This is a genomic window from Xanthomonas sp. NCPPB 3218 (assembly GCF_056725185.1).
Genome location: NZ_CM161516.1, coordinates 1 through 57,671, shown reverse-complemented (window position 1 = coordinate 57,671; position 57,671 = coordinate 1). Strand labels below are relative to the sequence as shown.

Below are 57,671 nucleotides of genomic sequence, written 5' to 3'. Positions count from 1 at the left end.
CGGTGCCGCTGTGCTCGACGCGCCGGCAGCGGGCTTGGCCGTTGCGGCTGCTGATGCGGCGGCGGCAGCCGGCGCAGTGGGCATTGCCACCAGGCGCAGCGGCAGCACGCCGGTGATGGCCACCGCGCCCAGGATCAGGGCCGCGCCAAACCGCGGGAACGAGGTCGGGTTCTGCAACATGAGCAATCTCCGTTTTAGGCTGAGGAAGGACGGCGAGGCGCTGGCCACGCCGCCGTGCGGGCGCGGTGCCACGCCCAGTTGCAGCAACAGCCGGCCATAGTCGTGGCGGCAATGACGGTGGCCTGCGACCACCGCGGCATCGCAGGCGGCTTCGCGGGCGGTGGCGTATTCGCGCGCGGCCAGATGCACCAGCGGGTGGAAGAAGAACAGGTGCTGGGCCAGCGACGGCAGCAAGCCCCACCACAGATCGCGCCGGCGCAGATGGATCAGTTCATGGGTCAGCGCCATATCCAGATCGTCGTCGGCCATGTGTGGCAGGCGTGCGGCGGGCAGCAGCAACACCGGGCGCCAGGGCCCGATCAACTGCGGCGAGGCGATCTGCTGCGACAGCCGTATTTCCGGCGGCTGCGACAGGCCGTGCGCTTCTGCGGCCATGCGCAGTGCGGCGACCAGGGCGCGATCGGTGCACGGTGCGGCAGCGCGTACCAGGGCGCGGCTGCGTCGGTATGCGCGCACTGTGCCGAGCGCCATCACTGCAACGCCGGCAATCCATAACGCGGCCAGCCACAGCGCCCAGGACGGACCGCTTGCACCCTGCAGCACGTCTGCCGCGCCCGCACTGGCGACCGCGCTGGCGCCGGATGCACTGGCATTGGCCATCACCATCGGCGCCAGGCTATTGCCGGCAATCAAGGCAGGCGTGGGCGTGGCTGCGGGCAACACCGGCAACTGCAGCGGCGCGTTCCACAGCAGGCCGACCACGGCCTGCACTCCCACCAGCCACCATAGCCAGGTCTGCGTGGTGGCGGGCAGCCGCCGCACGCTGCGGCACAGCGCCCACACCGCCAACGCCAGCACGGCGGTCTGCACGCTGGTGGCGCCCAGTTTCCAGAGCAAGGCTTCGATCATCGGCGACATGCTCAATCCTCCTTGCGCTGCGACTGCAGCTTGGCGACCAGGGCTTCGAGCTCGGCCAGCTCGCTATCGCTGACCTCGGCGCGCTGCGACATCCACGCTACGAACGGCGACACTGAGCCCTGCAAGGTCTTTTCCACGAACTGCCCCACTGCCGAGCGCACCACCGCGTCCTGCCCGCTGGTGGCGCTGTAGCGGTACATACCGTCCATCTGCTCGCGGCGCAGGAAGCCCTTGGCGCGCAGGCGCTCCATCATGGTCAGCACGGTCGAGCGCGCCAGCCCACGCGGCTCACCGAACGCGGCCGCCACTTCGCCGACACTGGCCTGCCGTTGTTCCTCGATGTGTTGCAACAGGGCCAGCTCCTGGTCCCCGATGGTCTTGCCACGCATGCCGCTCTCCATGACTACAGTTGTCGCTACCGTAAGCGTGACGACAATTGTAGTCAATAGGTCGGATGGCAGGGGGACGGTACAGATGAAGAATCAGACGGAAAGCCGTGAAGAAGAGGTTCGCCAAGATTGGCGCCTCCGACAGACTGTTCCCCGCTGCAAGATTTACCAACCTGACGGAGCCAACCGGGGAATCGAGGCTGCGTCAGTTATCGCTCCTAAGCGAACAGCCGACTCGAACTTGCTGCCGCGCATGCATGCATCTCAAGGTTGGCGATGGAGTCAAAGGCTGCTACCGGCTTCAGACATCGTTTCCTGGACTTCGTCGCTCACCAGTGCGTTTCGTCAGATTGCGTGCCCTATCTTGAGCCTGCTCAGCTATGTTGCGCCGGGATCTGCAAGCACATTGCAGATGGGGCTCAGATCAATACCTACAAGGACGTGCGGACACATGAAACGCTGGCTATTTGTTGCTTTGCTCACCCTTTCATTCGGGGCGAACGGCGTTGTCATTCGTGCCGATGTTGACGACTCAAATTATCGAATCGATCAATCCGCGTTTTCGGCTCTGGCGGACATGCCGGGCGAAGGGCACGGCGTCCTTATCGCGCGGAAGTGGGTCCTCACCGCCGCACACGCGGCTCCCATGGACGGCATGGACGCGGAGGTGGTCATCAACGGGAATGCCTACAAAGTTGCTCGGGTCTTCGTCCATCCTGGCTACAAGCGCATGCCCGACGCATTGGGCCAAGAAGCGTTGAAGTCGGGCGATCCGTCCAGAATTCATGCCTTCCTGGCAGGTTCGGATGACATTGCTTTGATCGAATTGGATGCACCTGTTGAGCAGGTTGTACCGGTCGCTCTTTATCGAGGTGGCGATGAGGTCACGGACGTCGCCATGTTTGTAGGAAAGGGGGCAACCGGCAATGGCATTGAGGGGCAGATTCCCGGCTCTCCACATCGTGGCGCGCTGAGGCGGGCTTACAACGCCATTACTGGAGCGAACGACCGCTATCTCTGGTATCGATTCGATCCCCCTGCACAGGGGCTTCCCCTCGAAGGTGTATTGGGAAGCGGTGACAGCGGCGGCCCGCTCGTGGTGCAAGGTCAGGGCGCCTGGCAACTCATTGGACTGGGATCTTGGATCACGGCAGTTCCGGAACACGCGCTAGAGGCCGGTTTCTATGGGCAAATGGTCTATAACGTCCGCATCTCACGCTATGTCACCTGGATCGATGACGTGATGTGTGCGGCAGATGGAGCCTCCTGTGCGGAGAACTAGCCAGCGCCGCTGCCACTAGCGCGTGCCAGGGAGAAACCATCGCGATGAAGCGGGCTGCCTTCACGTGCGCCACCATGCCGGCGCGCATGATCACAACCTCTAGCGGCGCATATGCTGCACAGGTCATGTCTCGATGCCGCCACAGCGGAAGGCTTCTGCATTTTCTCTCTGGTGGCAGTCGGTTACCCAGCCAGCAGCAACCCTGCAGCATCCGTCGGTGCGCGATGCCGTGCCTGAAGGCGCGGCCTTGCTTGGCGACGAGCAGATGGAGGCGCTGGGGCACAGCCTGGCGCAGGCGCATGTGCTCTATACCGGGCCTACCCGCGAGCTGCTGCTGTCGCAACTCAAATTCAACGAGCGCTCGCTCGGCACGGCCGCAGCGCGATTGGCCGAAATGTCTGCCGATGGCTTGCGCCTGCATCCGGCCGGTGAGTGGTTATTGGACAACTATTATCTGGTGGAAGAGCAGATGCGCCTGGCGCGTCAGCATCTTCCGCCCGGGTATAGCCGGCAATTACCGCGTCTGCGCACGCCAACGTCGGTGGGCCTGCCGCGCGTCTACGAGCTGGGCTTGCAGGTGGTGGCGCATGGCGACGGGCGCGTGGATGTCATCACGCTGAGCCGTTTCATCGCCGCCTACCAACAGGTGGCGCCGCTCAAGCTCGGCGAGCTGTGGGCGATTCCGATCATGTTGCGGCTGGCGCTGATCGATAACCTGCGCCGCGTTGCCGACGACATCATGCACGATGGACGCGACAGTAGCCTGGCGGCGCAGTGGGCGGCATTGCTCAACGCCACTGCCGCCACCCAACCCAAGGATGTGGTGGTGGTGGTGGCCGACCTGGCGCGCTCGCAGCCGCCGGCGACCGGTGCATTCGTGGCCGAGCTGACGCGCGGCATCCAGGGCCGTGGGCCGGTGTTGTCGATGGCCAGCGCCTGGGTGGAGCAATGGCTGGCAAGCGAGGGCCACAGTGTGGAAGCGCTGGTGCACGCCGAAAGCCAGCGCCAGGCAGCCGAGCAGGTCTCGATCAGCAACAGCATCGGCAGCCTGCGGTTCCTGGATGACATGGATTGGCGCGATTTCGTCGAGGCCATGAGCGTGGTCGAGCAGACCTTGCGCAAGGATCCGGCCGACGTCTACGCACGCATGGATTTCCATACCCGCGATAGCTATCGGCATGTGGTGGAACAGCTGGCGCAACGCCTGGACCGCGACGAGCCGGACGTAGCCGAGGCCGTGCTGCAGCTGGCGGCGCACGCAGATGCCGCGATGCCGGTGGCCAACCACGTGGGCTATTACCTGGTGGATGCGGGATTGCCGCGGCTGCGTGCCGCGCTTCGCGACCCAGCTGCGCCAGATACGCCGCCCCCCCCTCGCCCGCGCGCGCATCGCGTTGCGCTGCCGCTCTACCTGTTGCCGATCGCAGCGATCGCGTTGCTGTGGACCGGCGTGCTGCTGCAGGGCGTGAGCGCACTGCCGCCGGCGCTGTGGTGGATCACCGCTGGCATCGCGCTGCTGGCCGCCAGCGAGCTGGGCATCGCCCTAGTCAACTGGGCGGCAACGCTGTGGGTGCGCCCACGTCCGTTGCCGCGCATGGACCTACGTGCCGGCATCACGCCCGATTGCCGCACGCTGGTGGTGATGCCGAGCATGCTGGCCAGTCACGAGGCCATCGACGAGCTGGTCGGCGCGCTGGAGGTGCATTATTTGGCCAACCGCGACGCACAGTTGTACTTCGCGCTGCTCACCGATTTTCTCGATGCCGCGCAAGCGCTGTTGCCTGGCGACATGGCATTGGTGGCACATGCGGCGCAGCATATCGACCGGCTCAACGCGGCCTATGCCGATGCGCACGGCGATCGCTTCTTCCTGCTGCATCGCGCACGCCAGTGGAACGCCGGCGAAGGCTGCTGGATGGGCGCAGAGCGCAAGCGCGGCAAGCTGGAAGCGCTCAACCGCCTGCTCTGCGCCGACGACGCGCGGCTGCAGGCGGCCAGCGAATTCCTTCAGGTGCAAGGCGATGTCGCCGCGCTGGTGCAGGTGCGCTATGTGATCACGCTCGACAGCGACACCCACCTGCCGCGCGATGCGGCACGTGCGCTGGTCGGGGCGATGTCGCATCCGTTGAATGTGCCCCGCATGGATGCGGCCGGGCAGATCGTCGAGTCCGGTTACGGCATTCTGCAGCCGGGCCTGGGCACCGGCATGAGCGAGGGCGGCGAGTCGCGGTTTGCGCGCATGTTCGGCATCGAGCCGGGCATCGACCCGTACACGCGTGTGGTCTCGGACGTGTATCAGGATCTGTTCGGCGAAGGCTCCTTCATCGGCAAGGGCATCTATGCGGTGGCCACCTTCGAGCAGGTGCTGGCCGGCCGCTTCCCCGATAATCGCGTGCTCAGCCATGACCTGCTGGAAGGCTGTTACGTGCGCGCCGGGCTGCTCAGCGACGTGCGTCTGTACGAGCGCCACCCGCAACGCTATGCCACCGATGCCAAGCGCCGTGCGCGCTGGGTGCGTGGCGACTGGCAATTGCTGCCGTGGTTGCTGCCGTGGGTGCCCGACCGGGGCGGCCGGCGCGCGCGCAATCCCTTGTCGTGGTTGTCGCGCGGCAAGCTGCTGGACAACCTGCGCCGCAGCCTGGTGGCCCCGGCCGCGCTGAGTCTGTTACTGATCGGCTGGTTGTGCTCACCCACGCCATTGCGCTGGACGCTGTGGCTGCTGGTGCTATGGCTGCTGCCGGGGCTGTGTTCGGCGCTGTATGCGCTGGCGCATCCGCCCGAGGGCCTGGGGCTGCGTCATCACGCGCGCCAGGTCGGTGTGGGGCTGCGTCAGCATCTGCTGCGCACCGGCGTGGTGCTGGCCTGCCTGCCGTTCGAAGCCGGGATGCAGCTGGCCGCCATCGCCCGCACGCTGGTGCGGATGTCGATCACCCGGCGCCATCTGCTGCAGTGGGCGCCATCCAGCGAAGTGGAGCGCAGCGCGCGCAGCGGCAATGCCGAGCAACAGCTGATGGCCGGCGCCGCGTGCAGCGCGGCATTGGCGATCGCCGCGGTGGCGTGGTGGGCGCCGTTGGCGTTGTGGGCGGCATTGCCGCTGGGGCTGGCATGGATGGCCGCGCCCTGGCTGATGGCCTGGCTGGGCGAACAACCCGCCGCACCGGTGGCGCAGTTGTCGCAGGAACAACGCGCTTTCCTCGGTGGATTGTCGCGGCGCACCTGGGCGTTCTTCGAAAGCCATTGCACCGCGCAGCACCACTGGCTGCCACCGGACAACGTGCAGGAATACCCGGTCACGGTGGTGGCCAACCGTACTTCGCCGACCAATATCGGGCTGGGCCTGCTGGCCAATCTGGCCGCCTACGATCTGGGCTACCTGACGGTGGCCGGCGTGATGACCCACGTGGCCGATACCTTGACCACGCTGGAAACGCTGCCGCGTTATCGCGGCCACTTCTACAACTGGTACGACACCGAAACGCTGGTGCCGTTGTTGCCGCGCTACGTCTCCACCGTGGACAGCGGCAACCTGGTCGGGCATCTGCTGACGCTGCGGCAAGGCCTGCTGGCACTGGTGGATGCGCCGGCGGTGTCGTTGGCGGTGTTCGATGGGCTGGCCGACACCCTGGGCGTGCTGGCATCGCGAGCGCAGACACGCAGCGACGGCGCCGCCAATGCGCTGGACGCAATGTCGCAGAGCTTGCAGAGCATCCGCAGCCAGCCCGCGCCGAGCCTGCACCAGGCCGACCAAGCGCTGCGCCTGCTGCTGGCGCAGAGCCACACGATCCTGGCGCTGATGCCGGACAGCGACGACGGCGAGCCGTGGCCGCAACGCTTGATCGACAGCTGCGAGGCGGCCCTGGCAGAAGTGGGCCATTGCGCAACCACGCTTGCCGGTACCGATGCGCACGCGACGCCGCCCCCTGGCGCCACGGTCGCCACGCTGCGGCAACTCGCCCTCAGCGACCACGCACCCGGCGTGCAGACCTGGGCCGCCAAACGCGTGCAGGAGCTGCAACGGCTGGCGCATATCGCCGGGCAGCTGGCGCAGCTGGACTACGAGTTCCTCTACAACCCCGCCCAGCAGTTGCTCTCGATCGGCTACAACGTCGACGACCATCGCCTGGATAGCGGCCATTACGATCTGCTCGCCTCCGAAGCGCGCCTGGGCATCTTCGCGGCGATCGCCCAGGGCAAGTTGCCGCAGGAGAGCTGGTTCGCACTCGGCCGCACGCTGACCGACACCGGCGCCGAGCCCACGCTGCTGTCGTGGAGCGGCTCGATGTTCGAGTACCTGATGCCCGATCTGGTCATGCCCAGCTACCCGCAGACCTTGCTGAGCCGTTCGATGCGCGGTGCGGTGCAGGCGCAGATCCGCTATGGCGCCGCACGCGATGTGCCGTGGGGCGTGTCCGAATCGGGCTACAACACCGTCGATACGCGGCGCAATTATCAATACCGCGCGTTCGGTGTGCCCGGCCTGGGGCTCAAGCGCGGCCTGGGCCAGGATCTGGTGATCGCCCCCTACGCCAGCGCGATGGCGCTGATGGTCGAGCCGGATGCGGCCTGCCGCAATCTGCAGCAACTGCAGGCGCTGGGATTTGGCGGGCGTTTCGGCTTGTACGAGGCGATCGACTACACCCCCTCGCGCGTGCCGCGTGGCGAACAGCATGCGCTGGTGCGCTCGTTCATGTCGCATCACCAGGGCATGGCGCTGCTGGCGCTGGACCACGTGTTGCGCGATGCGCCGATGCAGAAGCGCTTTGTCGCCGACCCGCAATTCCAGGCCACGCTGTTGCTGTTGCAGGAGCGTGCACCGCGCGCTGGCGTGTATGTCAAAGGCCTGGCCGACGCCGCCGAGCGCCCGGTGGCCACCGAAGCCGGCATGGCCTTGCGCATCCATCGCGACCCCAATCTGCCGCAGCCGGCGCTGCAATTGCTCTCCAACGGGCGTTACCACGGCATGCTGACCTCGGCCGGTGGCGGCTACAGCCGCGCGCGCGACATGGCGGTGACGCGTTGGCGCGAAGACGGCACCCGCGATCACTGGGGCACGTTCTGCTATCTGCGCGATGTGGACAGCGGTGCGGTGTGGTCGGCCGCGCATCAGCCCACCTGCGTACCGGTGGAGCGGTACGAGGCGATCTTTTCCGATGCCAAGGCCGAGTTCAAAGGCAGCCACCAGCGTTACGACAGCCATCTGGAAATCGCCATTTCCGCCGAAGACGATGTGGAGCTGCGCCGCTTGCGCATCCGCAACCGCTCGCGGCAGACGCGGGTGATCGAAATCACCACCTACGCCGAAGTGGTGCTGGCACCGGCGCAGGCCGACGAGGCGCATCCGGCCTTCAGCAACCTGTTCGTGCAAACCGAGATCCTGGCCGACAAACAGGCGTTGCTGTGCACGCGTCGCCCGCGCGGACACGACGAGGCGCAGCCATGGATGCTGCATCTGGTGGCAGTGCACGATGCCGACGTGGCGTCGATCTCCTACGAGACCGACCGCGCTGCATTTGTCGGGCGCGGGCGCAGCACCCGCAATCCGCTGGCCCTGCGCGATCAGGCCAGCCTGTCCGGCGCGGCCGGCTCGGTGCTGGATCCGATCGTGGCGATCCGCTGCCGTATTTCGCTGGCGCCGGATCAACAGGCGCAGGTGGACATGGTCTACGGCGTCGGCACCCAGCGCGCGGCCTGCACCGCGTTAATCGACAAGTACCGCGACCGCCGTCTGGCCGACCGCGTGTTCGACCTGGCGCTGACCCAGAGCCAGGTCATCCGCCGGCAGATCAACGCCTCGCTGGAAGACGCGATGCTCTACGAACGGCTGGCCGCACGCGTGCTGTTCGTCGACCCGCAATTGCGCGCCGACAGCGAGGTGCTGCTGCACAACCATCGCGGCCAGTCGGCGCTGTGGAGTCACGCCATCTCCGGCGATCTGCCGATCGTGCTGTTGCGCATCGCCGACCCGGACAATCTGGAGCTGGTGCGCCAGCTGGTGCAGGCACACGCGTACTGGCGCCTGAAAGGCTTGCGCGCGGATCTGGTGATCTGGAACGAAAGCCAGGCCGGCTATCGGCAATCGCTGCAGGACGCCATCCTGGGCCTGATCGCCGCAGACCCCGAGGCCAATGTGCTCGACCGCCCCGGCGGCATCTTCGTGCGCGCCATCGAACACATCTCGCAGGAAGACCGCGTGCTGCTGCAGACCGTGGCGCGCGCGATCCTCAGCGATGCCAACGGCAGCCTGGACGCGCAATTGCAGCGCCACCCCAGCGCGCGTGCGCATCCGCCGTTGCTGGAGCCCATCAAGCAACTGGACAGCGCCGATTACCTCAGCAGCACCCACGCCGCCTACCTGGACCGAACCCTGCAGGCCGCCGCCGAAGAACCGGTGTTGTTCGACAACGGCCTGGGCGCGTTCGCCGCCGACGGCCGCGAATACCGCATCACCCTGGACGAAGGCACCGCCACACCGGCGCCGTGGTGCAACGTGATGGCCAACGCGCAGTTCGGCAGCGTGGTCAGCGACAGCAGCCCCGGCTACAGCTGGGCCGAGAACGCGCACGAATTCCGCCTCACGCCGTGGCACAACGACCCGGTCGGCGATGCCTCCAGCGAAGCGTTCTACCTGCGTGACGAAGACACCGGCCAGGTGTGGTCGCCGATGGCGCTGCCATGCCGCGGCAGCGGTCGCTACACGGTGCGCCACGGCTTCGGTTACAGCGTCTACAGCCATATCGAACACGGCATCGGCAGCGAGCTGTGGGTGTTCGTGGATGTGGAGCGCCCGATCAAGTTCAGCCATCTGCGGTTGAAGAATCTTTCCGGCCGCCCACGCCGGCTCAGCGTCACCGGGTACGTGGAATGGGTGCTGGGCGATATCCGCGCCCGCTCGCAGTTGCACGTGGTCAGCGAGGTGGACCTGGGCAGCAGCGTGCTGACCGCGCGCAACCCGTACAACACCGAGTTCGACGGGCGCGTGGCGTTCTTCGATGCCGATGCACCCAGCCGCAGCATCACTGCCGACCGCAGCGAATTCATCGGGCGCAATGGCAGCCTGGCCGCACCGGCCGCGCTCACGCGGCAGCGTCTGTCCGGGCGCGTGGGTGCCGGCCTGGACCCGTGCGCGGCGATCCAGATCCTGGTCACGCTGGCGGCCGAACAGAGCTTCGAAACGGTATTCCGCCTGGGCGCGGCGGTGGATCGCGACACCGCACTGACACTGGCCCGCCAGAGCCGTGGCGTGGCTGCCGCGCAGGCCGCCTTGCTGGCGGTGCGCGCGCATTGGCAGCAGGTGCTGGGCAGCGTGCAGGTGACCACGCCCGATCCAGCGGTGGATCTGCTGGCCAACGGCTGGCTGCTCTACCAGACCATCGCCTGCCGGTTCCTGGCACGCAGCGGCTACTACCAGTCCGGTGGCGCGTACGGCTTCCGGGACCAGTTGCAGGACAGCATGGCGATGGTGCACGCGCAGCCAGCGCTGGCACGCGCGCATCTGCTGCGCTGCGCCGCGCATCAGTTCGTGCAGGGCGATGTGCAGCATTGGTGGCACCCGCCACAGGACCGCGGCGTGCGCACGCAGTGCTCGGACGATTTTCTGTGGTTGCCGCAGGCCCTATGCCGCTATCTGGATGTCACCAACGACGCCAGTGTGCTGGACGAGCGGGTGAGCTTTATCGACGGGCGCGCCCTCAAGCCCGACGAGGAATCGTATTACGACCTGCCACAGATCGCCGCCAACATGCAGTCGCTGTACGCGCACGGCGTGCTCGCCCTGCAACGCGGCATGGCACGGCTGGGCGAACGCGGCCTGCCGCTGATCGGCAGCGGCGACTGGAACGACGGCATGAACCGGGTCGGCAAGGACGGCAAGGGCGAGAGCGTGTGGCTGGGGTTCTTCCTCTACGACACGCTGCTAAGGTTCGCAGAGGTGGCCTTGCAGCGCGACGATGCGACATTCGCGGCGACCTGCCGCACGCATGCGCAGGCCTTGCGCACCGCGCTGGAGCAGCATGCCTGGGATGGGCGGTGGTACCGGCGGGCCTGGTTCGACGACGGCACGCCGCTGGGTTCGAGCGATTCGGACGAATGCCGCATCGATTCGCTGTCGCAGAGTTGGGCGGTGCTGTCCGGTGCGATGGACCCGGCGCGCGGTGCACAGGCGATGGACGCGATGCACCAGCAGCTGGTGGATCCCGACGCCGGCATCGTCAAGCTGCTGGTGCCGCCGTTCGACCGTACCGAACACGACCCCGGCTATATCCGCGGTTACCTCCCCGGCGTGCGCGAAAACGGCGGCCAATACACGCATGCGGCGGTGTGGGCGACGATGGCCTTCGCGCATCTGGGCGACAGCGCGCGGGCCTGGCAACTGGCCGGCCTGATCAACCCGATCCACCACGCCCGCGACGCGGCGGGCGTGCAGCGCTACAAGGCCGAACCCTATGTGCTGGCGGCCGATGTCTACGCGGTGGCGCCGCACGCCGGCCGCGGCGGCTGGAGCTGGTACACCGGCGCAGCCGGCTGGATGTACCGCTTGCTGACCGAATCGCTGCTCGGCCTGCAACGCCATGGCGAGCGCCTGCACCTCGTGCCGTGCATCCCGGCCAGCTGGCCCCAGTACCAGCTGCGCTATCGCTTCGGCACCAGCACCTACGTCATTGACGTCACCCAGCGCCCCGGTGTCGAGCCACGGCTGGAAATCGACGGCATACAGCAAGCCGAGCTTGCTTTCACTCTGGTCGACGACGGTACGGTCCACGCTGTCGCCCTGGACTGGCCGGGAGACGCGACATGAGCACACGCATACGCACCCACACCAATCACCAGCTTTCCGATCTGGGCAAGATGTTGTCGGTCTGGCCGCAGCGGGTGCGCGACCCCAGTCAGTTCTGGCCGCAATTCGATGCCTTGGCCAAAGGCATTCTGGATGAGGCGGCTGCAGCCGATCTGCAGCGGGTGCAATGTCGCCTGCGGCAGCTGCTGCGCCGTCACGGACTGACGCGGACGCAGTAAGCACGCAGGCAGTCTCCGCACGCGCCAAGGCCGCTGGTGGTCGATCTCGGTGACATTGCGCTGTATGTGCAGATGGTACGCAGCGCCGGTTTTGCCGGGGCCGCGCGCCGACTGGGACGCCACGCCCGACAGCGTCAGCCGGCGTGTGCACGGGCTGCGGGCAGTCTTCATGCCACGCCAACAACGCTTTCTTCACGCTTGCGCCATTCTTCCGCTGGAGATCTCCGATGATCCGCACCCTTGCTCCGCTCGCTGCCGTGTTGTTGCTCTCGGCCTGTGCCTCCAACCAGGTCGTGCAGGTGCAGCCCATCGACGGGGCCATTTCCGGGCAGTGCCATATCGACAAGGTGCGCGGCGCCGTCGGCCTGGCCGCGGCGGCACAGACCATCGAACGCGCGCGCGTGGACAGCGACAGCCTGCAGGTCAGCGTGCGCCGCGGCGAGCGCGCCACCGGTGGCACCACTGCCAGCGGCCTGGCCGACCCGGCCCAGGGCGCCAGCGAAAGCGGCGGCGATCACCTCACCGTCGAGACCGGCCCGAACAACAACATCACCGCGATCTACTGCGGCTGAGTCGTTTGGGATTCGGGATTGGAGATTCGGGATTCGGTAAGGCACTGTTGCTATCCGGCTCCCGGTCCTCCACTTGGAGTGGCTGACAAAATCTAGCGCGTCGGCTTCACGTAAGCGTGGACGGCGAGCAGCAACCGCACTGTCCTTGTGGCACCTGCCGCGCCCGCCTGCGGGTCAGCGCAGTCGTTTTTGTCGCCGTTTTCAAGCGGACTTCCGCTTTGATGCAGGCCTTGCCCGTGCCTTGGGCTTGTTACGCGAAGCGCTCAAGAACTTCAGCGTGGCCGCCTCCCATTGGCGCTCGCCGCGCACGCCGGTGGCCATGGCCTGCAAGTGACCGGCGCGCCAGCCTTCGAACACGCACGGGTCGATATACGCCTTGCGACACACCGAGGGTGTATTGCCCAGCGCATCGGCCACTTCGCGGATGACATCGTTCTGCACCTGGGTCAGCGCGCGCTCGCTCATGCGCTCGGGCAGCGGCAACCGTGCCAGACGTTGCAATGCCGCCAGCGTGCCGCCCCAGGTACGGAAATCCTTGGCGGTGAAATCCTCGCCCATCGCCTCGCGCAGGTAGTCGTTGACCTCGCCCGAGTCCACCGGCTGCAGCTGGCCGTCGTCATCGCGGTACTGGAACAGCGATTGCCCCGGCAATTGCTGGCACTCGCGGATCAGTTTGACCAGTTGCTTGTCGTCCACCTCGATATCGTGATCCTGGCCGCTCTTGCCGCGGAACTTCAGCCGCGCACGTCCCCCGCGCAGGAATTCCATGTGCCGGTTGCGCAACGTGGTCAGCCCGTAGGACCGGTTGCTGCGCGCATATTCGGCGTTGCCCACGCGCACCAGCGTGTCGGCCAGCAACGCCACCACGATCGCCAGCACCTTCTCACGCGGAAATCCCGGCAGGACCAGATCGCGGCGCAGCCGGCGGCGCAACTTGGGCAGCGCTTGGCCGAAGGCGATCACCCGCTCGAACTTGCCTTCGCCGCGCACCTGCGCCCAATCGGCGTGGTAGCGGTATTGCTTGCGCCTGCGCGCATCGCGGCCGGTGGCCTGCAGATGGCCGTTGGGCTTGGCGCAGATCCACACCTCGGTATACGCCGGCGGAATCGCCAGCGCGCGGATGCGCTGCAACGTGTCGGCATCGGCCACGCGTTGTCCGTCCGCGCTGCGGTAACTGAAGCTCTTGCCGGCCTTGCGGCGGCTGATGCCGGGCTGCTGATCGTTGACGTAGGTGAGCCCGGCCGCGCGCGCGGTGGCCTTGGCCTGTGCAACCGCGGCCACGCTCGCCACCGCGGCGGTGGCGGCCACCGCGCCGGCGGTAACGGTGGCCAGCTTGCCGGCCGCGCTGGCGGTGGCGGCGGCATTGCGAAGAACACGTTTGGCTTTCATTGCGCACGGATCGAAGGACAGGCGCCGATTGTTGAGCCGGTCAGGACTAGGCCGCGTCAACGCTGCGACAACGCCATGTGGGCAAGCGATGCCCGCGAGCGGGTTTTCTGCTTATGCTTGGGCCTCCCCTACTGTGCTGGAGTCATCGATGCGCGCTGTCCTGCCTACCGCCCGTCTGGCCTGTACCCTGGTCGTGCTGGCGGCATTGACTGCCTGCGGTTCGCCGCAACCGGACGAGCAGGAAGCCGTCTCCGCCAAGGCGCAGCAAGCCGCCGAACAGGCCGCCGCACCGGCACCGGCGGCCGCGCCCGAAGCGCCGCCGATCGGCAGCTGCGATGCCACCCAGGTGCAATCGCTGGTGGGCCAGGCGCTGACCGATGCGGTGAGCGACCAGGCCCGCACCGACGCCGGCGCCAAGTCGGTGCGCGTGCTCAAGCCCGGCCAGATGACCACGATGGAGTTCAACGGCGAACGGCTCAATCTGGAAGTGGATGCCAAGAACGTGATCGCTTCGGTGCGTTGCGGCTAAGTACCGGTTGGCGCCTGTTGGCGAACAGGCGCCAAGCCAGCTGGCACAAGGCCTTGCGGCCGCCCTCGTTGCAGCTGTAACGGTGTATTGCGGCACCGCATCAACTGTGGTCTAGTCGATCATCCGGTGACCTCTTCGAAACGCTCCACGGATCGAGCGCTGCAACGTCGTCGCCGCTCTCCCAGATCGCAAAGAGGCAGACATGGCCCCCCGCACTCGCCAAGGGCTCAACGACCACGGTCTCTACAACAGCGCGCGCGATGAGCGCGACGCCTGTGGTTTTGGCATGGTCGCCCAGTTGGACGACCAACCTTCCCGCTCGCTGGTGGACACCGCAATTGCGGCGCTCTCGCGCATGACCCACCGCGGCGGCGTGGCGGCCGACGGCCTCACCGGCGATGGCTGCGGCCTGCTGATCCGCAAGCCCGATGCGTTCCTGCGCGGGCTGGCGCGCGATGCCGGCATCGCCCTGGGCACGCGTTACGCGGCCGGTGTGGTGTTCCTGCCGCTGGACGAAGCCGATGCCGCATGCTGTCGCACCGAACTGGAAACCCAGTTGCACAGCGCCGGCGTGCAGTTCCGCGGCTGGCGCGTGGTGCCCACCGACGACAGCGTCTGCGGCCAGCTGGCACGCGACACCTTGCCGCGCATCGAACAGGTATTCGTCGATGCCGGCGCCGAGCAGAGCGAAGACGGCTTCACCCTGGCGCTGTTCCTGGCGCGCCGCCGCGCCGAGCAGGCGCTGCGCGAGGTGGAAAACTTCTACGTCACCACGCTCTCGCCTAACGGCATCAGCTACAAGGGCATGGTGCTGCCGGACAAGCTGAGCACGTTCTACCCGGACCTGCAGCGCAGCGACCTGTCCTCCAGCGCGATCGTCTTCCACCAGCGCTTTTCCACCAACACGCTGCCGCGCTGGCCGCTGGCGCATCCGTTCCGCCTGCTCGCCCACAACGGCGAGATCAACACCATCGAAGGCAACCGCCGCTGGGCGCAGGCGCGCAGCAAGGTGTGGCAGACCCCGCGTTTCGACATCGCCGAGTTCGACCCGGTGATCTCCATGCACGGCTCGGACTCGCAGAGCCTGGACAACATGCTCGAGCTGCTGATCGCCGGTGGCATGGACCTGCTGCAGGCGCTGCGCATCCTGGTGCCGCCGGCGACCCAGTCGCTGGAGTTCAAGGACGCCGACCTGGCCGCGTTCTACGAGTTCTACGGCCTCAACACCGAGCCGTGGGATGGCCCGGCCGGCATCGTCGCCTGCGACGGCCGCTATGCCGCCTGCATGCTCGACCGCAACGGCCTGCGCCCGGCGCGCTGGATGCTGACCTCCGACCGCCATTTCCTGGTCGCCTCCGAGGCCGGCGTGTGGGAGCTGCCGGCCGAGCGCATCACCCGCAAGGGCAAGCTGGGCCCGGGCGAGATGATGGCGATCGACCTCAAGCGCGGCGACCTGCTGGACTCGGACGCCATCGACCGCATCAACCGCGCGCGCGCGCCGTACAAGCAATGGCTGCAGCAGGGCGTGACCTATCTGCAGACCGAACTGATCGACCCTTCGCTGGTGGAAGAACCCTTCAGCGAGCAGACCCTGCGCAGCTACCACAAGCTGTTCCAGCTCAGCACCGAGGAAGTGGAGCAGATCCTGCGCCCGCTGGCCGAGACCGAGCAGGAAGCCACCGGCTCGATGGGCGACGACACCCCGATGGCGGTGCTCAGCCGCCAGACCCGGCCGCTGTACGACTACTTCCGCCAAGCCTTCGCGCAGGTCACCAACCCGCCGATCGACCCGCTGCGCGAAGGCATCGCGATGTCGCTCACCACCCAGCTCGGCAAGGAGACCAACATCTTCCACGCCGGCGCGGAGACGGTGAACCACGTCATCCTCAACTCGCCGGTGCTCAGCCAGCGCAAGCTGCGCCAGCTGCTGAAGATGGAGCAGTACGTCGAGCGCAACCGCCTGATCGACCTGTCCTACAGCGTGGAGGAAGGCCTCAAGGCCGGCCTGGAACGCATCTGCCAGGAAGTGGAAGCGGCCGCACGCGCCGGCGCCGTCATGCTGTTGCTGTCCGACCGCTACCCGGTCCCGGACCGGCCGATGGCGCATGCGCTGCTGGCCACCGGCGCGGTGCACCACCACCTGTGCAAGGTGGGCCTGCGCTGCGACGTCAACCTGATCATCGAAACCGGCACCGCGCGCGATGCGCACCACATGGCCTGCCTGCTCGGCTTCGGCGCCACCGCGGTATATCCGTACCTGGCCTACCAGACGCTGTTCGACCTGGGCCGGCGCGGCATCCTGCAGCTGAGCAAGGGCGGCGAGCAGTCGCAGATCGGCCGCCGCTACCGCAAGGGCATCTACAAGGGCCTGTCCAAGATCATCTCCAAGATGGGCATCTGCACCATCGCCAGCTACCGCGGCGCGCAGTTGTTCGAGATCGTCGGGCTGGACCCGGACGTGGTGGAGCTGTGCTTTGCCGAGACGCCCGCACGCATCGGCGGCGTGGGCCTGTCACGGCTGGATACCGAGGCGCGCGAGCTCACCGCACGCGCCTGGAACGACCAGCTCAAGCCGGAAGTGGGCGGCCTGCTCAAGTACGTGCACGGCGGCGAGTACCACATGTACAACCCCGACGTGGTCATGACGCTGCAGCGCGCCACCCGCACCGGCGATGCCGGCGACTGGCAGAAATACGTCGACGCGGTGCATTCGCGCCCGGCCTCCACGCTGCGTGATCTGGTCCAGCTCAAGCGCGCCGACACCCCGACCCCGCTGGACGAGGTGGCCCCGGCCGAAGATGTGTTGCGTCGCTTCGACACCGCCGCGATCAGCCTGGGCGCGTTGTCGCCCGAAGCGCATGAGGCGCTGGCCATCGCGATGAACCGCCTGGGCGGGCGCAGCAATTCGGGCGAAGGCGGCGAAGACCCGGCCCGCTACGGCACCGAGAAGCGCTCCAAGATCAAGCAGGTGGCCTCCGGCCGCTTCGGCGTGACTCCGGAATACCTGGTCAACGCCGAAGTGCTGCAGATCAAGGTCGCCCAGGGCGCCAAGCCCGGCGAAGGCGGCCAGCTACCCGGCCACAAGGTCAACGAGCTGATCGCGCGGCTGCGCTACGCCAAGCCCGGCATCGGCCTGATCAGCCCGCCGCCGCACCACGACATCTATTCGATCGAAGACCTGGCCCAGCTGATCTATGACCTCAAGCAGGTCAATCCGACCGCGCTGGTGTCGGTGAAGCTGGTGGCCCATGCCGGCGTCGGCACCATTGCCGCCGGCGTGGTCAAGGCCGGCGCCGACCTGATCACCGTGTCCGGCCATGACGGCGGCACCGGCGCCAGCCCGGTCAGCTCGATCCGCTATGCCGGCGTGCCGTGGGAACTGGGCGTAGCCGAGTCGCACCAGGCGCTGGTGGCCAACGACCTGCGCGAGCGCACCATCCTGCAGACCGACGGCGGCCTGAAGACCGGCCTGGACGTGGTCAAGGCCGCGTTGCTGGGCGCCGACAGCTTCGGCTTCGGCACCGCGCCGATGATCGTGCTGGGCTGCAAGTACCTGCGCATCTGCCACCTCAACAACTGCGCCACCGGCGTGGCCACCCAGGACGAACGCCTGCGCGCGAACTACTTCACCGGCCTGCCGGAGCGCGTGGAGCATTTCTTCCGCCTGCTGGCCGAGGAAGTGCGTCAGTGGCTGTCCTACCTGGGCGTGCGTTCGCTGGACGACATCGTCGGCCGCACCGACCTGCTCGAACAGCTGGAGGTCTCCCCGCGTGCCGGGGTCAGGGTCGACCTGTCGCGCCTGCTGACGCATGCCCGCTACGACGGCAGCCACTGCGCCGCCCAGCGCCTGTACGAATCGCCCGACAGCCTGGCCACGCAGATGGACGGCCTGCTCGCCGATGCGATCGCCAACAAGCGTGGCGGCGACCACCGTTTCCTGATCCACAACACCGACCGCTCGATCGGCGCGCGCCTGTCCGGCGCCATCGCGCGCGTGCACGGCAACCACGGCATGAGCGATGCGCCGTTGAATCTGCGCTTCCGCGGCACCGCCGGGCAGAGCTTCGGCGCGTTCAACGCCGGTGGCCTGCAGCTGGAGCTGGAAGGCGAAGCCAACGACTACGTCGGCAAGGGCATGGCCGGCGGCCGGCTGGTAGTGCGCCCGCCGCGCGGGGCGCGCTTCGAGGCGCGCAGCACGCCGATCGTGGGCAACACCTGCCTGTACGGCGCCACCGGCGGCGAGCTGTTCGCAGCCGGCCGCGCGGGCGAGCGCTTTGCGGTGCGCAACTCCGGCGCGCTGGCGGTGGTGGAAGGCGCCGGCGACCACTGCTGCGAGTACATGACCGATGGCGTGGTACTGGTGCTGGGCAAGGTGGGCCTGAACTTCGGCGCCGGCTTCACCGGCGGGCTGGCCTACGTGCTGGATATCGAACGCGACTTCGTGGACCGCTACAACCACGAACTGATCGACATCCACCGCGTCTCCGCCGAGGGCTTTGAGAACCATCGCCAGCACCTGCACACCCTGATCAGCCGCCACCGCGAGCTGACCGGCAGCATCTGGGCGCAGCAGATCCTGGACGAGTTCCGCGACTACATCGGCAAGTTCTGGCTGGTCAAACCCAAGGCCGCCAGCATCGAGTCGCTGACAGAGTCACTCAGGCGTGCCGCCTGAGTGACGGGATTGGGGAGTCGGGATTGGGGATTCGCTCAAGCTATGCGAATCCCGATTCCCGAATCTCCACTCCCGGCCTTCCAGCGTCGTGATTGTTTGTTCGAGATTCGCACCGCGTCCGCCCCCCGTCGCCCGCTGTTGCGAATCCCCAATCCCAACTCCCGAATCCCAGCCCTATGAGCCGCAAGCAAGCCTTCCAATTCCTCGACCTGCCCCGGACCATGCCCACGCGCATTCCGGTGGAGCTGCGTACGTCCGGTGACTGGGGCGAGCTGTACGGCAAGTTCGACAAGGCCGACGCGCAGTACCAGTCCGGCCGTTGCCTGGACTGCGGCAATCCGTACTGCAGCTGGAAATGCCCGGTGCACAACGCGATCCCGCAGTGGCTGCAGCTGGTGCAGGAAAACCGCATCGAAGAAGCCGCCGCGCTGTGCCACTCCACCAATCCGCTGCCGGAAGTGTGCGGGCGGGTGTGTCCGCAGGATCGCCTGTGCGAAGGCAGCTGCACGCTGGAGGAATTCGGCGCGGTCACCATCGGCGCGGTGGAAAAATACATCGTCGATACCGCCTTCAAGATGGGCTGGCGCCCGGACCTGGGCAACGTGCAGCCGAGCGGCTGGCGGGTGGCGGTGATCGGCGCCGGCCCGGCCGGCCTGTCCTGCGCGGACCGTCTGGTGCGTGCCGGCATCGAGGCGGTGGTCTACGACCGCTACGAGCAGATCGGCGGCCTGCTGCAGTTCGGCATTCCCAGCTTCAAGCTGGACAAGTCGGTGATCGGCAAGCGCCGCGAGATCCTCGAAGGCATGGGCGTGCAGTTCCGCCTGGGCGTGGAAGTGGGCCGCGACGTCAGCATCGAGCAGTTGCTGGGCGAGTTCGATGCGGTGTTCCTGGGTACCGGTGCCTACCGCTACACCGATGGTGGGCTGCCCGGGCAGGACCTGAAGAACGTGCTGCCGGCATTGCCGTTCCTGGTGCAGAACAGCCGCATCGTCAGCGGCAACGACCCGCACGGCCGGCCGATCGCCGGCTGGGAAGACCAGATGGCGCTACCCGATCTCAACGGCAAGCGCGTGGTGGTGCTGGGCGGCGGCGACACCGGCATGGACTGCGTGCGCAGCGCCATCCGCCTGGGTGCGGCCAAGGTCACCTGCGCCTACCGCCGCGACGAGGCCAGCATGCCGGGCTCGGCACGCGAGGTCGCCAACGCGCGCGAGGAAGGCGTGCGCTTTTTGTTCAACCGTCAGCCGCTGTCGATCGAATCCGGCGCCGACGACGAAGCGATCGGCGTGACCGTGGTGGAAACCCGCCTCGGCGAGCCCGATGCCAGCGGGCGGCGCAACGCGGTACCGGTGGAAGGCAGCGAATCGCTGCTGGAAGCGGACGTGGTGATCATCGCGTTCGGCTTCTCGCCGACCCTGCCCGACTGGCTGGCAGCGCAGGGCGTGGAAGCCGGCAGCAACGGCCGCATCGTCGCACCGGCCGACGACAACGGCCGCCTGCCCTACCAGACCAGCAACCCGCGCCTGTTCGCCGGTGGCGACTGCGTGCGCGGCGCCGACCTGGTGGTCACCGCGGTGGCCGAAGGCCGCGATGCGGCCGGCAGCATCGTGCAGCTGCTGGGCGTCAAGGCGCAGGTCAAGGAACCGGCCGCGGCCTGAGTGCCGACCAGCGCGTGGGCTCAGCGCCCACCGCTGGTTACCGGCTCGCGTGCGGGCAACCCGCACGCTACGTTGGCGGCCAGGCCGCATGACGCTGCTCGATGCAGCGCATCCACCGCGACCCACCGTGCGGAAGACGCTCCTGTAGGCGACCAGACTCTCGCCTGACTCATGCCCCAGGGCTCCACCTGCCTGCCACGCAGGCCACACGCCTCGTGGCGCAACGCCGATATCGCATCCGCAAGGTCGTGGCTTGTCCGACCCGCAGCGCGCGAGGCCACACGCACGCCTCTTCCGCGATCGGCATCTCGCTGGACACACCGGGAGTGCCAGTAAACGCAAGCGCCCAGCCGCCATGCAGCCTTTCGCACACACGCTTGAGCCTGCCATCGGCATGCACCCGGGCCCGCATCGATCTGCAGCCTCGACGATTGCACCCACTATAGAAGTGTGATTTAAGTCACATATCTGCTGTCGCCGTCCAACGCGATGCTGCCGACTCACCAGCGACGCGCAGCACGCCCTGCGTTGAGCCGGATGTCCTCGGCGATGACGGCAGTCGGTCCCATCCCGGTGCGCGATACCGCCGCCGCGGACTCCAGACCTCATTCATCTGTCGCCGCGCCCCGCGGCGGCGAAGCCGTGGGCCCCACCAAGGAAGCAACCTCATGACACAGCAACTCACTACCGGCCAACACGGACGCGACGACTGGGTGGACTGGCTCCGCGGTGCCAGCGTGTTGATGGTGATCGTGCTGCACGCCTACGGCTTTGCCTTCGATGCCTACCCGGAACTGCGCGGCGGCGCTGCTGAAGAAAGCAGCGCACTGATGCTGTCGATCGAGCGCCTCAACCGCTCGCTGGCGCCGCTGCGTATGCAGCTGATGTTCCTGCTCTCGGGCCTGTTCGTGGCGCGTGGGCTGGACAAGGGCATCGCGCCCTACCTCGGCGGCAAGCTGCGGCACGTGCTGTATCCCTACCTGCTCTGGTCGGTGCTGATCTTCGCCCTGCGCGAGGCCGGCTCGGTGCTGGCCAAGGCCGAACCCATCGCCTGGGTGGACCTGGGCAAGATCGCGGTCGGCAATGTGGCACTGACCTGGTTCCTGTTCTACCTGTTCGTGTTTCTGGTGCTGATGCCCTTGCTGCGCCGGCTGCCGGCGCCGTTGGTCCTGGCCGCGACCGTGCTGGGCTCGGTCTGCCTGGGTCCGCTGCTGCGTCAGGGTGCCGATCCGTTCTATTACTTTGCGTTCTTCTACATCGGCACGCTGCTGGCCGGCCGGGTGCCGGCACTGCTGCGGCAGGCACCGCGCTGGATCTGGCCGCTGTCGTGCCTGAGCCTGTGCGCCATCGTGCTGATCGCCAATCTCACCGCGCTGCACAGCATCTGGATCGGCTACCTGCCGCTGGTGCTGGTCGCGCTGCCGCTGCTGATCACCGCGGCGATGTGGGCGAACCGGCAACCGGCCGCGCAGGCAATCCGTTATGTGGGCCGCAACTCGGTGGTGTTCTACCTGAGCCACTTTCCGCCGTTCATCGTGCTGGCCTACCTGCTGCCGCGCTGGATCGACGAGGGGACGGTGCTGTTTTTCGCCTTGTTGAGTGTCGGCGTGCTGGGGCCGGCGGTACTGTGCCTGCTGCGCGCACCGGGCCGCCTGCCCGCGCTGAACCTGCTGTTCTCCGCGCCGCTGCCGGTGCGTCGCCCACGCAGCTTGCCTGTCGCCGGCAAGCTGCACGCCTCGCCGGTGTCCGCATAGCCGCAGTCCTTGCCGGCAGTGCCGCCCAGCGGCGCTGCCGATCCGGCTGATACGGCTGATGTCGTGCGGTCATACGACCACACACCGCCGTCCTAACCCGGGTGATGCATTCCATGCCGCATCACCTGGGCCGACTGTAGCGACGGCAACCGACCTGCAGCCCTGTGGCAGGGCTGCAGGCCAGGCGATCAGGCCGCCTTGTCCAGCGTGGCCATGTCGATCACGAAGCGGTACTTCACGTCGCTCTTGAGCATGCGCTCGTAGGCCTCGTTGATCTGGTCGGCGCGAATGGTTTCGATGTCCGAGACGATGTTGTGCTTGGCGCAGAAATCCAGCATTTCCTGAGTCTGGCGGATGCCGCCGATCAACGAACCGGCCAGGGTGCGGCGCTTCATCACCAGATTGAACACGCTCGGCGAAGGATGCGATTCCTCGGGCACGCCCACCAGCACCATCGCGCCGTCGCGCTTGAGCGCATTGAGGAACGGGTCCAGGTTATGCGGCGCGGCCACGGTGTTGAGGATGAAGTCCAGCGTGTTGGCCTGCGCGGCCATCTGCACCTCGTCCTTGGACACCACAACTTCGCTGGCGCCCAGGCGCAGCGCATCGGCGCGCTTGCTCTCGGAGGTGGTGAACAGCACCACGGTGGCGCCCATCGCCTTGGCGATCTTTACCGCCATGTGGCCCAGGCCGCCCAGACCGACCACGCCCACCTTCTGACCGGGACCGACCTTCCAGTGCGCCAGCGGCGAATACGTGGTGATGCCGGCGCACAGCAATGGCGCCACTGCGGCCAGGTTGTCGCTGTGCGAGATGCGCAGCACGTATTTCTGGTCGACCACGATGTGGTCCGAGTAACCACCGTAGGTGTTCTCGCCGCCACCAAACATCGGGCCGTTATAGGTGCCGGTGAAGCCCTGCTCGCAATACTGTTCTTCGCCTTCCTGACAGGACGCGCAGCTGCGGCAGCTGTCGACCATGCAGCCGACGCCGGCCAGATCGCCAACCTTGAAGCCGGTGACCGCATCGCCGACCGCAGTGACGCGTCCGACAATCTCGTGGCCGGGCACCGACGGGTAGCGCGTGTTGTGCCATTCGTTACGTGCGGTGTGCAGGTCCGAGTGGCACACGCCGCAGTAGGCGATATCGATCTGCACATCGTTGGGGCCTGGCGCACGCCGTTCGAACACGAACGGTGCAAGCGGCTGATCGGCAGTTTGGGCGGCGTACGCGTGGGCTTGGCTCATGGGGGAGACTCCAGATGTGACGTCCCCCGCGACAGTGCGGGAGACTAGAAAAGGGTGGCGCTAGCTTAAGACAGGCGCCTGTCGCACTCCTGCGACAGTGCGTCTTGCCTGGCGGGTTGCGGACGCGACCGCAGCGGCATGGTGCGCCCTGCAGGTGTTTGCGCGCGATCAAATCGGCGTTCGCCGGCGTGAATGGCGCGCTAACGCCGGAGCTTCTACGCTGACCAACCACCATCCTGCGCTGCACCATCCCTGCTGGCCGTGCCCTCCCCCTGCGGCCGCCTACGTCGATGCCGAAGGAGGCTTCCATGTTCCGCTCTCCCCCCAACCTCCCATCCTTGCGCAGTGCCGCACTCGCACTGACCTTGTTGGCCGCACTGCCGCTGGCGCACGCCAAGGAGCCTGCGCGCCCCGGAAAGGAATCCAGCGGCCTGAAGTATGTCGGCGTCAATCTGTCCGGCGCCGAGTTCAACTCACGCAAGAAGCCCGGCACGCTGTTCAAGGACTACACCTACCCGGCCGCGTCGGACTTCAGTTATTTCGCCGGCAAGGGCATGAATACGATTCGCCTGCCGTTCCTGTGGGAACGCCTGCAACCACAGCTCAACGGCGATCTGGATCCGGCGCAACTGGCGCTGTTGAAGAAATCGGTGGATGCGGCCAAGGCCAACAAGCAGTACCTGATCCTGGATGTGCACAACTACGCCAAGTACAACGGCAAGCGCATCGGCAGCAGCGAGGTGCCCACCGCCGCGGTGGCGGATCTGTGGCGCCGGCTGGCGCTCGAATTCAAGGACGACAAGTCGGTGATCTTCGGGCTGATGAATGAGCCCAACGGCATTTCCGCCACCGATTGGGCGAGTGCTGCGCAAGGTGCGATCAACGCGATCCGCAAGACCGGCGCCAGGAACCTGATCCTGGTGCCGGGCACCGCCTACAGCGGCGCGCACAGCTGGCGCAGCTCCAACTATGGCGTCTCCAATGCCAAGGCGCTGGAAATCCTCAAAGACCCGGGCAATAACCTGGCCTTCGAAGCGCACCAATATCTGGACAACGACTACAGCGGCACCAAGCCGGTGTGCACCAGCGCCACGGTCGGCGAGGAAAAGCTGCGCGGCTTCACCGCTTGGCTGCGCGAGAACAAGCAGAAGGGCTTTCTGGGCGAGTTCGGCACCGCCAACAATCCGGTCTGCGACCAGGCGCTGGAAGGCATGCTGACCTACATGGAAAAGAACAGCGACGTGTGGCTGGGCTGGACCTGGTGGGCCGCTGGTGCATGGTGGAAGCCGGAATATTTCTTCACCGTGCAGCCGGGCAAGGACGGCAGCGACAAGCCGCAGATGTCGATTCTGAGCAAGTACGCCCGCCGCGCGACCAAGTAAGCCGCGCGGTCCGCTCGATCACGGTGGTCGCAGCGGTTGCTGCGGCCACCGTTTTTTTTGCGCGCCATGCGCCCTGTTTTGCCACGCGTCACCGATGACATCCACCAGCGATTGCAGACCGCGCGCCGCATCCATCTCAGCCGCAATCCGATCTTCTTATTGCACCAGGTGCACTGGCTGCCCGCTGCCGAAAGCATGACGCCGCCCACACCTAGTGCGCGGTGCACATGGCAAGTGCCGAGGTTGCGCGACCGCACCAGGTGACTTTTGCATGTGCGTGCGCGTTGATCGCGCAGCAGCGCGGTGGCGATTGCAGGTGCTGCGCCGCGCGTTGCGCGTTGCGTTCTGATAATTCCCCGCGCAATGCGGCGTACGTCGCAATTGCGATGCGCACCACTGCCAGGCGCACGGCGCCATCGACCTGCAGCGTTGCGATCGCACCATGGCGGTCCAGCGATGCGGGAAGCGGCGTATTTCCGCAGCCATTCGGCGCAGATTGCAATCGGCATGCAATGCGTGGGACCGCCCGGTGTCGCCTTACCACAACAAAGCGTGCGCATGTTTGGCAATAAACGCGAAGTCGCTCACAGCTCCAATTAAGTGATAGCTCGCATTCGTAGTTTGAATGTCTCGATGCGCTTAGGGTGAAACGCGATGCAGTGTCGTCATGCACGTGGCAGGTCCACGCCAGGGCAATGCATCTCCCCCGCGAATGCTTCAGGAGTCACCCATGCTGCCCTCCCCCACGCCGACGCGCCGACTGTCCGGCCGTGCGTTGTCATTGCTGCTGCTTGTCATCGTGCTGCTTGCAGGTGTGCCGTTCGCACAGGCACAGAACCGCCTGAAGTACGCAGGCGTCAATCTTTCCGGTGCCGAAATCAAATCCTCGCAAAAGCCCGGGGTGCTCAACGTCGACTATCTGTATCCGGCTGCCAGCGATTACCGCTACTTCGCCGGCAAACACATGAACATCGTCCGGCTGCCCATCCTGTGGGAGCGCCTGCAACCCAAGGCCGGTGGCGACCTGGATGCGGCGCAGCTGGCACTGATCCGCCAGGCCGTGGCCAACGCGAAGGCGGCCAAGGTTTACCTGATCCTGGATATCCACAACTACGCCCGGTATTACGGCAACAAGATCGGCAGCGCGCGCGTGCCGATCAGCACCTTCAACGATCTGTGGCGACGCCTGGCGATCGCCTTCAAGAACGACAACAGCGTGATCTTCGGGCTGATGAACGAGCCTTACGACATCAATCCGCAATCCTGGGCCAACGCCGCGCAGGCATCGATCGACACCATCCGCAAGACCGGTGCCAACAATCTGATCCTGGTGCCCGGCGCGCTATGGAGTGGCGCGCACAGCTGGTATTCCACCGTTGCCGGCCAGTCCAACGCAGTGGCGCTGGCCTCCATTCGCGACCCGCTCAATCGCTACGCCATCGAAGTGCATCAGTACCTGGATACGGACTCCAGCGGCACCAGCGCCGGCTGCGTCAGCAGCACCGCCGGTGCCGACCGCCTGCGCAGTTTCACCCAATGGCTGCGTCTGAATCACAAGCAGGGCTTTCTCGGCGAGTTCGGCACCGGCAACAACGCCACCTGCAATAGCGCACTCAACGGCATGCTGGGCTATCTGGAAACCAACCGCGACGTATGGGTGGGCTGGACCTGGTGGGCCGCCGGCGCGTGGTGGAACCGCAGCTACCCCTTCAACGTGCAGCCCGATGCGCAGGGCCGCGACAAGCCGCAGATGTCGATCCTGAGCGCGCGCGCAAAACGCGTCACCCAGTAGTCGGAGCAAGCAGCGTGCGATGGGCAACCGTCGCACGCTGCGCAGCAAGCACCCAGCTAACGCATGTACACCCGGTATATGCCGATGCCCGGCAACAGCCGTGCCCAGCCGCGGTGAGCACAGTCGTCACGCAGCAAAACGCCAGCACTCAGCACGCGCTCTAGCGCTCGCTGCGTGTGCGTGCGCTACAGCAGTGCAGCGTCGGTGATCCGGCGCCGCGCCGTTGACGGCGAGCGTATCCATCCGCCGATTTTTCGACAGCGCCATGCATGCGATGGCGGTGTCGACAAGCGTGCGCGACCGCTTTTCAGCGCGGCGCGTCACAGCGTGCTGTTCCAGAACGTGACCCTTGCGGTAAGTGACTGCGACCCAGCCTACACATTTAATTCACATTCGATGTGGTGAGCGTTTCGGCACGGCAGATGCATTGGTTACGACAGGTGTGGCGCACCTCGCGCAGATCGCACGCAAACCGCTGCGACACACCATCCCCGTCGTCGAAGGAGTTGTTTCATGTCTGCTGTCTCTCAAACGCTGCGCACCGTTTTCCGCTGCGCCCTGCTCTGCATTCTGTTCGGCACATTCGCACCCGTCTACGCACAAACACGCGCACTGACGTATGCCGGCGTCAATTTATCCGGCGCCGAATTCGCATCGTCCAAAAAACCCGGCGTCCTCAATAAGGACTATATGTATGCCTCGGCCAGCGATTACACCTATTTCGCCGGCGTCGGCATGAACACGATCCGCCTGCCGGTGCTGTGGGAACGTCTGCAGCCCAGTGCACGCGGTGAACTGGATCCGACCCAACTGGCCCTGGTGCAGCAAGCCGTGGCACGCGCCAAGGCATCGGGCATGTATCTGGTGCTGGACATCCACAATTACGGCAAATACTACGGTTACAAGATCGGTGGCGACGAAGTGCCGATCGCCACATTCGCCGATTTGTGGCGCCGCCTTGCGCTGGCGTTTCCCAGCGACAATGCGGTGATCTTCGGGCTGATGAATGAGCCCAATGGCGTCTCGGCCAGCGCCTGGGCTGCCACTGCACAGGCAGGCATCAATGCGATTCGTGCCACCGGTGCGAACAACCTGATTCTGGTGCCGGGCGCATTATGGACCGGTGCGCACAGCTGGTATTCGCCCACCAACGATGGCTATTCCAACGCAACCGCATTGGTTTCGATCTACGATCCGCTCGATCGCTACGCGTTCGAAGTGCATCAATACCTGGATGCCGATTCCAGCGGCACCACCAATGTCTGCGTCAGTGCCACCATCGGTGTCGAGCGTCTGCGTAGTTTCACCGAGTGGCTGCGCACCAACCACAGGCGCGGGTTTCTGGGTGAATTCGGCACCGCCAACAACCCCGTCTGCAATGAGGCACTGCGCGGCATGCTCCGCTATATCGATGCCAATGCAGATGTCTGGTCGGGCTGGACCTGGTGGGCTGCCGGTTCGTGGTGGAATGTCAGCTATCAGTACAGCGTGCATCCCAACAAGGACGGCACCGACAAGCCGCAGATGTCCATCCTCTCGCCGCAGGCCGTGCGCGCCACACGTGCCATTCCTTAATCTGAGGCAGATGGGTTGAGTCACACGAGCCGCCGCAAGGCGGCTCGCTTCTTTTGCATCTTCGTACTGGCTGTCTATTGGATGACAGGCCGGGCAGGACGGTTTCGATGTGACACCGTTTACGTCGCTCCCAGCACACTACGCGCCCATTGCGCCGCAATGCCGCAAACCACTGGCTGATGAACGTGCGAACGTGCGTGCGCCATCGGACGCACCCCGGGCGCATCATCACCGAAGCTTGAGCTCACTGAACTCTTGCTGCGGCTTCTGACGGCCATTCACCTGGCAGCGATAAGGCCGCGTCCAGCATGGGCGCACTTCACTGCAGGAGCATCACATGGCACATCGACTGATGAAGACCGCGCTGATCGGCGCACTCGCTTTGGCAGCGCAGGGCGCGTTCGCGCAGGCCGCTGCCGACAAGCCGGCCAAGGCGCTGACCTCCCGCGAGGTCACCAGCATGCTGACCGACAAGGGCTATACCAAGGTGCACGACGTCAAGTTCGAACATGGCGTGTGGACCGCCGACGCACGCAGCGGCGACGGCAAGGACGTGGATGTGCGTATCGATCCGGTGACCGGCCGCGTGTACGGCGACCAGACCACTTCCAAACTGAGCGAGGCCGATATCCGCGCCGCGCTGTCGGCCGGCGGCTATTCCAACGTGCACGACCTCAAGTTCGAAGACGGCTTGTGGAAGGCCGATGCCGAGCAACGCGGTGGGCAGAAGGTGGATCTGCACGTCGACCCGGATGACGGTCACGTGGTGAGCGTGGATAACGATTGACCAACGCACCCCGGAGTCGGTGACGCGCCGACAATGCGCCGCGTTGATAGCAACGCGTTGTCGGCAGCACGATTGAAGGCATCTCCCAGGCCGGTGGCATCCTCTCTCATAAGAGCACCGACGAACAGATATACTTCAGTGGGAGGCGGCACGTGATCCGACGCATCGATGCACTGCATCGACACGGATCGTGAGCTCGTCCGCAACCGTCACGACCAGGACGAACCAACACAAAGGGCCTCCAACAGGAGGCCCTTTGTGTTGATCGCGATACGCGGGCTCGCCGCTGCCGCGCACCTTGCAGGCCGCATCACGACGCCATGCAGTAGCTGCATGACATCGCATGCGGTGCTGGCGTCGGTCAACGCGCCGGCGCTGCCTTCTTGCCCTCGGCAGCTGCGTCACTTTCGGCGTCAGGCGCCGCTGCTGCGGCGCCCGCAGCGGGCTTGCCGGCCATCATGCGATCGCGCGCAGCCTTGAACGGGTTGCCGGCATACCAGTTGGGCCAGCGCTGGCCGGCGGCCACCTCCTTGCCCACGCCATACACCGCCTGCAGGTCTTCGATGGTGCCATCGAGCTTCCAGCTGGCCGCATCGTATTCGTCGCCCGGGGCGTGATAGCGATTGCGCCCATAGTCTTCGGCGGCCGCGCGCCCGGCCGCAGTACCGCCCTCGCGCAGGTCTTCGCCGCCATCGGCATACAGCGCCGGCACACCGGCCTTGGCGAAGTTGAAATGATCCGAGCGGAAATACGAGCCGCTTTGCGGCGTGGCTTCGGCATGCAGGGTGCGGCCCTGCATCGCGGCGATCGGCTTGAGGATGTCTTCCAGCTCCGAACTGCCCATGCCCACCACGGTGACATCGCGTGCGCGCCCGGCCACCGACATCGCATCCAGGTTGATCACCGCCGCGATCTTGTCCAGCGGAAAGCTCGGGTTGGCCACGTAGTACTTGGAACCGAGCAGGCCGGATTCTTCCAGCGTCACCGCAACGAACACCACCGACCGCGCCGGCTTGGGATCCTGATGCGCAAACGCGTCGGCAATCTCGAGAATGCCGGCCACGCCGGTGGCGTTGTCCACCGCGCCGTTATAGATGTTGTCGCCACTCTCGCCCGGGTGTTTGCCCAGGTGATCCCAGTGCGCCATATACAGCACCGCCTCGTCGGCATGGCTGCTGCCCGGCAGCACGCCGACCACGTTGCGCGAGGATTTCTCTGCGATCGTGCTCTTCAGGTCCACCGACCAGCTGGCCTTCAACGGCACCGGCTTGAAGCCACGCTTGCTGGCGTCCTTGTAGGCCTGCGCCAGCTCCAGCCCGGCATTGGCGAACAGCTGCTTGGCGGTCTCGGCGCTGATCCAGCCCTGTACCGGCAGGCGCGGATCGGGATCGTCCTTGGCCGGCAGGTCGTATTGCGGGCCGGCCCAGGAATTTTTGACCACGTCCCAGCCATAGCTGGCGCCCGGGGTGTCGTGCACGATCAGCGCGGCGGCCGCGCCCTTGCGGGCGGCTTCCTCGAATTTGTAGGTCCAGCGGCCGTAGTAAGTCATGCGCTTGCCGTCGAACAGCTTGGCATCGCCGGTATGGAAGCCCGGGTCGTTGACGAACATCACCACCGTCTTGCCCTTCCAGTCCTGGCCGGCGTAATCGTTCCACTGCTGTTCGGGCGCATCCACGCCGTAGCCGACGAATACCAGCTCGCTGTTGTCCAGCTTGACCTCGGCCTGGCCGGTGCGGGTGCCGACCACGATGTCGGTGCCGAAGGCCAGGGTGCGGGTCTGCTCGCCGCTGCGCAGGCTGGGTGCGGTGGCTGCATCGGCGGTGGTTTCCACCATTGGCACGTCCTGGAACCAGCTGTCGCCGTTGCCCGGCTGCAGGCCGATGCGCTGCATCTGGTCGCGGATATAGGTGACGGTTTTCTCTTCGCCCGGCGTGCCGGGGCCGCGTCCTTCGAATTCGTCCGAGGCCAGCGTCTTGACCAGCTCGGCAAAGTCGTCGCCGGTCAGCTCCGGCGAAAAGGTGTGGCGGCTGACCGGTGCGCTGGCCGCCGTGTCCACCGGCGCCTGTGCGGCGGGCGCGCTTGGTGCGTCGGCGGATTCGCGCTTGCAGCCGGCCAGGGCCAGCGTCGCGGCCAGGCACAACAGGATCTTGCGGGGCATCGGGACTCCTCGTGCGGCGAAGGTCCCCCGATTCTAGGCGCTGGCCCCGTGGTGAGCGCGTCAGTCCTTGGGTGCCACGTCGCTGTCGAAGCTGCGCGCGGTGGCGCCGGTGACGGCACCGATCTTCGCAGTGCGGTGCACGTACAGGCTGACCTCGCGTTCGAACTCCAGCGGGCCATCGACCACCGCATCCGGGCCGATCACCACGCGCGGCTTGCGCGCAGGCTTGAACGAGAAGCTGAAGTTCGGCTTGGTGACCTCGATCCCGCCATGCACATGCGAGCGCACCCCGACGGTAATGTCGCCGTTGACGGTCTCGATGCCCTTGCCGAGCTCGGTTTCCACCAGGCCGATACTGCCGTTGACGGTTTCCACACCGCCGCTGATGCGGCTGCCGCGCTCCACCAGCACGCTGCCGTTGACCGTCTCCAGCCCGCCGGATACCACCACCTTCTGCCCCAGCGTGATCGCGCCATTGACCGTGGAGACATCGCCGGTGCGGGCGTTGTCGCCGATCTGGATACTGCCGTTGACCGTTTCCACGCTCCGGGTCTGCGCGCCGGCGCCGACCTCGATGGAGCCATTGACGGTGTCCAGCCCGCCATAGACCTTGCCGGCCTCGGCGCTGATGCGACCGTTGACCTTGCTGATGTCCTCGTCGGCCCAGGCGCTTGCGCAGACCAGGGACAATGCCAGAAGAAGATGCTGGGGCTTCATGCTGAACCTTGCGCGGCGGCGGCTGTCTTGGGCGTGGCGGTGATCACACCATGCTTGGCTACAATCGCGCACCTGCCTGAAGTCACTGGACCTTTCGTTGCCCCTGTCGCCCGCCCCGCGCTCGCGCCTGCCGTCCGCCCCCGCCACCGGCCGCTGCCGCGCGTGGCTGACGGTGACCGTACTGGCCTGCACGCTGCTGGGCAGCACCGCGGCCGGTGCGCAAAGCCAGCGCGAAACCGAGCGCAAACTGCAGCAGCTGCGCGACGAACTCAAGACCATCAGCGCCGACCGCCGCGAGCTGGAAGGCAAGCGCGGCACTGCCGCCCAGCAACTGCGCCAGGCCGATGAGAAGGTGGCCAGGACCTCGCGTGCGTTGAGCGAGACCGAAACGGCGATGCGCGAGCAGGAACAGCATCTGGGCAAGCTGCAGCAGGAGCGTGCGCAGCTGCAGCGCGGCCTGCAGAACCAGCGCGTGCAGCTGGCTGCGCTATTGCGCGCCGCCGACCAGGTCGGCCGCAACGCGCCGTTGAAGGTGTTGTTGTCGCAGGACACCGTGGGCGATGCCACGCGCATGCTGGCCGATCATCGCTACGTGCAGAACGCGCGTGCGCAGCGCATCCAGGCACTGACCACGCAGCTGGATGCGCTGACCAAGGTGGAGCAGGACATCGCCAACCGTCGCCAGGCACTGGATGCGGCGCGTGCGCAGCAAAAGGCGCAGGCCGCATTGCTGCAGAAGGATCGCTCGCAGCAGGCGGCGACGGTCGCGCAGCTGGACGACCGCTACAAACAGCGCGCCGAACGCGAAAAAGCCCTGGGCCAAGACGCCAGGTCGTTGGAGCAGCTGCTCGCCAACCTGCGCGCGGCCGCTGCCAAGGCCGAGGCCGAACGGCGTGCCGCCGCCAGACGCGCCGCCGCCGAAGCCGCCGCGCAGGCCAAACGCAGCAAGACCGAGCGCCCCGAGCGTCCCGGCAAGACCCCGCCCAAGGTCATCGCCAGTGCGCCGGCGCCCAAGGTCGGCGGCCTGAGCTGGCCGGTGGCGGGCAACCTGCTGGCGCGCTTCAATGCCACCTTGCCCGATGGCCATACCAGCAAGGGCGTGCTGATCGGCGCGCCCAAGGGCAGCACCGTCACCGCGGTGGCCGATGGCACGGTGGTGTTCTCCGACTGGATGACCGGTTACGGCATGATCCTGATCGTGGACCACGGCAACGGCTACATGAGCCTGTACGCGCACAACGACACGCTGTTGCGCGATGCCGGCGCGTCGATCAAGCGCGGCGAAGCGGTGGCCAAGGTCGGCAGCTCGGGCGGGCAGGGCGTGCCGGCGCTGTACTTCGAACTGCGTCGCAACGGGCAGCCGGTGGATCCGTCGAGCTGGTTGCAGCGCCGCTGAGTGCCGCACACGCCGCGCGCGTGCCGGTGCATGACCGCCGCCATACCTGGCCCCGCCAAGTCAACGCGGATTTACCGCGGCTTCGCGCATAATCCAGGCTGCTCCGTTGCGGGGCGTCTTATCTCTTTGTCGGAGTGCTTCATGCGCGTAGCCGTCCTGTCCGTTGCCCTGTCGCTGGCGTTGTTCGCCTCACCCGGTTGGGCGCAGAAAGCCAGTCCCGCCGCCGCCCAGGCCACTGCGGACGATCCGGAAGCCAACGAAGCCGCCGTCTCCAAGGTGCCGCTGGACGAGATCCGCCGCTTCGTGGCGGTGTACAACGCGGTCAAGCAGGCCTACGTCGACCCGGTCGAGGACAAGAAGCTCATGCACGCCGCAGTGCGCGGCCTGCTCTCGGATCTGGACCCGCACAGCACCTATTTCGACAAGGAAGATGCCGAAGCCTTCGACGAGCAGGCAACCGGCGCCTACGACGGCATCGGCGTGGAATTGCTGCAGCAGCAGGACAACACGCTCAAGGTGATCGCGCCGATCGACGACACCCCGGCCGCACGTGCCGGCATCCGCGCCGGCGACGTCATCGTGGCCATCGACGGCAAGCCGATCGACGCCAGCAAGGCGATGGAGCCGCTGCGCGGCGAATCCGGCAGCAAGGTCGTGCTGACTATCGTGCGCGACAAGGCACCCAAGCCGTTCGACGTGACCCTGCAGCGGCAGACCATCCGCGTGGCCAGCGTGCGCAGCAAGCTGCTGGAGCCGGGCTATGGCTATATCCGCATCAGCACCTTCCAGGCCGACACCGGTGCCGACTTCCAGAAGAACCTCAAGCAGCTGCAGGCCGGCGGCAAGTTGCGCGGCCTGGTGCTGGACCTGCGCAGCAACCCGGGCGGTCTGCTGACCTCGGCGGTGCAGGTGGCCGACGACCTGCTCGACAAGGGCAACATCGTCAGCACGCGCGGGCGCATCTCCATCAGCGATGCCAAGTTCGACGCCACCCCGGGCGATCTGCTCGGCGGCGCGCCGGTGGTGGTGCTGGTGGACGCCGGCTCGGCCAGTGCCTCGGAAGTGCTGGCCGGCGCGCTGCGCGACAACCAGCGCGCGCGCATCATCGGCAGCCGCACCTTCGGCAAGGGCTCGGTGCAGACCGTGCTGCCGCTGGACAACGGCGACTCGGTCAAGCTGACCACCGCGCGCTATTACACCCCCAGTGGCAAGTCGATCCAGGCCAGCGGCATCGTGCCGGAAGTGCTGCTCACCCCCGAACCGCAGCCCGGCGATGCCGACGTGCCGGCCAGCCTGGCCGACTTCAGCGAAGCCACGCTGCCGGGCCATCTGCGTGGCGATGCCGAAGGCGAGGAGGGCTACACAGCCGGCGACGTGCTGCCGGGCGATGGCCCGATCGCTTCCGCGCTGGCCGAGCTCAAGCAGCCCGGGTCGGCGGCCAAGGCGCAAGCCGCGCTCAAGGCCAAGGCACAGGCAGCGCAGAAGGCCAAGGCCGCCAAGACCGCAGCCGAGCCCAGGCCGGCCGCCGCGCGCCCGGCAGCAGCCGACAAGCCCAAGCCTGCCGACAAGCCGAGCGAATCGGCCGACAAGGCCAAGCCCGCGCCGCCGGTGGAACCTGCCGCGCCTGCGCCTGCGCCGGCCGAACCGGTCAAGTAATCCGGCCACAGCGCAGCGGGTGAATCACCCGCTGCGCGCCAGGCCCGATCGCTACGCATCGGCACTGCCACGCCACCTGCACGCATCCCTGGATCACCCGGCCGCCACAGCGACGGCGGGTTTGGACCCCAAGGCGCTTGTAGGAGCGACCCCGGTCGCGACAAGCCTCCCCAAGCGCACGATCACCACCACGTCAACCACGCGCTATCGCGTAATCGCCAATGCCTCGGGATTGACCAGGTTGCGCGGCGCACCGGCGGCAAATGCCAGCACATTGTCGAACGCCGCTTCGAAGTACAGCGCATAGCTGTCGCTTTCCACGTAGCCCAGATGCGGCGTCGCCAGCACGCGCGGATGCTGCAGCAGCGGGTCGCGCGGATCCAGCACCGGCTCGCGTTCGAATACATCCACCGCCGCCTGTGCCGGCCGGCCCGCATCCAGCGCGGCCAGCAAGGCGCCGGGCGCGATCAGCTCGGCGCGGCTGGTGTTGACCAGCAACGCATCCGGACGCATCCAGGCCAGATCCTGCGCGTTGATCTGGTGGCGGGTCTGCGCGGTCAGGCGCCGATGCAGCGACAGCACATCGCTGCGTTCGAACAGGTCCTGCCGGCTGGCGGCGATGTCGAAGCCATCGCGCGCGGCCTGTGCGCACGAGGCCTCGCCGCCCCACACCAGCACCTGCATGCCGAATGCACGCCCGAAGCCGGCCACGCGCTGGCCGATGCGCCCGTAACTCCAGATGCCCAACGTGCGCCCATGCAACGCGCGCCCCAGACCGGGATCGCCCAGCGCCTGCCAGCGGCCCTGGTGCAGCGCGCGCTGGTACTCACTCAGGCGCCGGCTGGCCGACAGGATCAAGGCCCAGGTCAGTTCGGCCGGCGCCACCGGCGAGCCGACGCCTTCGGCCACCGCCACCCCGAACTCGGTGCACGCGGCCACATCCACATGCGCACCGATCCGGCCGGTCTGGCTGATCAACTTGAGTCGCGGCAGTCGCCGCAACAGCGTGGCGTCCACGCGGGTGCGTTCGCGGATCAGCACCAGCGCATCGGCTTCGACCAGCCGCTCGGCCCATTCGTTGGGGTCGGTGGCCAGCGCGCCCAGCACCTGCACATCGTGGCCGTGCAGGCGCTGCAGGCAGGGCAGGTGACGCACGGCGCCCTGGTAATCGTCGGGCACCAGGATGCGCATCAGCGCGGCTTGGTCGGCAACGGGAACGGCGTGACCACCTTGTCGCCGGTGGTGGCATCGCGGATCACCGACTGGCCCTTCTTCTCGACTTCCTCGATGCGCACGATGCTCTGCATCGGCAGGTGCAGCGTCTTGGTGTTGCCGAACTCTTCGCGCAGGCGCTCTTCGGTGGGGTCGACCACCAGCCCGTCGTGCACGTCGAATACCAGCTCGCCGATCTGGTTGAAGCCCCACAGATGGCTGCCGGTGACCTGGCGGGCGTAGAGCTCGTAGACCTTGCCGTGATTGAGGAAGGTGACTTTGTACAGAGGCTTGGACATGCAGCGATTATAGGCGCGCCACCGCGCAGCGACGCAGCGCGCAGCCGGCGCAACACTGCGCTCCGGTGCGCCTTGCACGATTGCCGCCGCGCTAGAACCCGTGGCGCTTGCGCAGCCGCCGCGCGATCGCCGCGCGCACATACAGCCCGTACACGATGCCGAACACGAACCCGGCGATATGCGCCGACCACGCCACCATGCCGAAGGCCGGGCCGATATAGGCGAACACCACCTGCAGCAGCGCCCAGGCGCCGATCAGCAACGGCGCCGGTACCCGGATGAATTCCAGAAACAGCCCCAGCGGCAGCACCACGCCCAGCTTGGCGCCGGGAAACAGTGCCAGATAGGTGCCGATCAACGCCGACACCGCGCCCGAGGCGCCGATGATCACCCGGTCCGGGGTGCCGATCGCGAAGATTGCCGCCAGATTGGAGGCCGCGCCACCGACCAGGAACAGCAACAGCAGGCGCCACGGCCCGAGGATGCGCTCGGCCGGCAGCCCGAAGATCAGCAGGAACACCAGGTTGCCGAGCAGGTGCGACCAGTCCGCATGCAGGAACAACGCGGTGAACAGCCGCAGCACGCTGCCGTCGCGCAGCGTCGCCCACCAGTCGCCAAGGTTGGACACGCCGCTGGACAGCGCGCCCCAGTCCAGCCACAGCGTATTGCGTGCCTCGCCGGGCCGGCTGATCGACCACAGGTAGGCCAGCCAGACGGCTGCGAACAGCAACGGCACTGCCCAGCGCGGGGTGGGTTTCTTGCGGGAAGGGAGAGAGACGAACATCGGAGTGGCACTCTAGCGGGTTCACGCTCCTGAACCCATCCCTAACCTGTCCAGACGATCAAAACGTGCTTCGTTATTGTTCGGTTAATTGTGGTGGGTATACTGCGTACGGCGTCGTATGTCGGGGGGGGGTCTCCGGCGCGCTCCAGCAGCCACTTGGCGCTGGGCGCGGGCGCTGTACCGACCACTGCAGTCTTTATCCGGAGAGCACCACCTTATGTCTACCGCTTCCACTCTCAGCCGCGCCACCCTGTTGGCCGTCGGTATTGCCGGCGTACTCGCCGTTGGCCAGGCCCACGGCGCCGCCTTCCAGCTGAAGGAAAACAGCGCCAAGGGTCTTGGCCGTGCCTTCGCCGGTTCGGGCAGCGCCCCGGACGATGCCTCGATCATCGCCAACAACCCGGCCGGCATGCGCCAGCTGGACGGTCGCCTGTTCCAGGCCGACGTCAGCGCCATCAGCTTCTCGGCCAAGTTCCAGCCCGACACCGCCACCTACGCCAACGGCGCCCCGGTCTCCGGCGGCAATGGCGGCGACGCCGGCATGATCGCGCCGGTCCCGGCGATGTACTTCCACGTGCCGTTCGGCGAGAACGACAACATGCACCTGGGTACCTCGCTGACCGTGCCGTTCGGCTTCAAGACCGAATACGACCGCGACTGGGTCGGCCGCTACCACGGCACCAAGACCGAGCTGCAGGCGATCGACTTCAATGTCGCGTTCTCCTATGACGTGAACCCGTACGTGTCCTTCGGTGCCTCGGTGTTCGCCGAGCGTCTGGATATCGACCTGGCCAATGCGGTCGATTTCGGCAGCGTGCTGGCCGCGCGCCGCGTGCCGGGCTTCGCGCCGGGCAATGCCGATGGCTACTCGCGCATCAAGGGCGACAGCACCGAAGTGGGCTTCACCCTCGGCGGCTTGTTCAGCATCGACGAGAACACCCACATCGGCTTCAGCTACCGCTCGGAAGTGGAGCACAAGATCACCGACGGCGATGCCGACTTCACCGTGCCGGGTCCGGCTGCGGCAGTCCTGGGCGTTGCCGCGCCGGGCACCTTCGTCGACACCAAGGGCCGCGCCACCGTCAAGCTGCCGGCCAGCGCCACCGCCAGCTTCACCCACAACGTGAACGAGCAGTGGTCGATCATGGCCGACGTCACCCGCACCGCCTGGAGCAAGTTCGACCAGGTGACGGTGGACTTCGCCTCCAACCAGCCCGACAGCGTGCTGGACTTCTCCTACCGCGACACCACCTTCGCCTCGATCGGTGCCGACTACCGCATGAGCGAGACGCTGACCCTGCGTGGCGGCCTGGCGTACGACCAGACCCCGACCACCGCCGAGCACCGCGACGTGCGCGTGCCGGATGCGAGCCGCAAGTGGGTCTCGCTGGGTCTGAGCTGGCGTCCGTCGCAGCAGGCCGAATACAACTTCGGTTACACCCACCTGTTCACCAGCGACCCGACCAGCGACACCCGCAGTGCCACCGGCGACCGCCTGGCGGGCAGCTACAAGGTGAAGGGCGACGTGCTGGCCGCTTCGGTCAACTACAAGTTCTGATCGTCGTAGCACCACGCGTGTAACGAAAAACCCCGCTTCGGCGGGGTTTTTCTTTGCTGCCTTGCGTGCGCCGCCGGGCGCGCTGTGCAGGCGGTAGCGCAGATTGCTATGGTCGTGCGCATGAGCCAACCCGACTTCATCCAGATCACCGACAACGCCGTCTCGCGCGAGGATTGCGCCGCCATCGTGCAACGCATGCGCGACAGCCAGCAGCTGCATCCCGGCCGTATCGGTGGCGGCGTGTTTCCCGAACTCAAACACAGCCGCGACCTGCGCATCAGCGGCGTAGCCGAGTGGGCGGCGGTGGAAAACCGCCTGCAGCAAGCGGTGTTCGAAGGCGTGCTGACCTATCTGCGGCATTATCCACAAGCCCTGATCTCACCGCTGATGCTGCAGGTCACCACCGCCGACGGTAGCCCGCACCGGCTGGTGGCCGAGGACATCGCGCAGATGAGCGACCAGGCGCTGGGCGACCTGGCCCGTACCTGCCTGCGCCCGGGCGCGATCAACCTGCAGTGGTACACCGCCGACCAGGGCGGCTATCCCTACTGGCATTGCGAGCTGTATCCACGCGATGCCAGCGCCGACACATTGCACCGGCATCTGCTGTGGACGCTGTACCTCAACGACGAGTTCGAACAGGGCGAGACCGAATTCCTGTTCCAGCAGCGCAAGGCCCGCCCGCGCACCGGCAGCCTGCTGATCGCCCCCACCGCCTTCACCCACACCCACCGCGGCAACCGCCCGGTCGGCGGCGACAAGTTCATCGCCACCAGCTGGATCCTGTTCCAGTCGGCGAGTGCCTTGTACGGCGGGGATTCGTGATTGGGGATTGGGGATTGGTAAGGGCAGGTCATTGCAGTGCGTCGGCTGTTACGAATCCCCAATCCCAAATCCCCAATCCCCGCCCCTAGAACAGACTGCCTTGCGGCGACTGCGGCACCGGCTTGGCCGGCGGAGCGGGGCGGCGGAACTTGGTCGTGTCCAATGCCGGCATGTCGCGTGCGTCGAAACCGCTGCGGCGCTGGGCCAGGGCGAAGCGGCGTGCCAGCAACTCCGCGTAGACGCCCTGGCCGCGCAGGCGTGTGCCGAAGGCGCTGTCGTAATCCTTGCCGCCGCGCAGTTGCTGGATCGTGCTCATCACGTGCCCGGCGCGTTGCGGGTGATGGGTCTGCAACCAGTCGCGGAACAGTGGCGCCACTTCGTGCGGCAGCCGCAACAACACATAGCCGGCACTGTGCGCGCCGGCAGCGGACGCGGCCTGCAGGATCGCTTCCAGCTCATGGTCGTTGATCCACGGGATCACCGGGGCGGCCATCACCCCGACCGGCACGCCGGCCTCGTGCAGTGCCCGCATCGCGCGCAGGCGGGCATGCGGTGCGGATGCGCGCGGTTCCAGCCTGGCCGACAGATGCGGGTCCAGCGTGGTCACCGAAAAATGCACGTTGACCAGGCCCTCGCGTGCCAGCGGTGCGAGCAGGTCCAGATCGCGGGTGACCAACGCATTCTTGGTGATCAGCGTGAACGGGTGCCGGGTCTCCCACAGCACCTCGATCAGGTGCCGCGTCAGTGCGCGTTTGCGCTCGATCGGCTGGTAGGCATCGGTGTTGATGCCCAGTGCGATCGGGCTGGGCACATAGCCCGGGCGCGACAATTCTCGGCGCAACAGCTCCGGCGCGTTGGTCTTGGCGAACAGCTTGGTCTCGAAATCCAGCCCGGGCGACAGATTGAGATAGGCATGCGAAGGCCGCGCAAAGCAGTAGCTGCAGCCATGCTCGCACCCACGATACGGATTGACCGATTGCGAAAAGCCGATGTCCGGCGATTGATTGCGGCTGATGATGCTGCGCGCGGTTTCCTCGGTGACCTGGGTGCGCAGCGCCGGCGCGGCGAACTCCTCGCCGTCGTCGGCGTACCAGCCATCGTCCACCGGTTGTTGGGTGGTGGTTTCGAAGCGTCCGGGCAGATGGCCGGTCGCACCACGGCCCTTGATCGCTGTTGCCATCGCCGCATCGTACGGCCGGCGGGTCTCAATCGATGCGACCAGGGGCGCGCCACGATGAAGCTTTCAGACCCGGCGCGGCGATCGCATCGTCCCCACGCTCACCGCAGCGGAGCGTGCGCCCCGTAGAATCCGCGCATGCTCGCATCCGTACAGAGCGCGTGGGAGTGGCTGGCCACCATTCCCCACCTCGAAGCGCTTCTCCTCGCCGCCTACGTGCTGTACTTGCTGTGGATCGCCAGCTGGATCGTGCTGCAGAAGCGCGAACCGGTGGCCACACTCAGCTGGGTGCTGTCGCTGGCGGCGCTGCCGTACCTGGGCCTGCTGATCTACTACTGGCTCGGCCCGCAGAAGGTCAAACGCCAGCGACTGCGGCGCGGCCGTTCGCGCTCGGGCATGGAGAGCTACAGCAGCGTCTGCCCGCCGGACGCGGACTGCACCGAGCTGGCCAAGATCGCCCAGTCCACCACCGGGCTGGCCCCCAGCAGCGCCACCGAGGTGCACTGGCTGGTCGATGGCGCGGCCACCTATGCGGCCATCATCGAGGCCATCCGCGGTGCGCGCGACCATATCCATCTGCAGTACTACATCTTCCAGCCCGACCACAGCGGCACCGCGATCTGCGATGCGCTGATGGAGCGCGCACGCGCCGGGGTCAAGGTGCGTCTGCTGATGGACGCAGTGGGTTCGTCGGCGATGACCCGGCGCAGCTTGCGCACGCTGCGGGCGGCCGGGGTGGAGACCGCCTGGTTCCATCCATCCCAGCTGCTCAAGCCGTTCAAGCGGCCATGGTTGAACCTGCGCACCCACCGCAAAGTGGTCGTGGTCGACGGCAGGATCGGCTTCACCGGCGGCATCAACGTCACCGACGAAGAGAACGAGCAGGTCCGCAGCGATGCCTACCGCGACCTGCACATGCGCCTGCAGGGCCACGTGGTGCGCAGCCTGCAGCTGGTGTTCCTGGAAGACTGGCTGTACGCCACCGGGCAGGGCCGCGCTGCCTTCCACGGCCAGCAGCTATGGCCCGAGGACGTGCCGAGCCGTGCGCAGGGCGATGTCGACGCGCAGGTGCTGGTCTCCGGCCCGGATTCGTCGTGGGAGTCCATCCACCGGCTGATGGTCGCTGCGATTCACGAAGCCCGGCATCGGGTCTGGCTGGTCACGCCGTATTTCGTGCCCGGCGAGGCCGCGCGCATGGCGCTGACCTCGGCCGCACTGGGCGGCCTGGACGTGCGCCTGCTGGTGCCGCGCGTCAGCGACTCGCGTCTGGTCACCTACGCGGCGCGTTCGTATTTCGACGAGCTGCTCGAGGCCGGCGTGCGCATCTACGAATACGGCCCGCGCATGCTGCACACCAAGGCGTTGCTGGCCGACGACGAGGTCTGCATCGTCGGCAGCGCCAATTTCGACAGCCGCAGCTTTCGCCTGAATTTCGAGCTGTCGATGCTGTTCCGCGACCAGGCGGTGGCCGCCGAGCTGGCCGGTTTGATCGACGCCGACCTGCAGCAGGCGCAGGAAGTGCGCTTCGCCCGCCACCGGCCATTGTGGCGATCGCGGCTGCCCGAAGCCTGCGCACGGCTGCTGTCACCGCTGCTCTGAGCCGCATCGCCGCGCCCACGTGGAACCATGCCGGGCGCGGCGCTACACTGCCGCCACTGATCGGGGAGCTCGTCATGCACTGGCTGTTTCTGCTTATGGCATTGGGTGCGCTGGTGCTGGCTTTCAGCACGCCGCACGTGTGGTTGCTGGTGGCCTCGCTGCTGGTGGCACTGCTGTTGCTGTTGCTGTGGACGCGCGGCTGGTTCGCCTCGCGCATGGGGGATACCCAGCGCGATACCAGCAGCCTGATCGATCCGGCCGAGCTGCGCCGCCTGCGCGAGATCGCCGAAGCCCGCAAGGCGGCCGCCCTCAACGCCACGCGCGACGGCGAGCCGCAGGCCTGAGACCGACGCAGTGACCACCCAGCTCAGCGTCAACGTCAACAAGATCGCGGTGTTGCGCAATTCGCGCGGCGGCCACGATCCGGATGTGGTGCAGGCCGCACGCACCTGCATTGCCGCCGGTGCGCACGGCATCACCGTGCACCCGCGCCCGGACCAGCGGCATATCCGCGCCGACGATGTGCTGGCGCTGAGCGCGCTGACACGCGAGCACGGCGTTGAATTCAATATCGAAGGCAACCCGTTCGCACCGCCGCGCGACGGTTATCCGGGCCTGCTGGACTTATGTCGTGCCACCCGCCCCGAACAGGTCACCCTGGTACCGGATGGCGATGGACAACTGACGTCCGACCACGGTTTCGATTTTGCCCAGGACACCGCCCAACTGGCCACGCTGATCGCCTCGTTCAAGGCGATCGGTGCTCGCGTCAGTCTGTTTGTCGATGCCGAAAATCCCGCTATCGCGCAGGCGGCAGCACTCGGTGCAGACCGGATCGAGTTGTACACCGGCCCATATGCGCACGCGCATCTGAGCGGCCAGCCGGATGCTGCATTCAAGCTGTTTTCCGACGCAGCGCAGCGCGCCGCCGCCGCAGGTCTGGGCATCAATGCCGGCCACGATTTGTCGCAGGCCAATCTCGGCGACTTTCTGAGCGCTGTCCCCGGCGTACTCGAAGTCTCGATCGGTCATGCATTGATCAGCGAAGCCTTGTATCAAGGCCTGGATGCGACCGTGCGCGCCTATCTGGACATACTGCGCGGCGCATCGATCAGCGCTTGAGATAATCAAGTCGATTATATGGATGCGTTGTCTAGTTTCTAGGTATTGCATCGGGGCAGGGCTTCTGCCCCGATGCAATCGTTATCGATGACTTGCGGCTGATTTACCATGCTGGTTAATCACCCATTTATTGCACAAAACTGATGCGATCCACCTGCGCATTCTTGGCTGCAGCCAGCACCTTGGCCATCACCGCGTATTCGGCATCCGCACTGACGGCGATGCGCAGCTCTGGCTGATTGCCGGCTGCCTGGCGCATCTGTTCGATCAACCTGGGCTGCAATTGCTGCAGCGTTATCGGGCTGGCATTCCAGAACACTTGCCCGCTGGCGTCCACACGCAACCCGATCGGTGCAGGCGGGTCCATGCGTGACTGGGCCTGCTCGCTGCGCTGTGGCAGGTCCACCGTGATTGGCCGCGCCAGCATCGGAGCGGTGACGATGAAGATAATCAACAACACCAACATGACATCCACCAGCGGCGTGACATTGATCTCCGCCAGCGGTCCCCGATTGCCTGCCGTACTGAAAGCCATGACTGCCTCCTGTGCTATGAGCGTGGGTGCTGCACGATCGAGCATACACCTGGTCGGCAGTCAGGGAAGGGCAGGGCAGACGCCTCTGGCGGGCCGAGCCCCGAAGCGTGCCGTTGCGACTTGCCGCTGCAGCTCCGGCGGTTTGCTTGCGCGGACGACCTGAGGGTCACTGCATGCATCACTCGCCCGGTGCCCGGGAAACGGATATCACGTCCTGGCAAACAGCCGGCCGCATGCATGCGCGTCGAACATAGCGGCAGCAACCATCCCATTGATCGAGCATAAAAAAACGCCACCGTTTCCGGTGGCGTTGCAGTCGCGTCATGACTGTTGTGTTGCGGTCTTGCGATGTCTTACTGCATGAAGCCGATTTTCTTCATCTGCGAGTTCTTCGCCGCAGCAAGGACCTTGGCCATCACTTCGTACTCCGCATCTTCATTGGCGTCGATGCGCAGTTCCGGCTGATTGGTCGGATCGGCCTGCACCACTTCTTCCATCTTCTGCTGCAACTGCGCGACCGGGGTCGGGCTGTTGTTCCAGAACACCTGGTTGCTGGCGTCGATCCGCAACTCGATCGGCGGCGGCGGTTCGGTCGTCTGCGGTGGCGGGTTGAGCACCCGCTGCGGCAGATCCACAGCGATCGGGTAAGTCATGATCGGCGCGGTCACGATGAAGATGATCAGCAGCACCAACATCACGTCCACCAGGGGCGTGACATTGATGTCGGCCATTGGGCCGCGGTTTCCACCGGTACTGAATGCCATGGCTTACTGCCCCTTCTCTTTGGTTGCGACGAAGCCGACGTCCAACATGCCCTGACCCTGCGCGATCTTGGTGATCTCGTTGATCGTACGCATCTTGGTCGTGCGGTCGCCACGCAAATTGAGCGGCGGCTGCGGTGTCTGCTGTGCGGCGGTGGACAGGCGCGATTCCAAGGCTTCCTTGGAAATCGGCTCGTCGTTCCAGTACAGCGACCCGTCTTCCTTGACGGCCAGGGTGATCGGCGCGGCGCGTTTCTCCGCATCTTCCTTCTGGATCAGGTTGGCCTCTGGCAGCTCCACCTTGACCTTATGGGACATCAGCGGTGCCGTAATGATGAAGATGATCAGCAGCACCAACATCACGTCCACGAGGGGCGTCACGTTGATGTCGGCCATCGGGCCACCGCTGTTTCCACTACTGAAGGCCATAACGGGCTCCGTCTAAATCGTTGCGAAGTCGTTCTTTACTACGGATTAGCGAACGCGCGAACCAGTGGCGAAGAAGTCGTGCAGGTCGTGGGCAAAGGTGTCGAACTTGGCGATCACCGAGCTGTTGACCTTGGAGAAGAAGTTGAACGCGAACACGGCCGGGATGGCGACGAACAGACCGATCGCGGTCATGATCAGCGCTTCACCCACCGGGCCGGCAACGGCGTCGATGGAGGCCGAACCGGTTGCACCGATCTTGATCAGCGCGCCGTAGATGCCCCACACCGTACCGAGCAGACCGACGAACGGCGCGGTCGCACCGACGGTGGCCAGCAGGGTCATGCCCGACTGCAGCTTGGTGCTTTCGCGGGTCACGGCCTGACGCAGGGCGCGATCGACGAATTCCGAACGGCTCAGGCTCTCGCCCAGGCCACCGGTGCTGCCTTCGGCGCGCTGGTGGTGAGCAGCAGCCTGCGCTGCATCCAGTGCGATCTTGGAGAACGGCTCGGAAGCCGGCTGCTCTTCCATGGCGCGGATGGCGTCCTGTGCATTCGGGGCATCCCAGAACGCGGTGGTGACGCGGTCAGCCGCGCTCTTCAGACGGGTGGCACGGAAGATATTGATGACAGTCCAGTACCAGGAGGCAGCGGACATGGCGATCAGGGTGATCAGAACGACCCAGGACACGGCGAAATCGCCGGGGCTGGACGTCATTTCAGTGATCAAGTGCTCGAAGCCCATCTGCGACAGGGCGGCCGACGGATTGGAGCCCCCTGCAGCGGCGGCGATAAAGAATTCCTGCAGCATGACGCTTACCTTTGTTGTGTGTGGTGATGAAGGGTGGAGCGAAAGGAAGACAGGATCCTGGGCCGACCGTGGCCGGCCCGTGGGATCAGTTCAGAGCAAAGTTGACCGGGACGCGGACACGTCCGGCGGCTTTCTGCCCGTTGACAGTGGAGGCGTTGAACTTCCACTTGCGTGCTGCGTCCATCGCGGCACGGTCAAGGTCGCGGTTGCGGCTGGACTTTTCGACCGACACATTGGTCACGTTGCCGTTGGCATCCACATCCACGATCAGGATGACCTCACCTTGGACACCGGCACGGAATGCAGCCGGCGGGTACTTCGGCGGGTTCATGTTCTTGGACGAGATATCGACACTGGCGCCGATGTCACTCGGCGGTTGCGGCGGAGCCGGCGGGCTCGGCGGCGTGACGATATCGCTGGGACGCGGTTCGGGAACATCGACAACCGGAGCTTCCGGCGGCGGCGGAACCGGTGACGGCTTCGGCGGCGACAGATTCTTGACCGGCGGTGGCGGCTTGTCTTCCGGCGGCGGCGGCGGCGGCGGCGGCGGGGGAGGAGGCGGTGCATCCACCAAGGTGACCATGGTGGTGCGCTCCTTCTCTGCCGGAGCCTTCGGCGCCACTGCAGGGATCAGCAACATCATCAGTGCAGTGAGGTGCAAGGCAATTACGAAAGCAATGCCGATAATGCGGGCCCAGCTCAGACCCTGGTTCCCGGCATCATAGTCATGCCTGTGGATAACGAGTTGTTCCGTCATGCGCCAATGGCTCTTTCAGTGGGGGCCCCGGATCACTGTGATGATCCCCAGGTTTTCGGACGGCTTTGACACCGCAGGAACCCCCAAGCTTATACCAATCCCGAGTCCTGTAACCACTAAAAACACAGGGATTTCGGGGGTTTATTTTCTTTTTTACTTCAGATTGATGATCTTCTTGGCGTCATCAGGTTTTTTGACACCCTTGGCGATTGCCTGCTGCGCGGCCTGCTTGGCCTCCGGGATGCGACCTTCCGAATGCAGCACCTTGGCCAGATTCAGATAGGTCTCGCCGTCCTTGGAAAGCGGTGCGGCCTTTTGCCAATTCTCGATCGCCTTGGGCACGTCGTCGCTGTAGTAATACGACTGTGCCAGCGCAAGGTATGTCTGATAATCGGGTTTAAGGATGCCTTTTTGCATACCTTCATTGATGACCGCGATGACGTCCTTTTCCTTGTTCTCGGTGTTGGCGTAGATGGAATACAACTGCTTGTACTCCTTTTCTTCGGTCAACTGCCCGGCAGCGCGCAGCTTGTCCATCACTGCGGCGGCCTTGTCCATCTGGTCGGCCTGCATATACATGCTGGCCAGGTTGAGCTGGGCCTTCTTGTCGTTCGGCGTCTTGGCGGCGAGCGCTTCGGCAGCGGCCACCGCTTCACCGGTCTGGCCGGCTTCGGCGTAGGACGCCATCAGCAACTGGTTCCAGGTGTCCTTCGGCTCGGGCGAGGCGGCGATGGCCTGCTTTAGCACCGGAATGGCTTCCTTGTAGCGCTCGGCCTGGTACAGCGCCTGGCCCTTGAGGATCAGGTCTTCCGGGCGCTGCGACTTGCTCTCTTCCAGATACTTGTCCAGCGTGGCCAGACCTTCGGCCTGCTGGTCGTCCTGCATCTGCAACTGCGCCAGCATCAGCATCGACTGGAACTGGCCGTTGTTGTCCAGCGCATTCAGGCCGATCGCCTGCTGCAGGTACTTCTTGGCAGCAGCAGTGTCGTCCATGTTGTACGCCGCCTGGGCGGCCAGCTGCGACGCCAGCGCCTTATCGGCTTCGTTGGCCGAGCCATTGGCGAGGATCTCGTCGGCCTGGCTGCGCACGGCCGGGAAGTCTTCGCCCTTGTTGAAGGTTTCGATCAGCTTCTGCAGCTTGCTGCCCATCTTGGAGGAGGGCTTGATCGTCGGCGCGGCGCGGGTGGACTGCGGATACAACTCTTCGGCCTTGCCGCTGTTCTTGGACTTGCGGCTGGCACGCTCGGACGACCGATCCGACTGCGCAACCGCGTCGGTGACGACAGCCCCGCCCAGGGACGCGGCGATGAACAGGGACAACAGGGCTTGCTTGCGGTTGAGCAGTTTCATGTTTCACCTCGGACGAGCCGCCGTCGGGCGGTACGAAAAGCGGAATAAACGCTGTACGAAAAATCTGAGCCGGCAAACTTAGCAGAAAGTCTCAGTTCCCGAAAACGGTTTCCATGCTGTGTTGCGACATTCGGTACGTGAGCGCTGCGATATCAGCCGCAACGCGGCACGCGCCCGTCCTGTCGCGCCTGCTGGTAAACCGGTTCGAGTTGATTGACGTCTGCCTGCAGTTCGCGGATGCGATTGGCGGGGTCGGGGTGGGTGGACAGCCACTGCGGCTGGCGATTGCCGCTGGCGGCCATCATGTTCTGCCACAGCGTGACTGCCTGGGCAGGGTCGAAGCCGGCCTGGGCCATCAGGCGCTGGCCGACCACATCGGCCTCGCTTTCCTGGGTGCGCGAGCCGGGCAGCAGGAACACGGTCTGGGCAGTCATCCCGCCGACCTGGTTGACCGCACTAGCGGCGCCGTCGCCGTAGGCCGCACCGGCCAGCGCGCCAATGATGCCCAGGCCGGTCTGCGCGCCGAGCTGGCGGGTGATGCGCTCTTCGTGATGGCGGGAGATCACATGCCCGATTTCGTGCCCGAGCACGGCAGCCAGCTGATCCTGCGTCTTGGCGACAGTGAAGATTCCGGTATTCACGCCGACCTTGCCACCGGGCAGCGCAAAGGCGTTGGCTTCGTTATCCACGAACAGCGCGGTTTCCCAGCGGGTTTCGCGCCACTGCGGCGGCAGCTGCGCCACCAGCGCATTGACCACGCACTGCACGTAGGCGTTCTGCTTGCCGTCGGTGCTGACTTTTTCCTTGGCCTTGGTCTGCGCGAACGATTCGGCGCCAAGCTTGTCGAGCTGGTCCTGCGTGACGCCTCCCACCACCTGTCGGCGGCCGGTCGGCGAGGTTGTGGTGGCACATGCCGTCAGTGCAAAGACGGCGACAACGATCAACAGCCTGGCTTTCATTCAATCCCCCTTGAACCCTGGGGGCATTTTGGCAGGCTCGTCTTAACTTTTCGTCAAACGGCTCAGCCGATGCCAAAAAAGTACAGTGCCGCCAGGGCGGTGGCGTTGTTGACGCCATGCGCCACGATCGGTGCCCATAGCGTGCCGGTGCGCCAGTACAGCCATGCGAACGCCGCCCCCATGCCGCCGTACACCAGCCACAGCTGCACGATGGCAGCCGGTCCGTTGCCGCTGACGCCGGGCACTTCGTGCACCAGCGCAAAGATCGCGCTGCTCAGCGCGATGCCCAGCCAGGGCCGGCCGGCGGCGAGCAGGCGGCCGAACAAGACGCGACGGAACAGCAATTCTTCGTACGCCGGGGCGATCGCCACGGCAAACACCACCAGCGCCAGCGGCCATTGCCTGATGGCTTCTTCCATCAGCGGCAGGTTGGTCGGCACCGGTTTGATGCCCAACGCCGACGCCGCGACGCTGACCAGATTGCTGAGCAGGAACACGCCAACCGCGATCAGCGCGGTCCAACCCCAGGTGGAGGCACGCCTCGCGGCGGCGCGCGAGGCCCGGTGTTCGTCTGCGGTCGCACGGCGGCGCCAGTAATACAGCAGCAGCGCCGGCGAGGCGGTGCTGACCAACGCGGTGAGCAATTGCACCAGCACGCCGGGTTGGCCGATGGTGGCCATGATCTCGCTCGAGGACAGCGTCAGGCCCTGCGCCTTGGCAGCCTGCACGGCACTGACGCCGCGGAACACGCCCCAGAGCGCGAACCCGGCCACGCTCAGCGACAGCAGCAGGCCGGTGGCGATCAGCACATCGATGCCGAAGCCGAGCAATGGCGGCAACAGCGGGGCGGTGCCGGCGGCCGGCGTCGGTACCGGCCGCGGGGAAGGATCTGCGCTCATCGTCGTCCTGAAAAAACCGCAGGCGTCGACGCAACGCCTGAGCGGTGCGCCGACGGGCAACGGTGGCTCAGATGTCCAGGTTGGACACCTTCAGCGCGTTGTCCTCGATGAAGTCGCGGCGTGGCTCGACCACATCGCCCATCAAGGTGCTGAAGATCTGATCGGCGGCCACGGCATCTTCGATACGCACCTGCAACAGGCGACGCGTGTCCGGATTGACCGTGGTTTCCCACAGCTGTTCGGCGTTCATTTCGCCCAGGCCCTTGAAGCGCTGTACCTGGCGGCCGCGCTTGGCCTCTTCCAGCAGCCAGGCATGCGCCTGGGCGAAGCTGGTGATCGGGTGGGTCTTGTTGCCGCGCACGATCTGCGCGCCTTCGCGCACCAGGTCGTGCAGGGCAAGCGAGACCTCGCGCAGCGGACGCAGCTCGCCGCTTTCGAACGCGCCCATCGGCAGCACCTGGGTGAATTCCTCGCCCATGTGCCTGCGCACCGCCACCAGCGACGCCGAGGCGCCATCGGTAGCCGGGTCGAAACGCAGCTGGTAGCGCGCCGTGCCCAAGGTGCCGCGGTTGAGCACCGCCTGCAGCGCATCCAGGGTGGGATGCACCTCGCCTTCGGCCTGCAGCTTGTCCACATCCAGCGGCGGCAGGTCGATCAGCGCGGTGAGCAGCGCCGGGTCGTAGCGGTGTGCGTTGCGCGCGATCGCCTCGTTGGCGCTGGTGAACAGCATCAACAGCTTTTCCAGCGCCTCGCCGGTGATCGGCGGCTCGTCGGTGGCGGGGATCAGCGCCGCGCCTTCGACCGCGTTGCTGGCCAGGTAGGCGTTGAGCGCCGCGTCGTCCTTCAGATACAGCTCGCTCTTGCCCTGCTTGAGCTTGTACAGCGGCGGCAGGCCAATGTAGATGTAGCCGCGCTCGATCAGCTCCGGCATCTGCCGGTAGAAGAAGGTCAGCAGCAGGGTACGGATGTGCGAGCCGTCGACGTCGGCGTCGGTCATCAGGATGATGCGGTGGTAACGCAGCTTGTCCGGGTTGTACTCGTCGCGGCCGATGCCGGTGCCCAGCGCGGTGATCAGCGTGCCGACCTGGTCGGAGGCCAGCATGCGGTCGAAACGCGCGCGTTCGACGTTGAGGATCTTGCCGCGCAGCGGCAGCACCGCCTGATTCTTGCGATTGCGGCCTTGCTTGGCCGAGCCGCCTGCCGAGTCACCCTCGACGATGAACAGCTCGGACAGCGCCGGGTCTTTTTCCTGGCAGTCGGCCAGCTTGCCGGGCAGGCCGGCGATGTCCAGCGCGCCCTTGCGGCGGGTCAGGTCGCGCGCCTTGCGGGCGGCTTCGCGCGCACGGGCGGCGTCGACGATCTTGCCGGTGATGGCCTTGGCTTCGTTCGGATTCTCCTGCAGGAACTCCTGCAGGCGCGCACCGAAGGCGTTTTCCACCGCCGGGCGCACATCCGAGCTGACCAGCTTTTCCTTGGTCTGCGAGGAGAAGCTGGGGTCGGGCACCTTGACCGACAGCACCGCGATCATGCCTTCGCGCATGTCGTCGCCGGTGAGCGCGACCTTGGCCTGCTTGGCGATGCCGTTCTGCTCGATGTAGGTGCTCAGCACCCGCGTCAGCGCGGCGCGGAAGCCGGCCAGGTGGGTGCCGCCATCCTTCTGCGGGATGTTGTTGGTGAAGCAGTACATGGTTTCCTGGTAGGCGTCGGTCCACTGCAGGGCCACGTCCACCACGATGCCATTGTGCTCGCCGGTCACCGAGATCACGTTCGGGTGCAGCGGCGACTTGAGCTGCGCCAGATGCTCGACGAAGCTGCGGATGCCGCCTTCGTAGTGGAAATCGTCGCGACGGCCGTCGCCGCGCTCGTCGATCAGGGTGATCTTGACGCCCGAATTGAGGAACGACAGCTCGCGCAGGCGGCGCGCCAGGATGTCGTAATGGAACTCGACGTCGCTGAAGATCGCCACGGACGGCTTGAAGCGCAGCGTGGTACCGCGCTTGGTCGAGGCTTCCAGCTGCTTGAGCGGGTACTGCGGCTCGCCCAGCGCGTATTCCTGCTGGTAGTGGAAGCCGTCGCGCCAGATGTCCAGCCACAGGTGCTCGGACAGCGCATTGACCACCGACACGCCCACGCCGTGCAGGCCGCCGGATACCTTGTAGCTGTTGTCGTCGAACTTGCCGCCGGCATGCAGCACGGTGAGGATCACCTCCGCCGCGGAGACGCCTTCTTCCTTGTGAATGTCGACCGGCACGCCACGGCCGTTGTCGGACACCGCAACCGATCCATCGACCAGGATCTTGACCACGATGTCGTCGGCATGGCCGGCCAGGGCTTCGTCGACCGAGTTGTCGACCACTTCGAACACCATGTGATGCAGGCCGGTGCCGTCATGGACATCGCCGATGTACATGCCGGGGCGCTTGCGGACGGCTTCCAGGCCACGCAGCACGGTGATCTTGCTGGAGTCGTAGGTGCCGTTGGGGGTGGGCGAGGTGTTTTGTTCGTCGGTCATGCGTGTGCCGTTAGCTCCACAACACGGGCGCAGGCGACGGAAGCCGCATCGCACCGTGGGAAAAGGGGGATAGCCCGGAAATTATACCAGTCGGCCCACCTGCGCCGCCGACGGTTACGCGGAGGGTGTCAACACGGCCACTTCGCCGTGTTCCACGTGGAACCGATGCAGCAGCTTGCCGGATTCGGCCAGGCCGGGCGGCATTTCGGTTGCGGTGATCAGTACCTGCGCCGGTGCGGACGCCAGGCGCTGCAACACGCGCGCCTGGTGGTGGCGGTCCAGTTCCGAGCCCAGGTCGTCCAGGGCGATCACCGGCCATTCGCCGCGCTCGTGGGCGAAATCTTCGGCCTGTGCGAGCAGGCAGGCGAGGGCGGTGAGCTTTGCCTGGCCGCGGGAGAGCGCATCCTTGCCCGGCAATGCATCGAAGGCAGGCGCCCAATCGGCCCGGTGCGGCCCTTGCGAGGTGTAGCCGTTCTGGCGATCACGCTCGCGTGCCAATAGCAGCGCGTCGGCCAACGACACCTCATGGCGCTTCCAGCCCGGTGCGAACGTCAGCGCGGACAGCCCGAGCGACGGGGCGATCGCGGTTGCGACCGGAATCAGTCGCTCCTGCAGGCGCTCCAGATAGCGAAGGCGACGCGATGTCAGCGTTTCGCCGGATTCGGCGAGTTCGTGATCCCAGGCATCGAGCATGCGCGGCTGTGCGCCCTGCTTGAGCAAGGCATTGCGCTGTTTGAGCGCCCGCGCATAGCGCCGCCACAGCGCCAGGAAGTCAGGTTCCACGTGGAACAGACCCCAGTCCAGGAAGCGCCGCCGCGGCTCACCGCCGCCACTGATCAACACATGGCTGCCGGGCTCAAAGGTCACGACAGCCAGCGCGGCACATAAGGCGCCCAACTGGGCGACATCTTCGCCATCCAGCCGCCCCGTCCATTCCTGGCCGCTATGGCGCAGCCCCGCCCGCCGCGTGCGTTCGCCAATCGCGGCGGTTCCTTCGCGCCACTCCACAAAAACTTCCAGATCGCCAGCGCCTTGCTGGATCAGCCCGTCGCGTACACGGCCACGAAAGCTGCGGCCGTAGGCCATCAGATGCAACGCTTCCAGCACACTGGTCTTGCCCGCGCCGTTATCGCCGGTGAGCAGGTTCAAGGAACTGGCGGGGTGAAGGTCGACGGTCTCGAAACGACGAAGTCGATGGATGGACAACCGCACTACGTGCATCGATCGGTCTGCTCTGCGCTGTGATCCGGCATCCCGGTCGGAGCGGAGGATACGTGATCGATGCGGATCCTGCCCGTGCAGACGTGAGGCGACCCGAGGGACAGGCAGGGGACAACCTGTGGATAAAAAGCAGGCCCGAGCAGCCGCTCCCGCTTATCCACAGGTTGTCGCCCCCTCTACACGGGTCTAGACACAGGGTTTCGAGGCCAGAAAGTGTTTTAAGAACAAACACATAGGGTAGTTTCCGGCGAAATCTGGCCCTACCATCACCACCAAGCTCTTAAATTATTTATAGATTTAAAAGCAAAACGCGATGTGCATAACTCAAAAACCCGCTCAAGGACGCTCACGCCAGACGCAGCTGTACGGACTCGGTCGGAGCGGACCACGTTGTCTTTTATGAACTAATTCAGGCTGACTCCAGTCAGTGCGACTTCGCTGGACTACAAACCGCAACGTGTATGACCAACTAATCTCACGGGAGCTGCGACAAAACCAGCTTGTCCCAATGCGGTGAGTGACACGAGGAGAAAGCACGTTGTTCCACGTGTATCCCGTGGACGTGCCAACAACGCCTTCGTAACTCGACAGGTCACGGTTGGGTTTGCCTGCTTGCCCAGAGCACAGCGATCTCACGCGGCGCGTTCCCTAGGCAAGACAGCTCACTGATCCTTGGGCATGTCTGAAACACAGATGGGCAAAGTATCCGTGCTGACGACAGCAGCGCACCGGACTGATGCCAGTTTTTTGATATCGCTCGTGTTCCAACTCACACCCGTCAATCCAAGCAAACGAACCAATGCCCTTGTCCGGTCGTCGAAGTCTGACTATCCGTGAGTGGCGTCTATCGAACCGTTCTTGGCTTGGTAAACGTGCAGCATTGATGCTCTGAGGCTCATGCCAGAAGGCAAAGTAGCTCCGGGTAAGGCACCGACGCATCTGGGCACCCAATACCAGCGCAGAGCGGATGCCCACGGACGCTCAAGCCTCCCAAAGCCTTGCACCGCAACGAACGTAGCGATCTTGACCTCCAAAACGAAAAAGCCCGGCTTTTTCGCCGGGCTCTTCGTGTTCCACGTGGAACGCGACGTCAGAGACGCAGCGGCATCACCACATGGCGGGACTTCTCGCTGCTGGCCTCGCGCACCAGTGCCGACGAATTTGCATCGCGCAGCTGGATAACCACGTGCTCATCGCGCAGTGCAGACAGCGCGTCGAGCAGATAGTTGACGTTGAAGCCGATGGCCAGATCGTCGACCTTGGTGTCGGCCTCGATTTCTTCCTGCGCTTCTTCCTGCTCGGGGTTGTGTGCGCTGATCTTCAGCTGACCCGGTGACACTTCCACCCGCACGCCACGGTACTTCTCGTTCGACAGAATCGCCGCACGCTGCAGCGATGCGCGCAGTGCCTCACGGTCCACCTTGACCTCGCGATCAGCGCCGATCGGAATCACCGCTTCGTAATCCGGGAAGCGGCCGTCGATCAGCTTGGAGGTGAAGGTCACATCGCCACGCTTGACGCGGATATGGCTACGACCGACTTCCAGCTCCACTTCGCGGTCTGCCGCTTCCAGCAGGCGCAGCAGCTCGGTCACGCCCTTGCGCGGCACGATGATCTGGCGCTTGGCACCGCCGGATTTCTCCAGCTCGGTCTCGCACAGTGCCAGACGGTGGCCATCGGTGGCTACGCACCGCAGCAAACCCTCGCGCAGATCAAACAGCAAGCCGTTGAGGTAGTAGCGCACGTCCTGCTGGGCCATGGCGAACGCGGTGCGCTCGATCAGCTCCTTCAACGCCGCCTCTGGCACCGCAACGCGCTCGGTGGCTTCGACTTCGTCCACCGACGGGAAATCGTTGGCAGGCAGCGTGGCCAGGGTGAAGCGGCTACGCCCGGCCTGCACCGTGACCTTGTCGCCGGTCTGCGAGATGGTGACGCGGCTGCCGTCGGGCAGGGCGCGCAGGATGTCGAACAACTTGCGCGCCGGAATCGTGGTTTCGCCGTCCTGCGCGTCTTCCACCATCGTGCGCGAGATCATTTCCACTTCCAGGTCGGTACCGGTCAAGGAGACCTGCCCGTCCTTGACCTGCACCAGCAGATTGGCCAGAACCGGCAGGGTTTGACGGCGTTCGACCACATTGACCACCTGGGCCAATGGTTTGAGGAAGGCTTCGCGCTGCAGTGTAAAACGCATGTGGTTCCGTGCCCCTATGCTTTAAAAGATAATGGAATAAATCAAAAGCTTGGTGGTGATGGTAGGGCCGTTTTCAGCGGATAACCACCATAACTGTTTGTTTCCAAAGACAAATTAGCGCCTGAAAGTCGTTGGACTAGTGCCCCTGGTCTGGCGGTAAAACCTGTGGATAGTTTTCCGCCCGACCTGCGAGGCAACGTTATCCACAGATTCTCCCGCATTTGACCCCAACGTTTCCACGCTTTTCTCCAAGCGGGCCGTCAAGACCGTTGCCGGCTTACTCGCTGAGCTTGCGAATCAGCTTTTCCCAGTCCTCGCGCAGCTTGCCGTCGGCCTCCATCAGCGTGCGGATCTGCCGGCAGGCATGCAGCACGGTGGTGTGGTCGCGGCCGGCGAAGGCGTCGCCGATCTCGGGCAGACTGTGTTCGGTCAGCTCCTTGGCCAGTGCCATCGCCACCTGGCGCGGACGCGCCAGCGAGCGGGTGCGTCGCTTGGAGAGCAGGTCCTTCATCTGCAGGCCGTAGTAGTCCGCCACGGTCTTCTGGATGTTGGGGATGCCGATCGCCTGCTGCTGGGCGCGCAACAGGTCGCGCAGCGTCTCCTGGGCAAATTCCACCGTGATCGACCGGCCGGTGAAGTTGGCGCGTGCCACCAGCGTGTTGAGCGCACCTTCCAGGTCGCGCACGTTGGAGCGCATCTTCTTGGCGATCAAAAACGCCACGTCGTCCGGAATCTCGGCGCCGCGCTCGCGCGCCTTGGCCAGCACGATCGCCGCGCGGGTCTCGAAATCGGGCGGGTCGATCGCCACCGACAGGCCCCAGGCCAGGCGCGACTTCAGCCTCGGCTCCAGGCCTTCGACCTCACGCGGATAGCGGTCGCAGGTCAGGATGATCTGCTGGCGGCCATCGAACAGCGCGTTGAAGGTGTGGAAGAACTCCTCCTGCGTGCGGTCCTTGCCGGCGAAGAACTGGATGTCGTCGATCAGCAGCGCATCGATCTGCTGGAACTGGCGCTTGAACTGGTCCATCGCCTTGTCCTGCAGCGCCCGGATCATCGCGCTGAAGAACTGTTCCGAGCGCAGATACATCACCTTGGCGGCCGGATTGGCCTGGCGCAGCGCGTTGCCGGCGGCAAACATCAGGTGGGTCTTGCCCAGGCCGGTGCTGCCGTACAGCAGCAGCGGGTTGTGGGCGCGGTCGCCCGGCTTCTGCGCGGCCTGGATCGCGGCCGCCAGACCGAGCTGGTTGCTGCGACCCTCGACGAAGTTGGCGAAGGTGTAGTGCGAATCCAGATTGCCGGCGAACGGCACGATCGGCGCGGCAACCGGTGCGCTGGGCGTGGCCATCGGTGCCGGCTGCGGTTCCGGCGCACGCGGACGGGAGCCGACCGCCAGCGCCACTTCGCCGTTGCCGACGAAATACGCCACCAGTTCGCGGATGCGCGGCAGGTAGCGCTCGCGGACCTGGTCGACGATGAAGGCGTTCGGCGCATACAGCACGATGCTGTCGCCGCGGTCTTCGGCTTGCAGGGGTTTCAACCAGGTGTGGACGTCCTCGGGCGGGAATTCGGCTTCGAGACGTTCCAGACAGCGGGGCCAAGCATCCAT

The 57,671-nt window shown here is 65.8% G+C and carries 41 protein-coding genes (1 of these 41 running past the window's edge); 19 read left to right on the top strand and 22 right to left on the bottom strand.

Annotation, left to right across the window (positions count from 1 at the left end):
• Both AC1PLS_RS00205 and AC1PLS_RS00200 read right to left on the bottom strand, forming a co-directional pair.
• On the bottom strand, positions 1–1,098 hold the 5' portion of the coding sequence (locus AC1PLS_RS00205; protein ID WP_481104038.1) for a M56 family metallopeptidase. 747 nt of this gene lie to the left of the window's left edge; the window shows 1,098 of its 1,845 coding nt (coding positions 1–1,098); it begins with the start codon at positions 1,096–1,098; its stop codon lies beyond the left edge, outside the window.
• Between the two features lie 2 nt (positions 1,099–1,100).
• Positions 1,101–1,499 carry a BlaI/MecI/CopY family transcriptional regulator gene (locus AC1PLS_RS00200; RefSeq protein ID WP_481104037.1) on the bottom strand — a complete coding sequence of 133 codons (399 nt, stop codon included), beginning with the start codon at positions 1,497–1,499 and terminating at the stop codon, positions 1,101–1,103.
• Positions 1,500–1,938: 439 nt separating this feature from the next.
• Here AC1PLS_RS00200 and AC1PLS_RS00195 point away from each other — a divergent pair, with 439 nt between their 5' ends.
• The 4 genes from AC1PLS_RS00195 to AC1PLS_RS00180 all read left to right on the top strand — a co-directional run bounded on the left by AC1PLS_RS00195 (position 1,939) and on the right by AC1PLS_RS00180 (position 12,353).
• On the top strand, positions 1,939–2,769 hold the full coding sequence (locus AC1PLS_RS00195) for a S1 family peptidase (RefSeq protein WP_481104036.1): 831 nt from the start codon (positions 1,939–1,941) through the stop codon (positions 2,767–2,769).
• Positions 2,770–2,902: 133 nt separating this feature from the next.
• Positions 2,903–11,563, top strand: a complete 8,661-nt coding sequence (locus AC1PLS_RS00190; protein WP_481104035.1) for a glycoside hydrolase family 94 protein — start codon at positions 2,903–2,905, stop codon at positions 11,561–11,563.
• Positions 11,560–11,781 carry a hypothetical protein gene (locus AC1PLS_RS00185; protein ID WP_046345213.1) on the top strand — a complete coding sequence of 74 codons (222 nt, stop codon included), beginning with the start codon at positions 11,560–11,562 and terminating at the stop codon, positions 11,779–11,781. The genes AC1PLS_RS00190 and AC1PLS_RS00185 overlap by 4 nt, the downstream gene beginning before the upstream one ends.
• Positions 11,782–12,008: 227 nt before the next feature.
• Positions 12,009–12,353 (top strand): hypothetical protein, encoded by a 345-nt coding sequence (locus tag AC1PLS_RS00180; RefSeq protein ID WP_024940425.1) that lies wholly within the window; start codon positions 12,009–12,011, stop codon positions 12,351–12,353.
• Between the two features lie 201 nt (positions 12,354–12,554).
• Here the strand turns inward: AC1PLS_RS00180 and AC1PLS_RS00175 are convergent, their stop codons facing one another.
• Complete coding sequence (locus AC1PLS_RS00175; RefSeq protein ID WP_481104525.1) at positions 12,555–13,832, bottom strand: DNA topoisomerase IB; 1,278 nt, start codon at positions 13,830–13,832, stop codon at positions 12,555–12,557.
• A 58-nt stretch (positions 13,833–13,890) separates the two neighbouring features.
• On the opposite strand from AC1PLS_RS00175, the gene AC1PLS_RS00170 reads away from it, so the two are divergent.
• The 4 genes from AC1PLS_RS00170 to AC1PLS_RS00155 all read left to right on the top strand — a co-directional run bounded on the left by AC1PLS_RS00170 (position 13,891) and on the right by AC1PLS_RS00155 (position 22,358).
• A complete protein-coding gene (locus AC1PLS_RS00170; RefSeq protein WP_016901590.1) occupies positions 13,891–14,271 on the top strand; it encodes an I78 family peptidase inhibitor in 381 nt (126 codons plus the stop codon).
• Between the two features lie 202 nt (positions 14,272–14,473).
• Positions 14,474–18,946, top strand: a complete 4,473-nt coding sequence (gltB, locus tag AC1PLS_RS00165) for a glutamate synthase large subunit (RefSeq protein WP_481104034.1) — start codon at positions 14,474–14,476, stop codon at positions 18,944–18,946.
• 176 nt (positions 18,947–19,122) lie between these two features.
• Positions 19,123–20,604: an FAD-dependent oxidoreductase gene (locus AC1PLS_RS00160; RefSeq protein ID WP_016901588.1), complete on the top strand. Its 1,482-nt coding sequence runs from the start codon at positions 19,123–19,125 to the stop codon at positions 20,602–20,604.
• Positions 20,605–21,272: 668 nt separating this feature from the next.
• The gene (locus tag AC1PLS_RS00155; RefSeq protein ID WP_184432739.1) at positions 21,273–22,358 is read left to right on the top strand and encodes an acyltransferase family protein; all 1,086 of its coding nucleotides are present in this window, start codon (positions 21,273–21,275) and stop codon (positions 22,356–22,358) included.
• Positions 22,359–22,546: 188 nt separating this feature from the next.
• Here AC1PLS_RS00155 and AC1PLS_RS00150 read toward each other — a convergent pair whose 3' ends face one another.
• Entirely contained in the window at positions 22,547–23,605 is a 1,059-nt protein-coding gene (locus AC1PLS_RS00150; protein WP_184432741.1) for an NAD(P)-dependent alcohol dehydrogenase, read from the bottom strand.
• A gap of 308 nt (positions 23,606–23,913) precedes the next feature.
• Between AC1PLS_RS00150 and AC1PLS_RS00145 the strand changes: the two genes are divergently transcribed.
• From AC1PLS_RS00145 to AC1PLS_RS00130, 4 genes are all read left to right on the top strand, one after another.
• Positions 23,914–24,987: a glycoside hydrolase family 5 protein gene (locus tag AC1PLS_RS00145; RefSeq protein WP_184432743.1), complete on the top strand. Its 1,074-nt coding sequence runs from the start codon at positions 23,914–23,916 to the stop codon at positions 24,985–24,987.
• A gap of 802 nt (positions 24,988–25,789) precedes the next feature.
• Positions 25,790–26,779, top strand: coding sequence for a glycoside hydrolase family 5 protein (locus AC1PLS_RS00140; RefSeq protein WP_184433052.1), 990 nt, complete (start codon positions 25,790–25,792; stop codon positions 26,777–26,779).
• Positions 26,780–27,292: 513 nt separating this feature from the next.
• On the top strand, positions 27,293–28,354 hold the full coding sequence (locus AC1PLS_RS00135) for a glycoside hydrolase family 5 protein (RefSeq protein WP_054591745.1): 1,062 nt from the start codon (positions 27,293–27,295) through the stop codon (positions 28,352–28,354).
• A 337-nt stretch (positions 28,355–28,691) separates the two neighbouring features.
• Positions 28,692–29,141: a PepSY domain-containing protein gene (locus tag AC1PLS_RS00130; RefSeq protein WP_046345206.1), complete on the top strand. Its 450-nt coding sequence runs from the start codon at positions 28,692–28,694 to the stop codon at positions 29,139–29,141.
• A gap of 361 nt (positions 29,142–29,502) precedes the next feature.
• Here AC1PLS_RS00130 and AC1PLS_RS00125 read toward each other — a convergent pair whose 3' ends face one another.
• Positions 29,503–31,299, bottom strand: a complete 1,797-nt coding sequence (locus tag AC1PLS_RS00125; protein WP_184380623.1) for a M28 family metallopeptidase — start codon at positions 31,297–31,299, stop codon at positions 29,503–29,505.
• A 60-nt stretch (positions 31,300–31,359) separates the two neighbouring features.
• Positions 31,360–32,016 carry a DUF4097 family beta strand repeat-containing protein gene (locus AC1PLS_RS00120; protein WP_046345204.1) on the bottom strand — a complete coding sequence of 219 codons (657 nt, stop codon included), beginning with the start codon at positions 32,014–32,016 and terminating at the stop codon, positions 31,360–31,362.
• Between the two features lie 97 nt (positions 32,017–32,113).
• Between AC1PLS_RS00120 and AC1PLS_RS00115 the strand changes: the two genes are divergently transcribed.
• Together AC1PLS_RS00115 and AC1PLS_RS00110 are read left to right on the top strand one after the other, a co-directional pair.
• A complete protein-coding gene (locus AC1PLS_RS00115; RefSeq protein ID WP_184380621.1) occupies positions 32,114–33,412 on the top strand; it encodes a murein hydrolase activator EnvC family protein in 1,299 nt (432 codons plus the stop codon).
• 141 nt (positions 33,413–33,553) lie between these two features.
• A complete protein-coding gene (locus AC1PLS_RS00110) occupies positions 33,554–35,068 on the top strand; it encodes a S41 family peptidase (RefSeq protein ID WP_104553578.1) in 1,515 nt (504 codons plus the stop codon).
• Between the two features lie 204 nt (positions 35,069–35,272).
• Here AC1PLS_RS00110 and AC1PLS_RS00105 read toward each other — a convergent pair whose 3' ends face one another.
• From AC1PLS_RS00105 to AC1PLS_RS00095, 3 genes are all read right to left on the bottom strand, one after another.
• Complete coding sequence (locus AC1PLS_RS00105) at positions 35,273–36,259, bottom strand: D-2-hydroxyacid dehydrogenase family protein (RefSeq protein ID WP_104553577.1); 987 nt, start codon at positions 36,257–36,259, stop codon at positions 35,273–35,275.
• Positions 36,259–36,579, bottom strand: a complete 321-nt coding sequence (locus tag AC1PLS_RS00100) for a DUF1820 family protein (protein ID WP_016901574.1) — start codon at positions 36,577–36,579, stop codon at positions 36,259–36,261. Before AC1PLS_RS00100 ends, AC1PLS_RS00105 begins: the two co-directional genes overlap by 1 nt.
• Positions 36,580–36,670: 91 nt before the next feature.
• Positions 36,671–37,363: a rhomboid family intramembrane serine protease gene (locus AC1PLS_RS00095; protein ID WP_024939139.1), complete on the bottom strand. Its 693-nt coding sequence runs from the start codon at positions 37,361–37,363 to the stop codon at positions 36,671–36,673.
• Between the two features lie 217 nt (positions 37,364–37,580).
• On the opposite strand from AC1PLS_RS00095, the gene AC1PLS_RS00090 reads away from it, so the two are divergent.
• Positions 37,581–38,921 (top strand): outer membrane protein transport protein, encoded by a 1,341-nt coding sequence (locus tag AC1PLS_RS00090; RefSeq protein ID WP_024939140.1) that lies wholly within the window; start codon positions 37,581–37,583, stop codon positions 38,919–38,921.
• Between the two features lie 120 nt (positions 38,922–39,041).
• A complete protein-coding gene (locus AC1PLS_RS00085) occupies positions 39,042–39,746 on the top strand; it encodes a 2OG-Fe(II) oxygenase (RefSeq protein ID WP_104591067.1) in 705 nt (234 codons plus the stop codon).
• Between the two features lie 85 nt (positions 39,747–39,831).
• Here AC1PLS_RS00085 and AC1PLS_RS00080 read toward each other — a convergent pair whose 3' ends face one another.
• Positions 39,832–40,926 (bottom strand): PA0069 family radical SAM protein, encoded by a 1,095-nt coding sequence (locus AC1PLS_RS00080; protein ID WP_184380616.1) that lies wholly within the window; start codon positions 40,924–40,926, stop codon positions 39,832–39,834.
• A gap of 135 nt (positions 40,927–41,061) precedes the next feature.
• On the opposite strand from AC1PLS_RS00080, the gene cls reads away from it, so the two are divergent.
• The 3 genes from cls to AC1PLS_RS00065 all read left to right on the top strand — a co-directional run bounded on the left by cls (position 41,062) and on the right by AC1PLS_RS00065 (position 43,644).
• Positions 41,062–42,522, top strand: coding sequence for a cardiolipin synthase (gene cls / locus AC1PLS_RS00075; RefSeq protein WP_184380614.1), 1,461 nt, complete (start codon positions 41,062–41,064; stop codon positions 42,520–42,522).
• 74 nt (positions 42,523–42,596) lie between these two features.
• Positions 42,597–42,866: a hypothetical protein gene (locus tag AC1PLS_RS00070; RefSeq protein ID WP_024939143.1), complete on the top strand. Its 270-nt coding sequence runs from the start codon at positions 42,597–42,599 to the stop codon at positions 42,864–42,866.
• A 10-nt stretch (positions 42,867–42,876) separates the two neighbouring features.
• Positions 42,877–43,644, top strand: a complete 768-nt coding sequence (locus tag AC1PLS_RS00065; RefSeq protein ID WP_046345199.1) for a pyridoxine 5'-phosphate synthase — start codon at positions 42,877–42,879, stop codon at positions 43,642–43,644.
• A gap of 127 nt (positions 43,645–43,771) precedes the next feature.
• Here the strand turns inward: AC1PLS_RS00065 and AC1PLS_RS00060 are convergent, their stop codons facing one another.
• From AC1PLS_RS00060 to dnaA, 12 genes are all read right to left on the bottom strand, one after another.
• Positions 43,772–44,179, bottom strand: a complete 408-nt coding sequence (locus AC1PLS_RS00060) for an ExbD/TolR family protein (protein WP_065033287.1) — start codon at positions 44,177–44,179, stop codon at positions 43,772–43,774.
• 353 nt (positions 44,180–44,532) lie between these two features.
• Positions 44,533–44,943, bottom strand: coding sequence for an ExbD/TolR family protein (locus AC1PLS_RS00055; protein WP_011035269.1), 411 nt, complete (start codon positions 44,941–44,943; stop codon positions 44,533–44,535).
• 3 nt (positions 44,944–44,946) lie between these two features.
• Entirely contained in the window at positions 44,947–45,369 is a 423-nt protein-coding gene (locus AC1PLS_RS00050) for an ExbD/TolR family protein (RefSeq protein ID WP_011035268.1), read from the bottom strand.
• A 45-nt stretch (positions 45,370–45,414) separates the two neighbouring features.
• Complete coding sequence (exbB, locus tag AC1PLS_RS00045) at positions 45,415–46,176, bottom strand: TonB-system energizer ExbB (protein ID WP_005912445.1); 762 nt, start codon at positions 46,174–46,176, stop codon at positions 45,415–45,417.
• An 85-nt stretch (positions 46,177–46,261) separates the two neighbouring features.
• The gene (locus AC1PLS_RS00040; RefSeq protein WP_046345197.1) at positions 46,262–46,933 is read right to left on the bottom strand and encodes an energy transducer TonB; all 672 of its coding nucleotides are present in this window, start codon (positions 46,931–46,933) and stop codon (positions 46,262–46,264) included.
• Positions 46,934–47,086: 153 nt separating this feature from the next.
• On the bottom strand, positions 47,087–48,283 hold the full coding sequence (locus AC1PLS_RS00035) for a tetratricopeptide repeat protein (protein WP_024939146.1): 1,197 nt from the start codon (positions 48,281–48,283) through the stop codon (positions 47,087–47,089).
• A gap of 152 nt (positions 48,284–48,435) precedes the next feature.
• The gene (locus tag AC1PLS_RS00030; protein WP_016901838.1) at positions 48,436–49,242 is read right to left on the bottom strand and encodes a M48 family metallopeptidase; all 807 of its coding nucleotides are present in this window, start codon (positions 49,240–49,242) and stop codon (positions 48,436–48,438) included.
• Positions 49,243–49,304: 62 nt separating this feature from the next.
• Entirely contained in the window at positions 49,305–50,141 is an 837-nt protein-coding gene (locus AC1PLS_RS00025) for a CPBP family intramembrane glutamic endopeptidase (protein WP_104577397.1), read from the bottom strand.
• Positions 50,142–50,208: 67 nt separating this feature from the next.
• Positions 50,209–52,653, bottom strand: coding sequence for a DNA topoisomerase (ATP-hydrolyzing) subunit B (gyrB, locus tag AC1PLS_RS00020; RefSeq protein ID WP_016901840.1), 2,445 nt, complete (start codon positions 52,651–52,653; stop codon positions 50,209–50,211).
• Between the two features lie 114 nt (positions 52,654–52,767).
• Positions 52,768–53,874, bottom strand: coding sequence for a DNA replication/repair protein RecF (gene recF, locus AC1PLS_RS00015; protein WP_184380610.1), 1,107 nt, complete (start codon positions 53,872–53,874; stop codon positions 52,768–52,770).
• Positions 53,875–54,964: 1,090 nt separating this feature from the next.
• Positions 54,965–56,065, bottom strand: coding sequence for a DNA polymerase III subunit beta (dnaN, locus tag AC1PLS_RS00010; protein ID WP_016901842.1), 1,101 nt, complete (start codon positions 56,063–56,065; stop codon positions 54,965–54,967).
• A gap of 277 nt (positions 56,066–56,342) precedes the next feature.
• Complete coding sequence (dnaA, locus tag AC1PLS_RS00005; RefSeq protein WP_024939149.1) at positions 56,343–57,671, bottom strand: chromosomal replication initiator protein DnaA; 1,329 nt, start codon at positions 57,669–57,671, stop codon at positions 56,343–56,345.

What these genes read in the sequence shown, in the direction of transcription:
- AC1PLS_RS00080 (WP_184380616.1), bottom strand. Translation starts at nt 40,926, where the DNA reads ATGGCAACAGCGATCAAGGGCCGTGGTGCGACCGGCCATCTGCCCGGA.
- AC1PLS_RS00170 (WP_016901590.1), top strand. Translation starts at nt 13,891, where the DNA reads ATGCGCGCTGTCCTGCCTACCGCCCGTCTGGCCTGTACCCTGGTCGTG.
- AC1PLS_RS00135 (WP_054591745.1), top strand. Translation starts at nt 27,293, where the DNA reads ATGTCTGCTGTCTCTCAAACGCTGCGCACCGTTTTCCGCTGCGCCCTG.
- AC1PLS_RS00130 (WP_046345206.1), top strand. Translation starts at nt 28,692, where the DNA reads ATGGCACATCGACTGATGAAGACCGCGCTGATCGGCGCACTCGCTTTG.
- AC1PLS_RS00095 (WP_024939139.1), bottom strand. Translation starts at nt 37,363, where the DNA reads ATGTTCGTCTCTCTCCCTTCCCGCAAGAAACCCACCCCGCGCTGGGCA.
- AC1PLS_RS00155 (WP_184432739.1), top strand. Translation starts at nt 21,273, where the DNA reads ATGACACAGCAACTCACTACCGGCCAACACGGACGCGACGACTGGGTG.
- AC1PLS_RS00190 (WP_481104035.1), top strand. Translation starts at nt 2,903, where the DNA reads ATGCCGCCACAGCGGAAGGCTTCTGCATTTTCTCTCTGGTGGCAGTCG.
- AC1PLS_RS00160 (WP_016901588.1), top strand. Translation starts at nt 19,123, where the DNA reads ATGAGCCGCAAGCAAGCCTTCCAATTCCTCGACCTGCCCCGGACCATG.
- recF (WP_184380610.1), bottom strand. Translation starts at nt 53,874, where the DNA reads ATGCACGTAGTGCGGTTGTCCATCCATCGACTTCGTCGTTTCGAGACC.
- AC1PLS_RS00085 (WP_104591067.1), top strand. Translation starts at nt 39,042, where the DNA reads ATGAGCCAACCCGACTTCATCCAGATCACCGACAACGCCGTCTCGCGC.
- AC1PLS_RS00180 (WP_024940425.1), top strand. Translation starts at nt 12,009, where the DNA reads ATGATCCGCACCCTTGCTCCGCTCGCTGCCGTGTTGTTGCTCTCGGCC.
- AC1PLS_RS00200 (WP_481104037.1), bottom strand. Translation starts at nt 1,499, where the DNA reads ATGGAGAGCGGCATGCGTGGCAAGACCATCGGGGACCAGGAGCTGGCC.
- exbB (WP_005912445.1), bottom strand. Translation starts at nt 46,176, where the DNA reads ATGCTGCAGGAATTCTTTATCGCCGCCGCTGCAGGGGGCTCCAATCCG.
- gyrB (WP_016901840.1), bottom strand. Translation starts at nt 52,653, where the DNA reads ATGACCGACGAACAAAACACCTCGCCCACCCCCAACGGCACCTACGAC.
- cls (WP_184380614.1), top strand. Translation starts at nt 41,062, where the DNA reads ATGCTCGCATCCGTACAGAGCGCGTGGGAGTGGCTGGCCACCATTCCC.
- gltB (WP_481104034.1), top strand. Translation starts at nt 14,474, where the DNA reads ATGGCCCCCCGCACTCGCCAAGGGCTCAACGACCACGGTCTCTACAAC.
- dnaA (WP_024939149.1), bottom strand. Translation starts at nt 57,671, where the DNA reads ATGGATGCTTGGCCCCGCTGTCTGGAACGTCTCGAAGCCGAATTCCCG.
- AC1PLS_RS00105 (WP_104553577.1), bottom strand. Translation starts at nt 36,259, where the DNA reads ATGCGCATCCTGGTGCCCGACGATTACCAGGGCGCCGTGCGTCACCTG.
- AC1PLS_RS00070 (WP_024939143.1), top strand. Translation starts at nt 42,597, where the DNA reads ATGCACTGGCTGTTTCTGCTTATGGCATTGGGTGCGCTGGTGCTGGCT.
- AC1PLS_RS00110 (WP_104553578.1), top strand. Translation starts at nt 33,554, where the DNA reads ATGCGCGTAGCCGTCCTGTCCGTTGCCCTGTCGCTGGCGTTGTTCGCC.
- AC1PLS_RS00090 (WP_024939140.1), top strand. Translation starts at nt 37,581, where the DNA reads ATGTCTACCGCTTCCACTCTCAGCCGCGCCACCCTGTTGGCCGTCGGT.
- AC1PLS_RS00040 (WP_046345197.1), bottom strand. Translation starts at nt 46,933, where the DNA reads ATGACGGAACAACTCGTTATCCACAGGCATGACTATGATGCCGGGAAC.
- AC1PLS_RS00100 (WP_016901574.1), bottom strand. Translation starts at nt 36,579, where the DNA reads ATGTCCAAGCCTCTGTACAAAGTCACCTTCCTCAATCACGGCAAGGTC.
- AC1PLS_RS00060 (WP_065033287.1), bottom strand. Translation starts at nt 44,179, where the DNA reads ATGGCTTTCAGTACGGCAGGCAATCGGGGACCGCTGGCGGAGATCAAT.
- AC1PLS_RS00025 (WP_104577397.1), bottom strand. Translation starts at nt 50,141, where the DNA reads ATGAGCGCAGATCCTTCCCCGCGGCCGGTACCGACGCCGGCCGCCGGC.
- AC1PLS_RS00150 (WP_184432741.1), bottom strand. Translation starts at nt 23,605, where the DNA reads ATGAGCCAAGCCCACGCGTACGCCGCCCAAACTGCCGATCAGCCGCTT.
- AC1PLS_RS00035 (WP_024939146.1), bottom strand. Translation starts at nt 48,283, where the DNA reads ATGAAACTGCTCAACCGCAAGCAAGCCCTGTTGTCCCTGTTCATCGCC.
- AC1PLS_RS00125 (WP_184380623.1), bottom strand. Translation starts at nt 31,299, where the DNA reads ATGCCCCGCAAGATCCTGTTGTGCCTGGCCGCGACGCTGGCCCTGGCC.
- AC1PLS_RS00050 (WP_011035268.1), bottom strand. Translation starts at nt 45,369, where the DNA reads ATGGCCTTCAGTAGTGGAAACAGCGGTGGCCCGATGGCCGACATCAAC.
- AC1PLS_RS00055 (WP_011035269.1), bottom strand. Translation starts at nt 44,943, where the DNA reads ATGGCATTCAGTACCGGTGGAAACCGCGGCCCAATGGCCGACATCAAT.
- dnaN (WP_016901842.1), bottom strand. Translation starts at nt 56,065, where the DNA reads ATGCGTTTTACACTGCAGCGCGAAGCCTTCCTCAAACCATTGGCCCAG.
- AC1PLS_RS00185 (WP_046345213.1), top strand. Translation starts at nt 11,560, where the DNA reads ATGAGCACACGCATACGCACCCACACCAATCACCAGCTTTCCGATCTG.
- AC1PLS_RS00120 (WP_046345204.1), bottom strand. Translation starts at nt 32,016, where the DNA reads ATGAAGCCCCAGCATCTTCTTCTGGCATTGTCCCTGGTCTGCGCAAGC.
- AC1PLS_RS00145 (WP_184432743.1), top strand. Translation starts at nt 23,914, where the DNA reads ATGTTCCGCTCTCCCCCCAACCTCCCATCCTTGCGCAGTGCCGCACTC.
- AC1PLS_RS00030 (WP_016901838.1), bottom strand. Translation starts at nt 49,242, where the DNA reads ATGAAAGCCAGGCTGTTGATCGTTGTCGCCGTCTTTGCACTGACGGCA.
- AC1PLS_RS00195 (WP_481104036.1), top strand. Translation starts at nt 1,939, where the DNA reads ATGAAACGCTGGCTATTTGTTGCTTTGCTCACCCTTTCATTCGGGGCG.